General features: G+C 55.1%; 54 protein-coding genes (1 of these 54 only partly in view). 32 read left to right on the top strand and 22 right to left on the bottom strand.

Going from position 1 to position 56943, the window contains the following annotated elements; translation table 11 throughout:
• The 6 genes from ACIGG6_RS01250 to ACIGG6_RS01225 form a co-directional block, all read left to right on the top strand.
• Position 1 carries a 1-nt sliver of a nucleotide sugar dehydrogenase gene (locus ACIGG6_RS01250; protein WP_399841438.1) on the top strand. Its footprint begins 1292 nt before the window's first position, so just 1 of its 1293 coding nucleotides falls inside the window; its start codon lies beyond the left edge, outside the window; the stop codon is cut by the window's left edge — 1 of its three bases falls inside, at position 1.
• Positions 2–10: 9 nt separating this feature from the next.
• The gene (locus ACIGG6_RS01245) at positions 11–844 is read left to right on the top strand and encodes a hypothetical protein (protein WP_399841436.1); all 834 of its coding nucleotides are present in this window, start codon (positions 11–13) and stop codon (positions 842–844) included.
• A 66-nt stretch (positions 845–910) separates the two neighbouring features.
• Positions 911–2761 carry an autotransporter assembly complex protein TamA gene (gene tamA, locus ACIGG6_RS01240; protein WP_399841434.1) on the top strand — a complete coding sequence of 617 codons (1851 nt, stop codon included), beginning with the start codon at positions 911–913 and terminating at the stop codon, positions 2759–2761.
• Between the two features lie 48 nt (positions 2762–2809).
• Positions 2810–6805 carry an autotransporter assembly complex protein TamB gene (gene tamB / locus ACIGG6_RS01235; RefSeq protein ID WP_399841649.1) on the top strand — a complete coding sequence of 1332 codons (3996 nt, stop codon included), beginning with the start codon at positions 2810–2812 and terminating at the stop codon, positions 6803–6805.
• Positions 6806–6821: 16 nt separating this feature from the next.
• The gene (gene msrA / locus ACIGG6_RS01230) at positions 6822–7439 is read left to right on the top strand and encodes a peptide-methionine (S)-S-oxide reductase MsrA (RefSeq protein ID WP_044630059.1); all 618 of its coding nucleotides are present in this window, start codon (positions 6822–6824) and stop codon (positions 7437–7439) included.
• A 116-nt stretch (positions 7440–7555) separates the two neighbouring features.
• Positions 7556–7966 carry a c-type cytochrome gene (locus ACIGG6_RS01225; protein ID WP_243470607.1) on the top strand — a complete coding sequence of 137 codons (411 nt, stop codon included), beginning with the start codon at positions 7556–7558 and terminating at the stop codon, positions 7964–7966.
• A 19-nt stretch (positions 7967–7985) separates the two neighbouring features.
• On the opposite strand, the gene can is transcribed toward ACIGG6_RS01225, so the two are convergent.
• Positions 7986–8633, bottom strand: coding sequence for a carbonate dehydratase (can, locus tag ACIGG6_RS01220; RefSeq protein WP_083025882.1), 648 nt, complete (start codon positions 8631–8633; stop codon positions 7986–7988).
• 163 nt (positions 8634–8796) lie between these two features.
• Here can and gorA point away from each other — a divergent pair, with 163 nt between their 5' ends.
• The 4 genes from gorA (at position 8797) to ACIGG6_RS01200 (ending at position 12830) form a co-directional block, all read left to right on the top strand.
• A complete protein-coding gene (gorA, locus tag ACIGG6_RS01215; protein WP_253503098.1) occupies positions 8797–10179 on the top strand; it encodes a glutathione-disulfide reductase in 1383 nt (460 codons plus the stop codon).
• Positions 10180–10410: 231 nt separating this feature from the next.
• Positions 10411–10989, top strand: a complete 579-nt coding sequence (gene ectA, locus ACIGG6_RS01210) for a diaminobutyrate acetyltransferase (RefSeq protein WP_062359677.1) — start codon at positions 10411–10413, stop codon at positions 10987–10989.
• Between the two features lie 87 nt (positions 10990–11076).
• Positions 11077–12345: a diaminobutyrate--2-oxoglutarate transaminase gene (gene ectB / locus ACIGG6_RS01205; RefSeq protein WP_253503092.1), complete on the top strand. Its 1269-nt coding sequence runs from the start codon at positions 11077–11079 to the stop codon at positions 12343–12345.
• Between the two features lie 89 nt (positions 12346–12434).
• Positions 12435–12830: an ectoine synthase gene (locus tag ACIGG6_RS01200; RefSeq protein ID WP_044629107.1), complete on the top strand. Its 396-nt coding sequence runs from the start codon at positions 12435–12437 to the stop codon at positions 12828–12830.
• An 85-nt stretch (positions 12831–12915) separates the two neighbouring features.
• Here the strand turns inward: ACIGG6_RS01200 and ACIGG6_RS01195 are convergent, their stop codons facing one another.
• On the bottom strand, positions 12916–13464 hold the full coding sequence (locus ACIGG6_RS01195; RefSeq protein ID WP_399841427.1) for a DUF3833 domain-containing protein: 549 nt from the start codon (positions 13462–13464) through the stop codon (positions 12916–12918).
• 225 nt (positions 13465–13689) lie between these two features.
• Between ACIGG6_RS01195 and ACIGG6_RS01190 the strand changes: the two genes are divergently transcribed.
• Genes ACIGG6_RS01190 through yidD form a run of 6 tightly spaced genes read left to right on the top strand, consistent with a single transcriptional unit; the run spans position 13690 to position 18366 of the window.
• Entirely contained in the window at positions 13690–14526 is an 837-nt protein-coding gene (locus ACIGG6_RS01190; protein ID WP_399841425.1) for an ATP-dependent zinc protease, read from the top strand.
• A gap of 38 nt (positions 14527–14564) precedes the next feature.
• Complete coding sequence (locus ACIGG6_RS01185) at positions 14565–16088, top strand: inactive transglutaminase family protein (protein WP_083025869.1); 1524 nt, start codon at positions 14565–14567, stop codon at positions 16086–16088.
• Positions 16085–17083 carry an alpha-L-glutamate ligase-like protein gene (locus ACIGG6_RS01180; RefSeq protein ID WP_399841422.1) on the top strand — a complete coding sequence of 333 codons (999 nt, stop codon included), beginning with the start codon at positions 16085–16087 and terminating at the stop codon, positions 17081–17083. The genes ACIGG6_RS01185 and ACIGG6_RS01180 overlap by 4 nt, the downstream gene beginning before the upstream one ends.
• 31 nt (positions 17084–17114) lie before the next feature.
• Positions 17115–17564 carry a transcriptional repressor gene (locus ACIGG6_RS01175; RefSeq protein WP_044629111.1) on the top strand — a complete coding sequence of 150 codons (450 nt, stop codon included), beginning with the start codon at positions 17115–17117 and terminating at the stop codon, positions 17562–17564.
• Positions 17564–18037, top strand: coding sequence for a phosphoribosyl-AMP cyclohydrolase (hisI, locus tag ACIGG6_RS01170; RefSeq protein ID WP_399841419.1), 474 nt, complete (start codon positions 17564–17566; stop codon positions 18035–18037). The genes ACIGG6_RS01175 and hisI overlap by 1 nt, the downstream gene beginning before the upstream one ends.
• A gap of 53 nt (positions 18038–18090) precedes the next feature.
• Positions 18091–18366 (top strand): membrane protein insertion efficiency factor YidD, encoded by a 276-nt coding sequence (gene yidD / locus ACIGG6_RS01165; RefSeq protein WP_399841646.1) that lies wholly within the window; start codon positions 18091–18093, stop codon positions 18364–18366.
• Positions 18367–18369: 3 nt separating this feature from the next.
• Here the strand turns inward: yidD and ACIGG6_RS01160 are convergent, their stop codons facing one another.
• Together ACIGG6_RS01160 and ACIGG6_RS01155 are read right to left on the bottom strand one after the other, a co-directional pair.
• Positions 18370–18786 (bottom strand): SufE family protein, encoded by a 417-nt coding sequence (locus ACIGG6_RS01160; RefSeq protein ID WP_399841416.1) that lies wholly within the window; start codon positions 18784–18786, stop codon positions 18370–18372.
• Positions 18787–18824: 38 nt separating this feature from the next.
• A complete protein-coding gene (locus tag ACIGG6_RS01155) occupies positions 18825–20027 on the bottom strand; it encodes a tyrosine-type recombinase/integrase (protein ID WP_399841413.1) in 1203 nt (400 codons plus the stop codon).
• Positions 20028–20257: 230 nt separating this feature from the next.
• On the opposite strand from ACIGG6_RS01155, the gene ACIGG6_RS01150 reads away from it, so the two are divergent.
• Positions 20258–21301 (top strand): DNA-binding protein, encoded by a 1044-nt coding sequence (locus tag ACIGG6_RS01150; RefSeq protein WP_399841412.1) that lies wholly within the window; start codon positions 20258–20260, stop codon positions 21299–21301.
• 56 nt (positions 21302–21357) lie between these two features.
• On the opposite strand, the gene ACIGG6_RS01145 is transcribed toward ACIGG6_RS01150, so the two are convergent.
• Positions 21358–23049, bottom strand: coding sequence for a BCCT family transporter (locus tag ACIGG6_RS01145; protein WP_301281967.1), 1692 nt, complete (start codon positions 23047–23049; stop codon positions 21358–21360).
• A gap of 169 nt (positions 23050–23218) precedes the next feature.
• Positions 23219–23824, bottom strand: a complete 606-nt coding sequence (nfuA, locus tag ACIGG6_RS01140; protein WP_054645091.1) for a Fe-S biogenesis protein NfuA — start codon at positions 23822–23824, stop codon at positions 23219–23221.
• A gap of 268 nt (positions 23825–24092) precedes the next feature.
• Here nfuA and metH point away from each other — a divergent pair, with 268 nt between their 5' ends.
• The 4 genes from metH to ACIGG6_RS01120 all read left to right on the top strand — a co-directional run bounded on the left by metH (position 24093) and on the right by ACIGG6_RS01120 (position 31462).
• Entirely contained in the window at positions 24093–27788 is a 3696-nt protein-coding gene (gene metH, locus ACIGG6_RS01135; RefSeq protein ID WP_399841408.1) for a methionine synthase, read from the top strand.
• 13 nt (positions 27789–27801) lie between these two features.
• Positions 27802–29154: an MATE family efflux transporter gene (locus tag ACIGG6_RS01130; RefSeq protein ID WP_399841406.1), complete on the top strand. Its 1353-nt coding sequence runs from the start codon at positions 27802–27804 to the stop codon at positions 29152–29154.
• Between the two features lie 120 nt (positions 29155–29274).
• Positions 29275–30933 (top strand): nitrite/sulfite reductase, encoded by a 1659-nt coding sequence (locus ACIGG6_RS01125; RefSeq protein WP_399841403.1) that lies wholly within the window; start codon positions 29275–29277, stop codon positions 30931–30933.
• Complete coding sequence (locus tag ACIGG6_RS01120) at positions 30920–31462, top strand: DUF934 domain-containing protein (protein ID WP_399841401.1); 543 nt, start codon at positions 30920–30922, stop codon at positions 31460–31462. The genes ACIGG6_RS01125 and ACIGG6_RS01120 overlap by 14 nt, the downstream gene beginning before the upstream one ends.
• A 58-nt stretch (positions 31463–31520) precedes the next feature.
• On the opposite strand, the gene smrA is transcribed toward ACIGG6_RS01120, so the two are convergent.
• The gene (smrA, locus tag ACIGG6_RS01115) at positions 31521–32111 is read right to left on the bottom strand and encodes a DNA endonuclease SmrA (protein WP_399841399.1); all 591 of its coding nucleotides are present in this window, start codon (positions 32109–32111) and stop codon (positions 31521–31523) included.
• A gap of 147 nt (positions 32112–32258) precedes the next feature.
• Between smrA and ACIGG6_RS01110 the strand changes: the two genes are divergently transcribed.
• Genes ACIGG6_RS01110 through ACIGG6_RS01100 form a run of 3 tightly spaced genes read left to right on the top strand, consistent with a single transcriptional unit; the run spans position 32259 to position 33812 of the window.
• Positions 32259–32735: a gamma-glutamylcyclotransferase family protein gene (locus ACIGG6_RS01110; RefSeq protein ID WP_399841397.1), complete on the top strand. Its 477-nt coding sequence runs from the start codon at positions 32259–32261 to the stop codon at positions 32733–32735.
• A 58-nt stretch (positions 32736–32793) separates the two neighbouring features.
• Positions 32794–33420: an NAD(P)H:quinone oxidoreductase gene (gene wrbA / locus ACIGG6_RS01105; protein ID WP_054641137.1), complete on the top strand. Its 627-nt coding sequence runs from the start codon at positions 32794–32796 to the stop codon at positions 33418–33420.
• Positions 33417–33812, top strand: a complete 396-nt coding sequence (locus tag ACIGG6_RS01100) for a DUF2069 domain-containing protein (protein ID WP_058577928.1) — start codon at positions 33417–33419, stop codon at positions 33810–33812. The genes wrbA and ACIGG6_RS01100 overlap by 4 nt, the downstream gene beginning before the upstream one ends.
• A gap of 6 nt (positions 33813–33818) precedes the next feature.
• Here the strand turns inward: ACIGG6_RS01100 and ACIGG6_RS01095 are convergent, their stop codons facing one another.
• A complete protein-coding gene (locus ACIGG6_RS01095; protein ID WP_399841394.1) occupies positions 33819–34505 on the bottom strand; it encodes a cytochrome b/b6 domain-containing protein in 687 nt (228 codons plus the stop codon).
• Between the two features lie 196 nt (positions 34506–34701).
• Here ACIGG6_RS01095 and pdxH point away from each other — a divergent pair, with 196 nt between their 5' ends.
• Entirely contained in the window at positions 34702–35346 is a 645-nt protein-coding gene (pdxH, locus tag ACIGG6_RS01090; protein WP_083025852.1) for a pyridoxamine 5'-phosphate oxidase, read from the top strand.
• A gap of 79 nt (positions 35347–35425) precedes the next feature.
• On the opposite strand, the gene ACIGG6_RS01085 is transcribed toward pdxH, so the two are convergent.
• Positions 35426–38173: a bifunctional acetate--CoA ligase family protein/GNAT family N-acetyltransferase gene (locus ACIGG6_RS01085; protein ID WP_399841392.1), complete on the bottom strand. Its 2748-nt coding sequence runs from the start codon at positions 38171–38173 to the stop codon at positions 35426–35428.
• A 106-nt stretch (positions 38174–38279) separates the two neighbouring features.
• Here ACIGG6_RS01085 and ACIGG6_RS01080 point away from each other — a divergent pair, with 106 nt between their 5' ends.
• Entirely contained in the window at positions 38280–39221 is a 942-nt protein-coding gene (locus tag ACIGG6_RS01080) for a histone deacetylase family protein (RefSeq protein ID WP_083025850.1), read from the top strand.
• A 69-nt stretch (positions 39222–39290) separates the two neighbouring features.
• On the top strand, positions 39291–39923 hold the full coding sequence (locus tag ACIGG6_RS01075) for a helix-turn-helix domain-containing protein (RefSeq protein ID WP_044629172.1): 633 nt from the start codon (positions 39291–39293) through the stop codon (positions 39921–39923).
• Between the two features lie 15 nt (positions 39924–39938).
• On the opposite strand, the gene ACIGG6_RS01070 is transcribed toward ACIGG6_RS01075, so the two are convergent.
• The 5 genes from ACIGG6_RS01070 to ACIGG6_RS01050 all read right to left on the bottom strand — a co-directional run bounded on the left by ACIGG6_RS01070 (position 39939) and on the right by ACIGG6_RS01050 (position 42145).
• On the bottom strand, positions 39939–40289 hold the full coding sequence (locus tag ACIGG6_RS01070) for a TusE/DsrC/DsvC family sulfur relay protein (protein WP_399841390.1): 351 nt from the start codon (positions 40287–40289) through the stop codon (positions 39939–39941).
• Positions 40290–40293: 4 nt separating this feature from the next.
• The gene (tusB, locus tag ACIGG6_RS01065) at positions 40294–40584 is read right to left on the bottom strand and encodes a sulfurtransferase complex subunit TusB (protein WP_062361177.1); all 291 of its coding nucleotides are present in this window, start codon (positions 40582–40584) and stop codon (positions 40294–40296) included.
• A gap of 12 nt (positions 40585–40596) precedes the next feature.
• Entirely contained in the window at positions 40597–40962 is a 366-nt protein-coding gene (gene tusC / locus ACIGG6_RS01060; RefSeq protein WP_062361175.1) for a sulfurtransferase complex subunit TusC, read from the bottom strand.
• 12 nt (positions 40963–40974) lie between these two features.
• Positions 40975–41364: a sulfurtransferase complex subunit TusD gene (gene tusD, locus ACIGG6_RS01055; protein ID WP_253504283.1), complete on the bottom strand. Its 390-nt coding sequence runs from the start codon at positions 41362–41364 to the stop codon at positions 40975–40977.
• Between the two features lie 100 nt (positions 41365–41464).
• Entirely contained in the window at positions 41465–42145 is a 681-nt protein-coding gene (locus ACIGG6_RS01050; protein ID WP_399841388.1) for a Bax inhibitor-1/YccA family protein, read from the bottom strand.
• A 160-nt stretch (positions 42146–42305) separates the two neighbouring features.
• Between ACIGG6_RS01050 and ACIGG6_RS01045 the strand changes: the two genes are divergently transcribed.
• Positions 42306–43097, top strand: a complete 792-nt coding sequence (locus tag ACIGG6_RS01045) for a dienelactone hydrolase family protein (RefSeq protein WP_399841386.1) — start codon at positions 42306–42308, stop codon at positions 43095–43097.
• Between the two features lie 63 nt (positions 43098–43160).
• Here ACIGG6_RS01045 and ACIGG6_RS01040 read toward each other — a convergent pair whose 3' ends face one another.
• The 4 genes from ACIGG6_RS01040 to ACIGG6_RS01025 form a co-directional block, all read right to left on the bottom strand.
• Entirely contained in the window at positions 43161–43331 is a 171-nt protein-coding gene (locus ACIGG6_RS01040; protein ID WP_192859216.1) for a hypothetical protein, read from the bottom strand.
• A 103-nt stretch (positions 43332–43434) separates the two neighbouring features.
• Positions 43435–44436, bottom strand: coding sequence for an aldo/keto reductase (locus ACIGG6_RS01035; protein WP_399841384.1), 1002 nt, complete (start codon positions 44434–44436; stop codon positions 43435–43437).
• Positions 44429–45454, bottom strand: coding sequence for a hydrolase (locus tag ACIGG6_RS01030; protein ID WP_399841382.1), 1026 nt, complete (start codon positions 45452–45454; stop codon positions 44429–44431). Before ACIGG6_RS01030 ends, ACIGG6_RS01035 begins: the two co-directional genes overlap by 8 nt.
• A gap of 102 nt (positions 45455–45556) precedes the next feature.
• Positions 45557–45739: a hypothetical protein gene (locus ACIGG6_RS01025; RefSeq protein ID WP_399841379.1), complete on the bottom strand. Its 183-nt coding sequence runs from the start codon at positions 45737–45739 to the stop codon at positions 45557–45559.
• 187 nt (positions 45740–45926) lie between these two features.
• Between ACIGG6_RS01025 and ACIGG6_RS01020 the strand changes: the two genes are divergently transcribed.
• The 3 genes from ACIGG6_RS01020 to ACIGG6_RS01010 are packed head-to-tail and all read left to right on the top strand — an operon-like array spanning position 45927 to position 50235.
• A complete protein-coding gene (locus ACIGG6_RS01020) occupies positions 45927–46589 on the top strand; it encodes an ABC transporter ATP-binding protein (RefSeq protein ID WP_399841376.1) in 663 nt (220 codons plus the stop codon).
• Entirely contained in the window at positions 46589–49066 is a 2478-nt protein-coding gene (locus tag ACIGG6_RS01015) for an FtsX-like permease family protein (RefSeq protein ID WP_399841373.1), read from the top strand. Before ACIGG6_RS01020 ends, ACIGG6_RS01015 begins: the two co-directional genes overlap by 1 nt.
• The gene (locus ACIGG6_RS01010; protein WP_399841371.1) at positions 49063–50235 is read left to right on the top strand and encodes a lipocalin-like domain-containing protein; all 1173 of its coding nucleotides are present in this window, start codon (positions 49063–49065) and stop codon (positions 50233–50235) included. Before ACIGG6_RS01015 ends, ACIGG6_RS01010 begins: the two co-directional genes overlap by 4 nt.
• Before the next feature lie 8 nt (positions 50236–50243).
• Here the strand turns inward: ACIGG6_RS01010 and ACIGG6_RS01005 are convergent, their stop codons facing one another.
• Both ACIGG6_RS01005 and ACIGG6_RS01000 read right to left on the bottom strand, forming a co-directional pair.
• Positions 50244–52607: a putative inorganic carbon transporter subunit DabA gene (locus tag ACIGG6_RS01005; RefSeq protein WP_399841369.1), complete on the bottom strand. Its 2364-nt coding sequence runs from the start codon at positions 52605–52607 to the stop codon at positions 50244–50246.
• On the bottom strand, positions 52604–54214 hold the full coding sequence (locus tag ACIGG6_RS01000) for an NADH-quinone oxidoreductase subunit L (protein WP_399841366.1): 1611 nt from the start codon (positions 54212–54214) through the stop codon (positions 52604–52606). The genes ACIGG6_RS01005 and ACIGG6_RS01000 overlap by 4 nt, the downstream gene beginning before the upstream one ends.
• A 131-nt stretch (positions 54215–54345) precedes the next feature.
• Here ACIGG6_RS01000 and ACIGG6_RS00995 point away from each other — a divergent pair, with 131 nt between their 5' ends.
• On the top strand, positions 54346–55233 hold the full coding sequence (locus ACIGG6_RS00995) for a LysR family transcriptional regulator (RefSeq protein WP_399841363.1): 888 nt from the start codon (positions 54346–54348) through the stop codon (positions 55231–55233).
• A gap of 17 nt (positions 55234–55250) precedes the next feature.
• Here ACIGG6_RS00995 and ACIGG6_RS00990 read toward each other — a convergent pair whose 3' ends face one another.
• Together ACIGG6_RS00990 and ACIGG6_RS00985 are read right to left on the bottom strand one after the other, a co-directional pair.
• Positions 55251–56339, bottom strand: coding sequence for a flavin monoamine oxidase family protein (locus ACIGG6_RS00990; protein WP_399841361.1), 1089 nt, complete (start codon positions 56337–56339; stop codon positions 55251–55253).
• Between the two features lie 196 nt (positions 56340–56535).
• Complete coding sequence (locus ACIGG6_RS00985) at positions 56536–56802, bottom strand: hypothetical protein (RefSeq protein ID WP_399841358.1); 267 nt, start codon at positions 56800–56802, stop codon at positions 56536–56538.
• Positions 56803–56943: the final 141 nt, after the last annotated feature.

Genomic DNA, 56943 nt, shown 5'->3' with positions numbered 1-56943 from the left:
AGGAAAACATATGTCCGATGCCACTTCATCTCAGCGTATTGTTCCCGACGTGGATCAAAGCCTGACAGCACAACACTTACGCCATCGCAGGGGGCCGCGATTATGGCCGCTTTGGCTCGTATTGATTCTGTTGATGTTGCTATTAGGCGCAGCAGCAGCAGGGGTTTGGTACGAAAGAGAGAGGTTGCTAGCAGAAGTGCATCGTGTGAGTGGTGAGGTGTCTAATCTTCATGCAAGGCTCGACTCCGATGACACAGAGGTCAAAGATGCGATAACCTTTGTACAAGCTCAGATGTCCACTCTGTTCCAAGAGCAGGAGCAGCTGGCTGTGGCATTGACTAATACGCGTGAAGAGCTCTATGGGCTTCTCACAGAAAATGAAGAGCTTGTATCAAATGAGGCGCTTGAGACATTTTCACAACGATTCGAGCAATTTCAGGAGCAAGCAGCCCTTCGTGATAGCCAGCTAGCCGCTATTCGGACATCGCTAGATGCCTTAGAGCAAGCGGGTACCTCTGGTAGGCAAAATTTAGTGGAGGAGGTTACTCATTTAGAGGGGGTCATCAACCAGCGGCTCGATACCATGGAGCGCCAGGTAGCCAGCGACCGAACCGCTACTGAAGAGCAGTTGAGTATCTGGCGGGAAAATGTCGAGCAGCAGTTAACGCAGCTCTCTTCTACTGTCGCTGAAGTCAATACTCAAGAAGAGCCTGCTAGCCAAGCTGAATTAACAGCGCTGGAAGCGCAGTGGACCCAGCGCTTAAACACGCTTGAGAGCGACTTACGGCAGGTCCGGCAGGCGCAGCTAGCCTTTAGTGCGCAGATGGAAATGCTGCGCAATTAAATAGCAGCATCACGATGTGGAATAAACAAGCCACTAAGCCGGTGATAGGGTTAGGGATATAACGGTATGGGAAGACAACGGCGGTGGCCTACGGCCAAACAAGTGGCGTATTTACTGGTGCCGCCGCTGATATCTGCTTCATCGGTCTCTTGGGCCCTTGAAGCAGACATCAGCGGTGTTGATGGGCGTGTGCTAGTTAATATTGAGGCCTATTTAGAAAATATTGAGGCCGACCAGTACACCGATGCCCGCTTGGAAGGTGAAATACGCCAGCGCACGCAAGAAGCCATGCGAGTATATGGCTATTACGAACCTGATATTACTGTCGAGCTAGATCAGTCGCCCATCGCCGTGCGTATTGAATCAGGGCCTCAGGTAGTGATTGAAGTACTCGACATCAGTATTACAGGGGATGCGAACAATGACCCCCCTTTCCAAGACGCGCTTGATGATTTTCCTTTAAAGCAGGGGGAACCGCTGCGTCATGCCCCCTGGGACAGCCTACGTAGCCAGTTTGCCGGTCTAGCTATTGAGCGGGGCTACTTCGACTGGGGCTTTTCAGATCGACGGATGGAAGTGCGCCCTTACTTGGAAAGCGCTCGCCTCTATATGACCTTTGATAGCGGGCCACGCTATCACTTTGGCGATACATTTATTACGGGCAGCCATATTGAACCTGAGCGGCTGCGACAAATGCAGACGTTTCGTGCTGGTGAGCCTTACCTAGCGGAATCCCTGGCCCGCTATAATCAGCGTTTAGCTGAAACAGGATGGTTTAGTTCTGTCTCCGTACGGCCCCGGCTGGAAACAGCTCAAGAATTGACAATCGCTCCGCCGAGCGGAGGGTCGCCCTGGTGGAACGAAGCCACTGCATCGCAGCCTGAACGCTCTAGAGTAAGTAGTGCAGCGCTTGCCAGTGCTCTCAGTATTAATAGCCGTGACGATACCCGCTTGCCCATCGATGTCAGTGTCGAGCCGGCAGATCGCCACCAGTTTGAGGTAGGTATAGGTTATGCCACAGATGTAGGCCCACGCCTGCGTTTTGGCTGGCAGCAGCCATGGATCAACCGGTTTGGTCACAGTCTGGATCATGATCTCTATCTTTCTGCCCCTGAGCAGCGTTTTACGGGGGTATACAATATTCCGCTAGAGGACCCGATACGGGATAACTACCGCCTGCAGTATGGCGTGCGCAATATTGACGATGGCGACACAAAATCCTTGGAAGGCACCGTAGAAGTGGCTCGGCGTTGGGAATTTGAGAACCGTTGGGTACAAACGCTCTACTTCCGCACGACGTATGAAGACTTTACCCAAGGCGGCCAAGCTGATGAGGTTTGGCTGTTTTATCCAGGGATTCAGTGGTCGCGAACCCGCACTCGGCCTCAACGTTTTCCTCTGTGGGGCGATCGTCAGCAGTTATCGATTGAGTACTCTGACAGAGCCTGGGGGTCTGACGCCAAATTCACCCGGCTAACCGGCGATACCGAATGGATTCGCACCATCGGCAATGACAACCGCTTTTTAGCTCGATTAAGCATTGGCGCTATCGAGACCGGTGACTTTGACAAGCTTCCGCCATCGCTGCGTTTCTTCGCAGGCGGTGATCGCAGCGTACGCGGTTACTCCTACGAGAGCTTGTCACCGCGTAATGAAGAAGGTCGCTTACGTGGCGGCCAACAAATGCTGACCTCCACATTAGAGTATCAGCGTCGTGTTACGGGAGACTGGTGGGGCGCCACCTTTATTGATACAGGGGATGCGTTCGATAATTGGGGCCCGACTGGCCTTAAAACAGGCGCGGGCGTGGGCGTGCGCTGGGTGTCTCCCGTCGGCCCGATACGTTTCGACATCGCACATCCCTTTGATATCGACGACGCTTTCCGCGTGCACTTTTCGATTGGTCCAGAATTCTAGGAGAGCTCTTTGGCTAAGGTTGATTCAAAAGCGCCCCAAAACCGTCAGATGCTCTCACCTAAGCGCCGTACTTGGTTAGCGTTCTGGAGCCTGTTACGCCTTATCATCGTATTGCCGTTATGGCTGTTTGGGTTAATTGCCTTAGTTGCCGGGGTGGCGCTCTCCCCCTGGGGAACCGGGCAGCTGTTTTCCCAAGGTGAACAGCGTGGTTTTTTCACCTACGAGCAGCAAGAGGGCGCGCTACTGGACAGCTTTCGTCTGCAAGGCTTTCAAATGGCTGTTGGTGGCACTCAAATTACGCTAGCGGATTTTGAGCTTGCCTGGGCAGAAGATTGCTTGCTATCCGGTCAGTTATGCTTAGACACGCTACGCGTTGAGGGTGCAGATATTCGCTTAGCTGAAAGCTCAGCAACCGAGGAGCCGCCACAGGAAAGCAATGCACCGTTCAGCATTTATCTGCCGTTTCCGATTGAACTGCGCGATATCGCTCTCAATAACGTACAGCTGACGCTGGCCGACGGTACACAAGTGGGCTGGGAAGCATTTGCTACTTCCATAACCGCCGAGCAGCAGCAAGTCACTATCGCATCCACCATACTGGAAGAGCTATCTCTCTACTTGCCGCCATCTCCCGGCGTGCTGTTGACGCAAAAGATAGATACACCGCTAAACGCCGCCGGTATAGACGGCGCTATTCAGCTAGCTCAGCCGGCGAAGCCTGCGGCTGACAATGAGGCTATTGCCCTTAGCGAGCGTGAGCGGCTTACGCTTCCCGAGATTCAGCTGCCGATTAACGTAGAGCTGGCATCACTGTTAGTCACTGACGTAACAATAAGTGGCGCTGCTGAGTATCAGGTTGAGCGACTGCTTGTAGAAGCTCGGGCCGAGGGCAGCGACATAACGCTAAGCACTCTGGAGCTTGCCATACCTGATGCTGACGCCACCTTATCTGCCAATGTCACTCTAAGCGGCGACTACCCACTGGATGCTGCGATTCGTGCAGAACTATGGCTACCCGAATTATTCCCAGCACTTAGCGGTGAGCAGGTGGCACTGAATCTTTCTGGTAGCCTTGCTGACCTGACCGCGAATCTCAACGCAACCGGGCCCGTTAATGCGTCATTGACTGCGCAAGTAGATGCGTTAGCTCCCACGCTCCCATTTGAAGCGCAACTAGAGAGCGACCGTTTGCAGTGGCCGCTAGTTGACAACAGCGAGATTCCAGAGGCGTCATCGGAAGAACCTGTCACTACAGCTGAGAGCTACGTGCTGGAAAACCTTAGCCTTGGTGTCAACGGCAGCCTGGAGGCCTATCAAGTAACGCTTGAAACGAATGCCGAAGGCCCACAAGTGCCTGCCACCGCCATCCGTTTGAGTGGAGAGGGCGATTTAGCCTCTTTCCATTGGTCACCTCTCACCCTCACTATTAATGATAGTGCGCTTAGCAGCGAGGGCCGGGTAAGCTGGGAAGAAGCGATTGAGGTCGATACCAACGTGCGCTTGGATAATGTAGATCCATCGCTGTTTGTTCCACAGCTAGCTGGCAATCTAAGTGGCGATATCGTCGCCAGCGTACGCCAGCGCGGCGAACGCTGGGACATTAGCCTGCCGGAGCTAGATATCCAGGGGCGGCTACAGGAGTACCCACTCACGCTCCAAGCTTCTCTTGAGGCTAACAGCGAACTGGAAGTTGATATTGAAGAGCTGCTCTTTACCCAAGGTGATAACCGTCTAACGGCATCAGGACAACTCAGCCAAGAGGCGATGTCTCTTGAGGCCAATATCGCGCTGAATCAGCTCCAAAGCTTACATCCTGATCTAGCAGGGACATTAACCGGTGATATTCAAGCCCAAGGCAGTTTCTCCCGGCCAGAAGTGGTAGTAGAGCTGAATGGTCGCAGTTTACGCTTTGCTGAAAATAGGCTAACTGCGCTCTCTCTATCGGGTAATGTCGAGGGTCTTGACGACCCCGATCTCAATATCGAACTGGATTTGCAAGGCGTTAATGCAGGTGGGCAAGCGCTAGCGTCGGTCGCCCTTGACCTCACCGGGCGACTTTCCGAGCATGCCTTGCAACTCAGCACCACAGGTGAAGCCGATAACGTTCTGAGCCAAGCTAATTTGGCCTTAGACGGGCGCTTTAACCAGCAGGCTCAACAGTATCAGGCGCGATTAACCCCGCTGGAAGTTGATTCAGAAGCGGGGGACATTCGCTTGGAAGCGCCGCTGGATATCACTTACAACCTTGCTAACGGCCAGGCGCGCTTAACACCTTTCTGCCTGCGTCGGTTGCAGGGTGGCCTCGTATGCTCTGAAGAGCCCATTGCCGCGTCAGCCGACCAAGGGCGTGCAGTGCTGAGTGTTCGCGAAGTACCCATGGAGATGCTGGAACCTTTCTTGCCAGAGGAGTGGAGCTTTGAAGGTGACACCACGGCGGATCTAGTAGCCAACTGGGAGCAGGGAGGCGCGCAGTGGCAAGCCAATCTTCAGCTGCTCAGTGAGTTAGCCATCACGGCAGTCAATGATTACGGTCAGCCAGTAGAGCTTCCCACTATTAATCTGGATGCGAAAATTGAAGCCAATCAAGCACAGGCCCAAGCGGATGTACTGCTTGCTCTGTCGGAAGCAGGTGAGCTTACGCTTAATCTAGCGGTAAACGACCCATTGGGTCAGGGAGCGCTTGATGGCCAGCTACGGGCAAATAACATCACGTTAGCTCCCTATCGCCCTATGGTGGTGGGTATGGATGAGCTTGAAGGCGGCTTAAATGGCATCGTGCAAATTGGTGGCACCACAAGCCAGCCTGATTTACAGGGTGAACTAGCCTTACGCAGCCTGCGTATTAGCGGGCCCGATATTCCCATTACTATTGTGGATGGCGAGCTGGCGGTAGCCTTTGATGGCGAAGAGGGAAATATAGACGGTTTTCTCGCTGCCGAGCGAGGCCGGCTTTCGATTAGCGGTAACGCTTATTGGCCTACCGATGAAGCGTGGCGTATAGGCATAGACCTAAACGCAACTCAAGAGCCTTTGCTGGTGGTATTACCGCAGTTCGGTCGCCTGGAAGCCGCGCCAGATATTCGCATTCGTATTACCCCAGAGCGTCTGCAGGTACGGGGCAATGTGGATCTTCCCTGGGCTCGCTTAGAGGTGGGTGATCTACCTTCGTCAGCAACATCGCCAAGCCCGGATGAAATTATCATTACCGAGCGCGATGATCGTGAGGCTGAACGACAAGCACGTCTTGCGGCAGAGGCTGGGAATGATCCCAGTGCAGCTGATGAACTGGCAGACACCGGTATGGCTCTGGATGTGCTGATTACACTGAATCTTGGGCGCGATATGCAAATTTCCGCCTATGGCCTGGAGTCAGGACTGGGCGGTAGCCTGGAGATTCGTCAGGATAGCGGAGCACTTCAGCTGTTTGGCGACGTCAACTTAGTAAATGGTCGTTTCCAGGCATTCGGGCAAGATCTGTTGATTCGTCGTGGTCAACTGATCTTTAGTGGTCCTCCGGGCTTGCCGGTGCTAGATTTTGAGGCCATCCGCAACCCGGATGTCACCGAAGATGATGTGATTGCGGGGCTGCGCGTAACAGGCAATGCCGAACAGCCCAATGTGTTGATCTTTTCAGAGCCCGCGATGGACGAGACCCGTGCGCTATCGTATTTGCTACGCGGCCGCGCGCCGGATGCTTCAGGTGGTGGTGTTGATAGCGCACTAACCACTGCGCTCATTGGTATGTCCCTTGGCCGCACCGGTGGGGCCGTTGGCTCTATCGGGGAAGCGTTTGGGATTGATGACCTGACACTTGATACCACTGGGGCGGGTGACGACAGTCAGGTAGCGGTGAGTGGCCAACTGTCTGATGATCTTCGCATTAGCTATGGCGTAGGTATTTTCTCTCCAATTGCAGAACTAACCTTACGCTATACGCTATGGCGGAACCTGTATCTACAGGCGGTGTCTGGTGCTAACCAAGCCGTTGACCTAATTTATACGTTCACGCGCTCAGGCGATCCTTATATTTATCCGCAGCAATAGAATAGAAGAGGGTGTTATGACGCTATTTACGAAACAGCAAGCACCAGAAGGGCGCGATACCCCCATTGAGACCAGCGACCTTCATACCATTACCGGACACTCTATACACCCACCGTTTCCTGAAGGTTATGAGGAAATTGTGTTGGGTATGGGGTGCTTCTGGGGGGTAGAACGGCTGTTTTGGCAGCAGCCGGGGGTGTATGTGACGGCAGCAGGCTATGCTGGGGGCATCACGCCCAATCCAACGTACAAAGAGACTTGTACAGGCTTAACAGGGCATACCGAAGTGGTCAGAGTGGTTTATGATCCGAAAAAGGTAAGCCTTGAAAATTTACTGCAAATCTTTTGGGAACAACACGACCCCACCCAAGGAAACCGTCAGGGTAACGATATTGGCAGCCAGTATCGCTCGGCCATTTTCACGACTACAGAGGCACAGCTTGCCGCTGCTCAGAAGAGTGCAGAAGCTTTCCAAGAGGCGCTGCAGCGTGCCGATAGAGGCCGTATCACGACGGAAATTAAGCCGCTTGACGTTTTCTATTATGCCGAGGCGTATCATCAGCAGTATTTAGATAAAAATCCAGGCGGTTACTGTGGCTTGAAAGGTACGGGTGTCACGTGTCCGATTGGCTGAGGGGCGAAAAGATGCTTCGTTGTTTGCAACCCCAACGTCTTACGCAGGCTACGATAGCTGCTGCGGTGTTAGGCTTATTCAGTATAGGGGCTCACGCTGAGCAAGCAGCCCCGGCAATGCCGCAATCTGTTGACGAGACGCCCTTTGCTAGCGAGCGTGAAGCGGTCATCTGGCGACAGGATGAGTTGAAAGATTTAGAGCGCCTGTTGAGGCAGCTGCGCTTTGACCTAGTGAATAATCAAGATGCTCAAGGTGCCGCCCCCCGACTAGCTGAGCTGCAAGAAAAAGCGACGCAAGCACATTTTTTACCTGCGTTTATCGCAGGTACCCATGGGCGAGGTTCAGATGCGAAACCAGAGATCTGGGAAGAATGGGATCAATTTGCGACGGGCTTCACGGACTTAGAGCAAAAGGTGTCCACGCTTGTGGAAGCAGCAGAGCAAGAAGATTACCGGGCAGCCACACGCGCTTTTTCAGAGGTTGGGTTAAGCTGCCGCAGCTGTCACCGCGCCTACCGTTACGATTAGGGCAGGCGAAGCGCTTACATCAGTCGCTTGGTTGCACGCGATCAATACGATAAAGGGTCGCCACTTGCTCCAGGCCACTGATGGTGCAGTTTAAGTCTTTAACGCGGCCATCGCTTAGGCCATAAACCCAGCCATGCACTGAAATTGCTTGGCCTCGCTGCCAGGCACGCTGCAGAATTTTAGTTCGACACAGGCTGTTGACCTGGGCTTTCACATTTAGCTCACACATGCGATCAATCTGATCTTCCATGGGCAGATGCTCTAGCGTGTCGCGGTGGCGGTTGTACTGTTCGCGTACTGAGTGCAGCCAGTAATCGACAATGCCGCACTCGCCACCGGTGACAGCAGCCTTGATACCACCGCATCCGTAGTGGCCAACAATCATGATATGGCTGACTTTAAGAACGTCCACCGCGTACTGCACAACCGATAGGGCATTCATATCGGTGTGATGCAACAAGTTAGCCACGTTACGGTGTACAAAGACTTCACCCGGTGGTAGCGCAATAATCTGGTTAGCCGGTACACGGCTGTCCGAACAGCCAATCCATAGATAGTCGGGGTTTTGCTGGCTAGAAAGGCGTTTGAAATAGTCCGGATCCTCTTCACACATCCGTTCAGCCCAAACGCGATTATTATCCAGCAGCGTAGCAATTTGATCAGACATCGAATCTCCGTGAGATAACATTATTCAGGGGTTGAGGGAGTCCATGCGTAGCGCAGCAGCATTTTTGTTACAAGGTAGGGCGTTTTAACCCCCCTTGCACAGAAGGTCAATCTTAGCGCTTACCTTAGCAGAGGGTAAGCACGGCAGTGGATAGGAGATAACCATGTCAGCGGATGCTGCATATGACTTCGATTTATTTGTAATTGGAGCGGGCTCAGGTGGGGTTCGCGCGGCACGTATGGCAGCAGCTACCGGCGCACGCGTTGCTGTTGCGGAAGATCGCTATTTAGGCGGTACTTGTGTCAACGTGGGCTGTGTACCCAAAAAGCTATACTCGTATGCTGCTCATTTTCATGACAGCTTTGATGATGCGGCAGGTTTTGGCTGGCAGCTGGCCTCACCAGCAACCTTCGATTGGCCTACGTTAAGAGATAATAAAACCAGCGAAATAAAACGGCTTAACGGCATCTACCAGCGCATGCTAGAAGGCGCAGGGGTAACGTTGTTTAATGCTCGGGCCCGCGTTGTTGACCCGCACACAGTGACACTAACCAATGCAGATGGCGAAGTGAGCGTCAGCGCCGAAAAAATCTTACTCGCGACAGGCGGTTGGCCCTGGGTACCCGAGTTTCCAGGGAGCGATCTTACCTTAACCTCTAACCAAGTATTTGACTTAGATAGCTTTCCTGAAAGGTTTTTAGTACTGGGTGGTGGCTATATTGCCGTCGAGTTCGCCAGTATTTTTAACGGATTGGGCAGCGAGACACATCTGATTTATCGAGGCGACCTGCTTTTAAAAGGGTTTGACCAGGAAGTTCGCGAGTTCACGTGTGATGAAATGGCCAAAAAGGGCGTTAACCTCCATTTCTCTGCCAACATTGCCCGCATTGAACGGAAAGAGGGTGCTCTGCAGGTTGAGCTAACCACTGGAGAAACCTTAGAAGTGGATGCGGTGCTTGCCGCAACTGGGCGCAAGGCGAATACAAGCGGCCTGGGTATCGATGTACTGGGGATTGAGCTAAACAGCGAAGGCAAGCTGCCCGTGAATGAGCGTTATGAGACGCAGGTTCCTTCAATACTAGCTTTGGGTGACCTAATCGCTGGGCCTGAATTAACGCCGGTCGCCCTGGCAGAGGCGATGCAACTGGTGGATATTCACTTCCATAAAAAAACGCCTAGGCCATTGGACTATGACACCATTCCTACTGCCGTTTTCTGTCATCCCAATATCGGTACGGTAGGCTTATCTGAAGAGGCGGCTAGGGAGAAGTTTTCCAAAATACGGGTCTACCGCACTGATTTCAGAGCCATGAAGCACACGCTTTCCGGTAGCCAGGAGCGCATGTTGATGAAACTGATTGTCGATGACGCCAGCGATGTTGTTGTCGGTGCTCACATGGTAGGTGAAGAAGCAGGCGAGCTTATTCAGGGTATTGCCATCGCCGTTCGAGCAGGCCTTACCAAAGAAGATTTCGACCGTACGGTAGGCATTCACCCCACTGGGGCCGAAGAGTTTGTCACCATGCGAACCCCCGCACGCTATTAACGTTATTGATCAACGACTAAAGGCGAGCTTCGGCTCGCCTTTTTTGTCTCGCGCATCGGTATCACTGATCTAAACTCTGATGGTAGCGCCCAGAAACTTGATGCTAGAGTACGTAATGCTCGTTTGATAACCAAAAATTATAGAAAATGCGGGGATGAATAATATGGTTTTTGAATTGCTCATAATCAGCTGTTATAATGATCCTCAAATTCGCTACAGCGAAGCATAACCATGAGTACGCCTATTAAGCCTTTTACACCTTCTGCCGAGCTGGCTCGCCCAACCGTTGCTGATGCCGTGGTAGGCCATGCCGAAATGCCGCTTTTTATTCGTAAGCCTAATGCTGATGATGGTTGGGGGATCTACGAACTCATCAAAGCGTGCCCGCCGCTCGATGTAAATTCAGCCTACGCTTATCTGCTGCTAGCAACTCAGTTCCGCGATACCTGTGCTGTGGCTACCAACGAAGAGGGTGAAGTAGTTGGTTTTGTATCCGGTTATGTCAAAGATAATGCCCCTGACACCTATTTTTTATGGCAAGTCGCCGTAGGTGAAAAAGCCCGGGGCACAGGTCTGGCACGCCGTCTGGTGGAAGCGATTATGTCGCGCCCTGAACTTGACGACGTTCACCACTTAGAAACCACGATCACTCCTGACAACCAAGCATCGTGGGGGTTGTTCCGTCGCCTAGCTGCACGATGGCAGGCACCTTTGAACAGCCGTGAATACTTTTCTACCGAACAGCTTGGAGGAGAGCACGACCCGGAAAACCTAGTACGTATCGGGCCATTCCAGACGGACCACATCTAAAGGCCGTCTCGATAGATCGTTTTCCCGCTCGTGTTGCCCTAGCTGTTTTAACTCGCTTAGCTCACATACTTGATAAGGAGGTCGCTAATGCAGACCCAAACACTCGAACGCATGGAATCCAATGTTCGTACCTATTCACGCTCGTTTCCTGTTGTCTTTACCAAGGCACAGAATGCGCGGCTGACCGATGAGAATGGTCGTGAATATATTGATTTTCTCGCCGGTGCTGGCACGCTGAACTACGGTCATAACAATCCGCATCTAAAAGAAGCGATGATTGACTATCTCTCCAGTGATGGGGTGGTTCATGGCTTAGATATGTGGACAAGCGCTAAGCGTGACTACCTGGAAACCCTTGAGAACGTCATTCTGAAACCTCGTGGACTCGATTATAAAGTCCACCTGCCGGGACCAACCGGTACTAACGCAGTGGAAGCGGCCATCCGTCTGGCCCGTGTTGCTAAAGGTCGCCATAACATTGTGACCTTCACCAACGGCTTCCACGGTGTGACCATGGGCGCCCTGGCAACCACCGGTAACCGTAAGTTCCGCGAGGCGACGGGGGGCATCCCCACGCAAGGCGCAAGCTTCCTGCCATTTGATGGCTATATGGGTGAGCACGCCGACACACTGGACTATTTTGAAAAGCTCTTAAACGATAAGTCAGGCGGCTTGGATATCCCCGCAGGCGTGATCGTTGAAACTGTGCAAGGCGAGGGTGGTATCAACGTCGCTGGCCTGGATTGGCTCAAGCGCCTAGAAAGTATCTGTCATGCGCATGATATCCTTCTCATTGTGGATGATATCCAGGCAGGCTGTGGTCGCACGGGTAAATTCTTCAGCTTCGAGCATGCAGGCATTACGCCAGACATTGTCACTAATTCGAAATCGCTCTCAGGCTTCGGTTTACCGTTTGCACATGTGTTGATGCGTCCTGAACTCGATAAGTGGAAGCCTGGCCAGTATAACGGTACGTTCCGTGGCTTTAACTTAGCGATGGTGACGGCGACCGCAGCGATGAAAAAGTATTGGTCTAACGACACCTTTGCACGTGATGTTCAGCGTAAAGCGCGTATCGTCGAAGAGCGCTTCCAAAAACTAGCCGCTATGCTGACTGAAAATGGCATGCCGGCGACCGAGCGTGGCCGTGGTCTGATGCGCGGTATTGACGTGGTATCTGGCGATATCGCCGATAAGATCACCAGCCATGCGTTTGAGCACGGCCTCATCATCGAAACCAGTGGTCAGGATGGTGAAGTGGTCAAGTGCCTTTGTCCGCTAACCATTCCGGATGAAGATCTGCTGAAAGCCTTAGATATCCTTGAAGCGTCAGTTAAGTCTGTTATTAAGGCATAGTTTAGCGTTACGCTAAATCGTCACACGCCATTACGTCCCTTACAGGAATAGGCAGCCAACAGCTGGCTGCCACGAAACGGAGCACGTTTATGATCGTTCGTAATCTCGAAGAAGCACGTAAAACAGATCGCCTGGTCACTGCTGAAAACGGTAATTGGGACAGCACGCGCCTTGTTCTGGCCAACGATAATGCAGGTTTCTCTTTCCATATCACCCGCATTTTTCCTGGCACTGAGACACACATTCATTACAAAAACCACTATGAAGCGGTATTTTGTTATGAAGGTGAAGGCGAGGTGGAGACCCTGGCCGACGGCAAAATCTGGCCGATCAAGGCGGGCGATATCTACCTGCTGGACCAACACGATGAGCACCTGCTGCGCGGCAAGGAAAAAGGCATGACCGTAGCTTGTGTCTTTACTCCGCCAATCACTGGTAACGAAGTCCATCGTGAAGACGGTTCCTACGCAGCGGCAGACGACTAAGCACTACTGTGGTTAGCCCGTATGAAAGCAGCCTAGCATTTTGCTAGGCTGCTTTTTTGCTAAGTGATGGTTCAACGTTTGCCGTTTACTCTTCCACCTGTTCAAACACCAGCGTAATCTCACCCAGGGTAACGCCAAACTTGCGCATGGCGGTGCGATTGATCAGCCGACCATCCGGCTGCAGGTACATCCAGTCATCCATGGTGAAACTTAATAGACGCCCACCTACATCAATATCGAGCGGGTAGCGCATATGGAAGGCATGGCCGTATTGCCGAGCATCTACTTGGCCTTCAACATCGTTAGCGGTGCCAATCCAGTGATGCTCGTCAACGCGCTCAAACTCCCAAACGCGCTGGTCAGTTTCTCCATCGGCAAAGACAAAGGCTTCATCCAGAGTGAGCGTATCGCCTTCGTAGGTGCCTGTAATATCAACTGTAAAGCGACGCTGCACTTTGCCAGAGTAGTCTTGTACCATACCCCAAGCGCGGGTTTCCCCCGTAAAGTATTCCGCGATATCCAGCCGGGGAGAAGTGTCAGCATACTCCTCAATTTTGACGTTGGCACAGCCAGCGAGTAGGACAAGAGTGGAAAACAATGAGAAAGCCAAAAATCGTTGACGCATGCTGTTCATTGGGAAATTCCTATATACTTTCTCTTATAAGTATAGTTATTGTAGGAGAAAATTTTGCTAGGTAATAGGCTTTATTTGCTCAAGCAACTAACCAGCTGAGTTCGCATAATATATATTATGTTAAATCAGCTAAACTAGACGGATGAAAAACCGCTGCCATGTTGGACAAGCGGTCACCCTTCTCCTTATCATTCGTGCTCTTATTGTCCAAGGATATCCCTCGTTATGCGCTCAGGTGTTTTATGGCTAATGGCCGGTTTGTCGATGTCGTTTGCAGGCTGCGCAGTGACACAGCCAGAGTCAAATGAGCCACCGCCGTTAAGCGAGGCGTCTTTTAATACCCGCATCCTTGAGCTTGAGACATCACTGTCCCAGCAGTGCGACGCCTCTACCGCGTTCAATGAGCAGCAGCTCAGCCAGCAGCAGGTACTGACGGCAGATGTTCGTGAGGTGGGCAGCCTGCTGCGCCATTTACGTCAAGAAGTTGCCAGTTTGGAAGCGCGTAGCGAAGAACCCGTCATTATTCGCGAAGAGTGCCGTGTTGAAGAACCCGAAGATAATAAAACACTGCTTGGCCGCAGCGAATGGGTGGGCCTGCCTAGCATTGGCACCTATTTAAAGGCGCGGGTCGATTCAGGAGCCAATACTTCATCCTTATCTGCTTCCGAAATCACTCGCTTTGAGCGTGATGGTGAAGACTGGGTGCGCTTTAAGCTGGCACTGAACGAAGATGACGTGGTCGTAGAGCAGATTCGCGACGAGTGGATTGAGGCGCCTATTGAACGCCGCGTTAAAATCATCCAAGCATCTGGCGAAGAGTCCCGCCCGGTAATTTCACTGTTGATGACTTTAGGGCCAATTCGTGAAAACGTCGAGTTCACTCTGAACGACCGCTCGCATCTGGATTATCCGGTACTGCTTGGCCGCCGTTTTATGATGGATATTGCTACCATCGATGTGGCCGAAACATATCTGCACGACCGCCCTGAATTCCCGGGTGGCGCGCCCTCTGAAGAAGCGGCTGACGATGAAGCGGCCGATCAAGACGATACTGAAGAGTAATATCACTCCCCTGCCGCTTTACGCTGAAAGGAATCACCATGTCACGGTTGCCATTTTATTTTATCGTCGGATTGCTGCTGCTGGTTGGCATCGTCGCCAGCGTGCATCGCCATTTGCAGTTTGAGATTCCCTGGTTTCCAGGCGAGCAGCGCCAAGTATGGGAAATTGAAGCGGTTATTAACTTCAACGCTCAAAATGGCCCGGTACAGGTCGATCTAGCGCTGCCATCCCACCAGGCAGGATTCCGTGTATTGACCGAAAACACGGCATCTTCTGGCTATGGGCTGGCTTACCAGGCAGATGAACTGGGCCGGCAGGCGCAGTGGACCATCCGTGAAGCGGCGGGCAGCCAGCAGCTCTATTACTCCGTTCAGATGCTGGTATCACCTGACTCTCGCGCTCCCATACAAACGCCGCCCGGCATCCCTGCCGTTACTCCCTGGGAAAGCCCCTACGATACGGCCGCTAGCCAGCTAATTGATCGTGCTTGGGATCGTAGCGCCAATAACGCTACGTTTGCCCGCGAGTTAATTCTCGATATTAATGGAGAGCGTCAGGGAGAAAATGCGCGCCTGCTGCTAACCCAAATGCAACCGTCAGCTCTGATTGTGCGCTTGCTGAATCAAGCAGGCGTGCAGGCCAGAGAAGTAAGCGGCTTACTGCTGGAAGATGGTCGTCGCCGTCAAACCCTCAGCAGTTGGATTCAGGTGTTTGACCAAACTGCTGAAGAGTGGACGCTGTTTAACCCAGCGACCGGCGAACAGGGTCAACCCGAAAACTTGCTGTTATGGGAAACCGGCGGTCGTGCGGTGCTTGAGGTTCAAGGTGGCACGAATTCCCGTGTTTCCTTCTCAATGCTAACCCACTACCAGCCTGCTTCGGCGGCGGTGCGTAACCACTACTCCGACGACACGCTGCTAAACTTCTCGATTCACAGCCTGCCGCTGGAAGAGCAGGCGCTATTCCAGACGATCCTGTTGATCCCGATCGGTGCGCTAGTGGTTGTATTCCTGCGCGTACTCGTGGGTGTGAAAACGTCAGGCACTTTTATGCCGGTACTGATTGCTCTGGCGTTTATTCAAACTACCCTACTGACCGGCTTGATTGGTTTCCTGCTCATCGTGGCGGTTGGCTTAATTATCCGTAACTATCTCTCGTACCTCAATTTGCTCTTAGTCGCGAGGGTCTCGGCGGTCATTATTACGGTCATTGCCATTATCTCGATCTTTACCGTGCTGGCCTACCGCATGGGCTTGAGCGCCGGGTTAACGGTGACGTTCTTCCCGATGATCATCTTGGCGTGGACCATTGAGCGGATGTCGATCCTTTGGGAAGAAGAAGGTCCCAAACAGGTATTGGTACAGGGCGGTGGCAGCCTGCTAACAGCGGTGTTGGCATTCCTTGCAATGAATAACCCGTGGGTACGCCACATCACGTTCAACTTCTTGGGTGTGCAGCTCATTTTGATGGCCTTTATTCTGCTATTGGGTAATTACACGGGCTATCGCCTGCTGGAACTTCGTCGTTTCAAACCCATTACCGAAGATGAGAAGCCTTCATGAGCTGGCTAAAAAACTGGACGTGGCCGACCCGCCTTCGGGATAAAGGCATTGTGGGCATGAACCGGCGTAATATTCGTTATATTGGCCGGTACAATGCGCGCCGGTTATATCCTCTAGTGGATGACAAGCTCAAAACAAAGCTGCTGGCTCAGCAGTATGGCATTACCACGCCCGAACTCATCGGTACGGTGACGACGCAGTTTGGCGTTAAGCATATGAGTGACATGCTTGACGGCCATCAGGGCTTTGTTGTCAAACCGGCCAAAGGGAGTGGTGGTAAGGGTATTCTTGTTATTGAAAAGGTAGAAAATGGCCTTTTCTACAAACCCAGTGGTGCCAGCCTGACGATTAGTGACATAGAGCGCCATGTTTCTAACCTCCTCTCGGGGCTCTACTCCCTAGGTGGTTCGCCAGACGTGGCCGTGATCGAAACGCTGATCAATTTTGATGAAAGCCTGCTGGAGTATACCTACGAAGGCGTACCTGATATTCGCGTGATTGTATTCAAGGGCTACCCGGTGATGGCTATGATGCGCCTCTCCACGGCGGCATCCGATGGTAAAGCTAACCTTCACCAAGGGGCTGTCGGGGTTGGCTTGAATATCGCCACTGGAGCAGCGCTACGGGGTGTGCAGTTTGACCGCCCTTGCTATAGCCACCCCGATACGGGGCATGACCTGGCAAGCCTTGTCGTGCCCCAGTGGGAAACTCTCCTTCATCTGGCGGCGGGCTGCTACGAGATGACCGGCCTTGGCTACCTGGGGACCGATATGGTGTTGGACCGTAAACACGGGCCAATGCTACTGGAGCTCAACGCCCGCCCCGGCTTGGCAATTCAAATGACCAACGGTGAGGGACTGCGTCGCCGGCTGGACTTGATTGAGCGTCAGCCTGATAACGTGCCGGTGGCTAAGCGCGTAGCGTTCGCCCAGCACCATTTTGCGCGTAAAAGCGAGCTGGTCGATAACCCTGACACACCCTCGGCAACGGCGTAGACTACACGCGAGACGTTCAACGAGTTATCTAATGACTGAAGCGAATACGCTATTGCAGCAAGCAGAATCTCAGTGTCACACGCGCGGCGTTCGGTTTACCCCGATACGCCGCCGGGTACTTGAGCTTATCGCAGAAAACGGTGGCGGCCTCAAAGCATATGATCTGCTGGATCAGCTTTCCACTGAGCATGCCGCTGCCCGCCCGCCTACTGTCTATCGTGCGCTGGAATTTCTGATTGAGCAGGGGCTGGTGCATCGCATTGAATCGCAAAATGCCTATGTGGCCTGCGCATGCCCGGAGCACGCCCATGGCTTCCAGCTACTCATCTGTCGCCAGTGCGGTTACGTCGAAGAGCTGCACCTTGATGAAATTAGCGATCAGCTTGCCGCCCTGGCCCAGCGACAAGGCTTTAACGTTGAGCGCCAAACGATTGAGCTTCAGGGCTTATGCCAAGCATGCCGATCCGTGAGTAATGCCTAATGTCCCAATTTGATGACCTCGCCCCTCAACAGCTTTTTAAAGCGTTAGAGTCAGCGACCACAACAGCCTCCCTGCCCAAGCTTGCAACGCTACTAGATGCTGTTCGCTTTAATGAAGACGGCCTGATTCCCGCCATTGCCCAGCAACATGATACGGGCGAAGTACTGATGATGGCGTGGATGAACCGAGAAGCCCTGGAAGAGACGTTAACAACGCAGCGAGTTTGCTACTTCTCACGCTCGCGCCAAAAGCTATGGCGCAAAGGTGAGACATCTGGCCAGCAACAGCACCTTAAAAGCGCAGCGCTAGATTGCGATGGGGATACGCTGCTGGTTCAGGTGGAGCAAACTGGTCCCGCGTGCCATACCGGCCGTCGCAGCTGCTTTTATGTGTCGCTCGGTGCAGACAGCGCCAAGATTACCAGCGAGCCACTGATTGATCCGGCCACGCTATACGGCAAAAAAGCGCCGTGAAAAATTGGCTGTTCGCCATTAAACAGGTTTTTCTTAAGCTACTAGCAGCAGTGATGGTAGGCTGTATTCGCGTTTACCAATACACCATCAGCCCACTGCTTGGCCCTCGCTGCCGTTTCTGGCCAAGCTGCTCTTCCTATACCATCGAGGCCATCCAGGTGCACGGTCCTTTCAAAGGCGGCTGGATGGCTGCCAAACGCATCGTGAAATGCCACCCAGGTAGCCCAGGCGGCATGGATCCGGTGCCCGGTGGGCGCAGCGAAGCGCTCTGCCGTGAAGATGACGACCGCCCTGCTGAGCATTGCCGCTCAACCTCCTGCCGCCACTAACGTTTATCCTTGCTTAGCCACCTGATAGATACGCTCTAACATGGCGTGCAGGCCGTTACTGCGCGTGGGTGAAAGATGCTTATCAAGCCCGAGATCTTTCAAGAAATGCGGCTCGGTCTGATTGATCTCTTCGGCTGTGCGCTCACTGTAGATACGCAGCAACACGGCGATCAGCCCTGATACGATGGCAGCATCCGACGTAGCCTTAAACACCAGTTTGTCTCCTGCCTGTTCATGGCACATCCACACGTTGGATTGGCAGCCTTGGATTTTAAACTCTTCAGTACGACGCTCCTCCGGAAAGTCAGGCAGCTGCTTTCCCATATCAATAATGTATTGATAACGGTCCATCCAGTTATCAAATATCTCAAACTCTTCGACCAGCTCCTGTTGGGCTAGCTCTGCGCCTGAAGTTGCCATGGCGTATCCTTTGGGTTGATGAATCACAGTCGCGGCTATTATAACGTTTCAGCCTCTGTTTTTGGGGGCGTTTTCAAGCGGTGGCGCTGCTGCTCTTGATGCCACTCATCGGCTTCGGTGTGCAAATAACGGCTGGTGGTATCTAGCTTGGCATGGCGAGCGCTTTCCGCTAAGTAGCGCAGGCTAACGCCGGATTGGGCTTGATGAGTGATCGCCGTATGCCTCAGCCAGTGAGGCGTTGCTCGGCGAAGCGCATTCATATACGCAGGCTTACCGCCCTCCTCTTCGAGCACATCAGCGGCCTTGGCAAAGGTTTCCTTAATCAATCGGTAAAGCTGGTTATCGCTAATGCCTCGGCGTTTATCCAGCGCACGAATGATTGGCGCTGGCTCGTCGTGGCTTGGTAATGCCTTTAGCCCCAGCGCTGCTCGCCATGTTTTCAAACTCTCCAGCATGTCATCAGGCACCGGTATACGAGCCTGTTTACTGCCCTTGCCTATCACACTCCACCACCAGCGCCCCTCCACCTCATGAAAGTCATCCATTTGGGCGCTGGCCATCTCACTAATACGTGGCGCCAATAGATAAGCAAAGCTGAAGATGAAGCGTCGGCGCGCATCCTCGTAAATGAGGCGGGCATCATCACTGCTCAAAGGCTGGTTTAACCACTGCCAAAACCAGGCCCACAGCGGTTGCTCCAGGTAGCGCTCTATGGCCTGCGACTGATTATTCATTCGTCGTGCTTTATCGCGCATCAGCACAAACGGGTTATGCCTAACCCACCCTGCTTCTACCAGCCAGCTAAATAAGCCCTGAAGAATAATCAAGCTCTGCCGGCGACTAGCGGGCGACAGTCCGTTTCTAAATGGCCGCCACTCAGGATGCTCTCTTGGCTTTGAAGGCCCCACCCACGCCGCCCGCGGCTGAGGGTCTTCTAGAAAAGCTTCAAACTGGCGCAGCGCCTCGCGGTTCATATCGCGTAAGCCTTTCCCTTGGCTGACCAGCCAAAGCAGCAGTCTCTCCGCTTCTCGGCGGTAGCTTTTTAGCGTTTGCGGGCTGTCACGGTACTCCGCCAGCCATAGCCGCACGGCTTGGTAGTCATTTTCCGCCTCGATTCGCGGGTACTGAGTAGACGCGAGGACAGATTGGCTTGTTGGCCAGTGCTCCTCCTTTATCAAGCTTGGCATGGCAGTGAAGTTATCGCCGCTGCGTAAGCCATTATGTGTCGTTTCGGGTGGCATTTCAGCGCTCTCTTCTTAGTTATTCAATGGGTTAAGTGTGGCGCTACCTTCTTAGTTATTCAATGGGTTAAGTGTGGCGCTACGCCTCATAAAATTCAAGATAATAGGGGTAATCTTGAATTTATATACTATAAAATAAATAATATTACGTTTTATGTATTACGTAATTATTGTATTTTTCAGACACAACCACGACAATAGCGCTCTCTGACTGGCAAAGGATGACGACCATGGCACGCAGCGGAATTCAGTACAGTGACGTCCAGCACGCGATTGATACGCTGCTGGCCCGCGGGGACACACCCAGCGTGCAGCGCATCCGAGAAGTGCTCGGCACCGGTAGTTTTACGACCATCAGTGAGCATTTCCGCTTATGGCGTACCGAGCGTGAGCAGAACCGGGATGTACCGCCCCCCAAAGGCGTGCCTGAAGTAGTCGTTAATGTCGCCAGCGAGCTATGGCGCGAGGCCCAAGACGTCGCTAACCAAGCGCTGGTTCACTACCGTGAAGATGCCAATCGCCAAGTAGAAAGCGCTCAACAGGCAGCTGCCGAGGCTCTACAGCAGGCGGCAAACGCCGAGCAGCGTGAAAGCGCACTGGCTGCTCACTTTCGCCAGACCGAAGAGCGCCTTGAAACGCTTAATCGAGAGCTGGCAGAGAGCCAAGCCAATGAGCGCCACTGGCAGCAACAAGCAGAAAATCTCCACCAGGAAGCTGCCCAACACCGCCATCAGCTAGACCAAACCCAGCAAGCGTTAAAAGAAGCGCAAACGCATTACAGTGAAAAGCTCGAAGAGCAGCAGAAGAGTTGGGAGCAGCGCTTAGCCCAAGAAGAGCAGCGCAACGAGGCATCAGAAGGAAAGTTGATGGCGCTATTGGATACGTTACGACAAGAACGCGCCCAGGAAGAGAAAGCGTTGCAGAAGCGCCTACAGCAGTGGGAGCAACGAGCAGATGCGCTGAGCCATGAGCTGAAGCAAAAAAATGACGCTCTTCAGGGTTATCAGCAAGAGTGTAGCTCGCTCAAGCAGCGCACCACCGAGCTTGAGCGCCAAAACGGTGAGCTGCATACCCATCGCAGCACGCTCGAAGAGTCGCTAGAGAAAGCGCACAAAGCGCTGGAAACTCAGCAGCAGCAAACGCGAGACAGTGTGCACTGGCAAGAGCAGCTATGGCAGCGCATGGCTTCCTTGCAAGCGCAGCTGGCAGACCTGCCCAACACGCTCGCCAGTAGCAGTGACGAAACACCAGAGACAAAAAAGCCATCCCGATAACGGGATGGCCAATAGTGGTTAGGGCATTAAAAGATTAGGAGTAGCTGTCCAGTCGGTTAAGACTTGCTGGGCTCACCGCTCTGCTCATCGGGTAACTCCCAAGTGCCCTTTTCGGTCCATGGATCGTTTTCCGGAAACTCTTCGATATTGATTTCTGGCTCATCGTAGTCGGGCTGGAAGCGCAAATCGTAGTGCGCCGCCCTAACCATAGAAACCATCAGCAACACGGAAATCAACAGCAGTGGTACGCCGCTGACGATACTGGCAGTTTGCAGCGTCTGCAGCCCACCTAAGAAGAGTAGCGACATGGGCAAGAGCGATAGCGTAAAGGCCCAGAATAGGCGATGCCAGCGCGCTGGCTCTTTATCAAGCTTCTTCTCAGCTGCCGACGAGAGGATGTAGGCAATCGAATCAAAGGTAGTGGCAGTGAAAATAGACAGCAGAATCACCACTGCTAACGTCACCAGCCAAGAGAGCGGCAGTTGGCTCAGCACTGCATAGAAGGCCGCATTAGCTGACTGATCGTTCATCACCTGGATAACGTCCAGCGTGCCTGAAAGCTGTAGGTAAAGGCCATAGTTGCCCAGGATGATGAAAAACAGCGCGCAGCCCAGTGAGCCAAAGAAAATCGATCCGGCCACCATGGTTTTGATGCGGCGCCCTTTCGAAATGCGCGCAATAAACAGACCCACGGTTGGCGCAAATACCAACCACCAAGCCCAATAAAAAATCGTCCAGGATTGATGGAAACCGGTGTCTTCGAAGCCATTCAGGTCACCGAAAGGCTCTGTCCATGTCGCCATTTGAACCAGGTTGCTGAGCATTAAGCCGATGGAGTTTAGGCCAGTATCCAAAATAAAGACGGTAGGCCCCATCACCAAGACAAACAGCAGCACGGCTAAACCAAGCCACATATTGATGTCAGACAGCATCTCGATGCCGCCCTTCAAACCGCGCCATGCACTTACCGCAAAGATCGCCGTGGTGCCTACCAGTACCGCAATTTGGCTGGTGGCATTAGGGGTGAAGGAGAACAGACCACCCAGCCCTTCATTGATCAACGGTACCAGAATACCTAGCGACGTTGCGCCGCCGCCCAGCATGCCAAAAATAAATAGAATATCAATGATGTTGCCCAGCCAGCTTCTAGCCAGTTTCTCTCCTAGCACGGGGCGAATGGCTTCACTGATGCGTAGCACTTTATGTTTACGCACGTGCAGGAAGTAAGCCATGGGCAGTGCGGGTACAAGGTAGATCGACCAAGCAATAGGGCCCCAGTGGAACATACCGTAAGTCGCTGCCCATGCGGTTGCCTCTTCAGAGAAAGGCTCGACATGAAAGGGAGGATTCTGCAGGTAGTACATCCACTCGACCATACCCCAGAACACAACCGCCCCGCCGATGCCTGCTGCAAACAGCATCGCGCCCCAGGAGAGCAGCGAAAACTCCGGCTCGGCGTCTACATCGCCCAGTTTGATTTGCCCTATATCGCTAAACACGATGTAGAACATAAAGCCCAGCGAAGCGACGCCCATGGCGAGATAGAGCACGCCAAAGTTAGTGGTCACGAAGCTTTGCGCTGCCATCACCCAGACGCGGCCCATCTCTGGAAACAGTATGAGCGGAAGCGTCACTGCAAGTAGCAGGCCCAAAGACCCGAAAAAGATAGGTTTATGGATATTAGAAAACACAGATGAGCGTTTAATGGCCGTCTCTCCATGGCACTTTGTTGGGAATTCTCTCGCCATAACGGCTTAGAGAATAGCTTTACAATAGTGTTACATGGAATAAACGTTGACTGCCAGCAGCGGCTTCTATCGTCGATCGTTTTTGCATATAAAAGCGCAACACAAAAAAGCCCAGCAGAGTGACCTGCTGGGCTTTTGCGACGCTAGCTTAAAGTATCTGAATGATGCTTTAGCGGTAATAAGCGTTTGTCGTGTCGGTATGGTCAGTCACATCACGGATGCCTGCCAGTTCGGGGATACGATCCATCAGCGTCTTCTCTACGCCATCTTTAAGCGTGAGATCCACCGCTGCGCACCCCTGACAACCGCCGCCGAACGCTAGAATCGCCACGCGGTCTTCTGTCAGCTCGACGAGCTTAATCTCGCCACCATGAGCCGCCAATCCAGGATTAATTTCACTGTAGAGCGTATAGTTGATACGGTCTTCCAGCGGGCTGTCGGCATTCACCTTGGGCATTTTAGCGTTGGGTGCTTTAATCGTCAGCTGTCCACCCATACGGTCGGCATTAAAGTCGACAACCGCTTCCTCTAAAAACGCCAAGCTGTTTTTGTCGAGAAATACACCAATTTTCTCAAGCTCAAGCTTAACGTCGGTGGGCTCTTCTTCCCCTGGACGGCAATAGGCTAAGCAGGTTTCTGCATAGGGCGTGCCAGGCTGAGTAATGAAGATGCGTACAGCGATGCCTTCAACGTTCTGCTTTTCCAGCAGTTCCGCTAAGTAGTCTTGTGCGCTGTCGGTAATGTTAATGCCGGGCGCTTCGATAGTCGTGGTCATAAGGGATGTTATCCTCCCGTGGTAGTGGCAAGGCCACATCACATGTCATTTGTCCCTATGGTAAGCAAAACCGCGTGCCGACACAATCCCGAGTGTTTTAGTCGGCTATTGCTCTCACCTATGAGTGCGGCTAATGATGCTGCAATAACTTCACGCCCGCACTTGCTGCCCTATGGGGCGCCCTTTGGTATGATAGCCGCCGCTCACCTAATGACGACGACGATAAAAATATCCTTTTCGACTGAGACGCTGGAGATTTTCCCCTGCCATGGCCGCTAGTGATTTGACTGCATCCCTCACCCAACGCCTTGCCCAACGCATCCTGATTCTGGATGGCGGCATGGGCACCATGCTGCAGAATGCCCAGCTCAGCGAGGATGATTTCCGCGGTGAACGCTTCCGCGATTGGCCGTCGGATTTAAAAGGTAATAATGACCTACTAGCGCTGACCTGCCCGGATGTCGTCGCTCGTATTCATCGCGATTATTTGGAAGCTGGCGCGGATATCCTGGAAACCAACACGTTTAACAGCACCCGGTTATCCCAGGCCGATTACGGCATGGAAGACCTGGTGCCCGAGCTTAACCGTGAATCGGCACGCTTGGCACGCGAAGTATGCGATGCGGTTGCCGCCGAGACCGATATCCCACGTTACGTGGCCGGGGTGCTAGGCCCAACGTCACGCACGGCATCACTCTCTCCAGACGTTAACGACCCCGCAAAACGTAACGTGACGTTTGATGCGCTTCGCGAAAACTACTACGAAGCGGCCAGTGCCCTGATCGAAGGCGGCGCTGACCTGATCATGATCGAAACGATCTTTGATACGCTTAACGCTAAAGCCGCTATCTATGCGCTTGAAGAGCTGTTTGAGGATCTTGGCCGCCGCCTGCCGGTGATGATCTCCGGCACGATTACCGATGCTTCCGGGCGCACGCTTTCCGGGCAAACCACGGAAGCCTTCTGGAACTCCGTGCGTCATGCCAACCCGCTCTCCGTGGGCTTGAACTGTGCGTTGGGTGCTGAAGAACTCCGCCCCTATTTAGAAGAGCTCTCCACCAAAGCCGACACGTTTGTGTCTGCTCATCCCAATGCGGGCTTGCCCAATGAGTTTGGTGAGTACGACCAAACGCCTGAAGAGATGGCCGCCATCGTCAGCGAGTTTGCCCAGAGCGGTTTAGTCAACATTATTGGTGGCTGCTGCGGGTCAACGCCTGAACATATCCGTGCCATTGCCGATGCCGTGCGCCCTATGGCGCCCCGCATAATACCGGAGCGCAGCAAAGCGTGCCGCCTGTCGGGTCTTGAGCCGTTTAATATTGAAGCCGACTCCCTGTTTGTTAACGTTGGTGAACGTACCAACGTGACCGGGTCGGCACGTTTTAAGCGCTTGATCGTTGAAGAAGATTTCACCACGGCGCTGGAAGTTGCTTTAGAGCAGGTGGAAAGCGGTGCCCAGGTTATCGACATCAACATGGATGAAGGCATGTTGGAGTCGAAGGAAGCCATGGTGCGCTTCCTGAACCTGATTGCAGGCGAGCCCGACATTGCCCGCGTGCCGATCATGATCGATTCCTCGAAATGGGACATCATTGAAGCAGGCCTGAAGTGCGTTCAAGGCAAGGCGGTTGTTAACTCAATCTCCCTAAAAGAAGGCGAAGCCGCCTTCCGCGAGCAGGCAACTAAATGCCGCCGCTTCGGTGCGGCGATTGTCGTCATGGCGTTTGACGAAGAGGGTCAGGCCGACACCTTTGCACGTAAAACCGAAATCTGCGAACGTGCTTATCGGCTGCTCGTGGACGAGATTGGTTTTCCGCCGGAAGACATCATTTTCGACCCGAATATCTTCGCCATCGCCACGGGCATTGAAGAGCACAATAACTACGCCGTCGATTTTATCGAAGCCACTCAGTGGATTCGTGAGCACCTGCCCCACGCAATGATCTCTGGCGGCGTCTCCAACGTTTCGTTCTCGTTCCGGGGTAACAATCCGGTACGCGAAGCGATCCATTCGGTATTCCTCTACCACGCCATTCGCGCCGGGCTCAGCATGGGCATCGTCAACGCCGGTCAGCTGGCGGTCTACGATGACCTGCCTGCCGAGCTGCGCGATGCAGTGGAAGACGTCGTGCTGAATCGTCGCCCTGACGGTACTGAACGCCTGCTGGACCTCGCTGATAAATACAAAGGGGATGGCAGCGGCCCTGCTAAAAAAGAAGATTTGGAGTGGCGCAGCTGGCCCGTCAACAAGCGTATTGAACACGCGCTGGTGAAAGGGGTGACTGCCTTTATCGAGGAAGATACTGAAGAGGCTCGTGCCCAGGCCGCTCGCCCGATTGAGGTGATCGAAGGTCCGCTCATGGACGGCATGAACGTGGTGGGCGACCTGTTTGGTGCAGGCAAAATGTTCCTGCCCCAAGTGGTCAAGTCGGCTCGCGTCATGAAGCAAGCGGTCGCTTATCTGATCCCCTATATCGAAGCGGAAAAAAGCGAAGACACCCAAGCCAAAGGCAAAATCGTCATGGCCACGGTTAAGGGTGATGTACACGACATCGGAAAAAACATCGTGGGCGTCGTGCTGCAGTGTAATAACTACGAAGTGATTGACCTGGGTGTGATGGTTCCCACCGAGAAAATTTTGCAGGCCGCCATCGACCACAATGCCGATATCATCGGCCTCTCTGGCCTAATTACGCCCTCGCTGGATGAAATGGTCCATGTGGCCAAAGAGATGCAGCGCCGTGGTATGAACCTACCGCTGCTGATTGGCGGTGCCACCACCTCAAAAGCGCACACGGCAGTTAAAATCGAACCGCAGTACGAGCACCCCGTTATTTACGTGACGGATGCTTCACGTGCGGTAGGCGTGGCCGGTAAGTTGCTGGCCCCCAATTTGAAATCTGCTTACGTGGCCGAGATTCGCGAAGAGTACGAAAAAGTACGCGAGCGTAACGCCAAGCGTCGTCCGAAAGCGGCTGACCTGGATTACACCCAGGCACGTAAACGCCGCTTCCGCACCGACTGGGCAAATCATACCCCTGCCAAGCCGAACACGCTGGGTCTGATGACCTTTGACGATTACGACCTGGAAGAGCTGGTCGAGCGTATCGACTGGACGCCTTTCTTCATGAGCTGGCAGCTTGCCGGGAAGTACCCCAAGATTCTCAATGACGAAGTGGTGGGTGAAGCCGCCCAAAACCTGTTTGACGATGCCAAAGTGATGCTGCGCAAGCTGATCGACGAAAAGCGCGTACAGGCGCGGGGCGTGATTGGCTTATGGCCCGCTAACAGCGTGGATGACGACGTGATCGAAGTATACGCCGATGAGAGCCGCACCGAAGTAGTCGAGCGCTTACACCATATTCGTCAGCAGACCACCAAAGGCCGCGACGGCATCTGCTACAGTCTGGCCGACTTCATCGCTCCTAAAGAGAGCGGCAAGCCGGACTGGATTGGCGGTTTCGCCGTGACTACTGGCCACGGTGTTGACGAGCTCTCCAAGGCCTATGAGGCAGCGGGCGATGACTATAACGCCATCATGGTGCAGGCGCTCACCGACCGTTTGGCAGAAGCCTTTGCCGAACGTATGCACGAGAGAGTACGGAAAGAGTTCTGGGGCTACGTGCCCGAAGAAACGCTGGACAACGAAGCACTAATTGCAGAAAAGTACCAAGGCATTCGCCCGGCTCCGGGCTACCCCGCCTGCCCCGACCATACCGAGAAGGCAACGCTTTTCCGTCTCTTGAACGCGCCGGACAACACCGGCCTTACGCTGACGGAAAATTTTGCTATGTGGCCAGCAGCGGCCGTATCGGGGTGGTACTTTGCTCACCCGCAGTCGAAGTACTTCTCTACCGGCAAAATTACTCGCGACCAAGTCGAAGCGCTGGCTGAGCGTAAGCAGATGCCGCTGGAGGAGATGGAGCGCTGGCTGTCGCCGGTACTCTCTTACGACCCTAGCTAAACCAGTCTAGCGTATGTCGCCGGTGGTTCGTCGTCAGGGAAAGGTCATGCGCTTGGCCTTCCCCATTATGTTGGGCATGCTCTCCCAGAGCGTGCTCAACCTTATTGATGCTGCTCTGGTAGGCCACTTAGGCCAGGAAGCACTGGCGGGCGTCGGTATCGGCGGCTATGCCATGTTTATGATGACGGCACTGGTCTTTGGGCTCTCCTCCAGCGTGCAGTCGCAAACCGCCCATGCTTCAGGTGTTGAAAAAGCCTGCACTGACCAGCCACTCACTACTCAGCCGCTTCGGGCTGGCTTAATGATTGGCTTAGCCATTGGCCTGCCGCTCTCATGCCTTGCTTGGTGGCAAGCACCTGCCCTCATCCAACTGATCGCGCCCTCGAAGGAGGTAACGCAGATTGCCCTTGAGTACTTCCGCTGGCGCGTTGTAGCGCTCACGGTGATTGCACTGACTCTTTGCCTGCGCGGCTACTGGAATGGATTGCAACAAACGCACCTTTATCTGCGTATTATCGTATTCGTGCATGTTGTGAACGTCGCTCTCAGCGCGGCGCTGATTTACGGTGTTGGATGGTTACCAGCATTAGGCGTGAACGGCGCCGCTATCGGCACCACTCTGTCGCTTCTGCTCGGGTTATTCATCTGGGCTGTCATTACGTGGCGACAATGCCCTCCGCTAACTCGCCTCTTGCCTCCATGGCATGGCGTGAAGGTTACTCTGAAGCTCGCGCTTCCCCACTCGCTACAGCAGCTATGGTTTGCCGCAGGCTACGTGGTGCTGTTTTGGCTGCTGGGCCAGTTGGGTACATCCAGCGTGGCCGTGGGCCATGTGCTGGTGAATTTATCTCTCTTACTGATTTTGCCAGGAGTCGGCGTTGGCGTGGCCGCCATGAGCCTTGTAGGCGAGGCCCTAGGCCGCGACGATCAGCAGGCCGCGCACCGCTGGGGCATTGACGCCTTAAGTGTTGCCGGTATGCTGCTGACTGTTTTAGCGTTACCCATGCTCGTTATGCCCGAGCCCATTTTAAGCATCTTCTTTACCGATGAGGCGCTGGTGCAGTTGGGGAGACTGCCGCTGCAAATCACCGGCTTGATGATTGTGCTTGATGCTGCCGCACTGGTGCTGGCGCAGGCATTGATGGGCGCAGGTGCGCAGCGTACCGTCATGCTGCTGACGCTGGGCATGCAGTGGCTACTCTTTTTGCCGCTGGCCTGGTGGGTGGGTATTTGGCTTGGCTACGGCCTTGTAGGTGTATGGTTGACGCAGCTCTTTTACCGGCTGCTCAACTCCAGCAGCTTTTTGTGGGTATGGCAGCGACGCCGCTGGCTAGCCCACGGCTTTAAAATAGACGCTTCTAAATAGCATTTAACGATAAAAAGATAATTATATATTCTTTTGTAGAATATGACGCCCGCGTTAAGGTGACGGCACATTACCGTCCGTCTCGACGTGACCATTTCGCTTTTAGCAGGATCGTGCCCCATGTACCGTTATGATATTCACGACCAAACGCTGGTTGACGAGCGCGTAGCTCAGTTCCGCGATCAGATGGAACGCTACCAAGCCGGACGTTTGGGAGAAGAAGAGTTTCGCCCGCTACGGCTGCAAAACGGCCTGTATATTCAAAAGCACGCACCGATGCTGCGCATTGCCATCCCATACGGGATGCTAGCAGGCGCTCAACTGCGTGCACTGGCCGATATCACCCGCCGCTACGACCGCGGCTACGGCCACTTTACGACGCGCCAAAACCTGCAGCTCAACTGGCCTGCGCTGGAAGACGTGCCGGATATCTTAGGTGAGCTGGCCAAAGTACAGATGCACGCTATTCAAACCAGCGGCAACTGCATTCGTAACACCACCAGCGACCAGTTTGCTGGTATTGCCAACGATGAAGTGGAAGACCCACGCCCCTGGTGCGAGCTTATTCGTCAGTGGTCTACCCTGCATCCGGAATTCGCCTATCTGCCACGCAAATTCAAAATTGCCGTGAGCGGTGCTGCCCAAGATCGCGCGGCTATTCAAGTGCACGATATTGGCCTGCGCCTGTGGCGCAACGATGACGGCGAGCTGCGCATTAAAGTGCTGGCCGGTGGTGGTCTGGGCCGCACGCCCATGATTGGCGATGTGGTGCGCGAAGACCTGCCCTGGCAGCACCTGCTGACGTATCTTGAAGCCTGCGTACGGGTTTACAACCAGTTCGGCCGCCGGGACAACAAGTTCAAGGCGCGCATTAAGATATTGGTGAAAGCGCTAGGCATTGAAGAGTTCCGCCGCCGGGTTGATGAAGAGTGGGCCCACCTGAAAGATGGCCCGCAGACCCTTAACCAAGCAGCGGTCGAGGCAGCCAAGGTGCACTTCCCTGAACCCGACCGTCGCCCGGTAGCAGCGAGCGCCACGGAAGATTTCGACAAGCTACGCAGTGAAAACCGCAGCTTTGCGCGCTTTGTGACCAATAACGTGACCGACCACAAAGTGCCGGGCTACAAAGCCGTCACGCTGTCGCTGAAGCGCCGCGAGCACGCACCGGGGGATGTCACAGCCGACCAGATGGAAGCCGTTGCTGATTTGGCTGACCGCTACAGCTTTGGTGAAGTGCGTGTTACTCACGAGCAGAACTTGGTGCTATCAGATGTGCCGGTTGACGAGCTAGAAGCGCTGTGGAAAGAGCTGGACACGCTCGGCATGGCCAACCCCACTGTTGGCACGCTGAACGACATTATCTGCTGCCCCGGTGGCGACTACTGCGGCCTTGCCAATGCGGTCTCGATTCCGATTGCCCAGGCGCTTCAAGAGCGGTTTGAAGACTTAGACTTCCTTTACGACCTTGGCCCGCTGGACCTGAACATTTCAGGCTGCATGAACGCCTGTGGTCACCACCACGTCGGCCACATCGGTATTTTGGGTGTCGATAAGAAAGGCGAAGAGTACTACCAGATTTCTATTGGCGGTAACTCCACCGATGATGCCTCACTGGGCAAAATTCTGGGCCCTTCTTTCTTCCGTGAAGACGTGCCGGGCGTGGTTGAGAAAGTGCTGGAAGTCTATGTGGCCGAGCGTCACGAAGACGAGCGTTTCCTGGATACTTATCGCCGCATTGGCCTAAAACCCTTTAAGGAGCGTGTTTATGCCCAGCAATGACACCCAAACCGAAGCGGTTGAACAAACCCCGGTTCATGTAGATCATTTAATTGAAAACGGTGAGCTTGCTGCAGAGAATGCGTGGTGTGTCTCCTACGATGCCAACGAATTGCCAGAACAACGCCCTGCGTTTGTTCCATTGGCTCTCTGGCAAGCGAACCAAGACGACAACGAACTCGCCCCTCTGCTCACGAGTGACACTGAACTTACTACCGAGCTTGGCAGCACGTTGAAAGGCGCTTCTGCTATTGCCGTAGACTTTCCTGCATTCACCGATGGTCGCGGCTACACCATCGCTCGCCTGCTGCGCGAGCGTTATGGCTACCAAGGTGAAATTCGCGCGGTTGGTGATGTGCTGGTGGATCAGTTGGATTACATGCGCCGCTGTGGTTTCTCCACCATGGCACTGCGTGATGACCAGCATCCAGAAGATGCCCTTCGCGCTCTGAACGCCTTTAGCGTACGCTACCAAACCGACGTTGAAGAGCGCCAAGCGCTATTTGAAAAGCGTTTAACGGCTAGCCATTAAACCGCTCTACTGCACTACAAACGCCGACAGGGGCCAGCCCTTGTCGGCGTTTTTGCGTTTAACCGCGCCGTTTCTGCTGGCGCTCACGATTATTGGCTTTGGCGCGATCACTTTTACGCAGCATCACCCAGGTTGCGCCTAATCCCCCTTCGGAGGGCTGAGCGGATACATAGGCCTGCACCTCATCAAACTGAGTGAGCCACTTGGCAATATAAGAGCGCAGTACGTTGGCCGGGCTATCCAGCTCCCGCCCACGGCCGTGAACGATTAATACCGAGCGCAGGTCGTGCGCATAGGCCTCTTGGATGAAGGGAAACAGCATTCGCCGGCACTCTGCCAGCGGGCGCCGTAGCATGTGCAGTTGCGCCTGCACACTGTAGCCACCGTGCTTTAATTTATCGACGACCCCTTGTTGAATGCCCTCTCGGCGAAACTCAATAGGATCAAACGGGGGCAGCAGATCAACAAAGTCGTCAGATAAAAAATTACGCTCATCTAAGCGCTCTGCAGCGCTTTCACGTCTGGCCAGCTGGGCTTCTGAGGGCCGCTGACGTTGGGGGCCTGTGTCTGCACGGTTACGCTTAGGAAGTGGCTTCACATCGCCAACGAGTGCGCGGAAATCCATCTCATCACGAAGTGACTGGCTCATAACAGGCTCCTCCGATAGGGTCCGATGCTTAGTCTAATGCCTAAGCGACGATGCTTATCGTAGCAAAATCACCGACACTGCTTAAGACTTGTCTTACGGCGGTCAGTTCTTCACCCTAGATAGCCATTCGTTGCCTAGGACATCAGCATGATTTGGTTAAAGCGGTTAGTGGATGTCTCGCTACTCTGCCTAATGGGAGTGGCCACTTGGCTATGGTTGACCATGCTTAGCCCATGGTTCTACGAACGCCCGGAAGAGCTGCCGGACATCGAACAGCGCACGCACCAGGTCTTTGTTTATGGCACTCTACGTTACTTGCCCATTCGATGGGTGGTGATGGGCACCTCAGGCTCGCCTAAGCCTGCCCGCCTAGACGGATTTGAACGCCAAGGGCTGGATCTTTCCCGCAACGCAGACAGTTATGTCGATGGCCTACTGCTGACCGTTTCGCCCGAGGCCTTGCAGCGGTTGGACCGCTACGAGCGGCTGGGCATTCGCTATGAACGCGTTGAACAGACACTCGCGGATGGTAGTACTGCCTGGGTATACGTACGACTCCCCATGGTAAGTGAGCTCGAGATCCACCCTCCTGCCCACCGGATAGCTCTGGTAACATACGACTAGTTTTTTGTGGCCGCAGAGTCCCACCGACGGTCGCCACCCCTACTGTTTAGGACACGCCATGAGTGAAGCCACGCCGTACGTATTAATTCTGTATTACTCCCGTTCAGGTGCCACTGCAGACATGGCACGCCAACTAGCTGCGGGCGTTGAAAGCATCCCTGGTATTGAGGCGCGCTTGCGCACCGTGCCAGCAGTGTCGCCAACCTGTGAAGCGGTGGATCCAGAGATCCCAGAGGAAGGGGCTGTTTATGCAGACCTGGATGACTTACGCCACTGCAGCGCGCTAGCGTTAGGTAGCCCGACGCGTTTTGGCAATATGGCAGCACCGTTAAAGTATTTTCTCGACACCACCAGTAGCCTCTGGATGAACGGTGCGTTAATTGATAAACCCGCCAGCGCCTTCACCTCCACGTCCAGCTTGCATGGCGGCCAGGAAAGCACGCTATTGACGATGCTGGTACCACTACTCCATCACGGCATGGTGTATGCGGGTATTCCCTACAGTGAAACCGAGCTGCTGAACACTCAGCACGGCGGCACGCCTTACGGGGCTAGCCATGTGGCAGGGGCGCGCAGTGATCGCCCGGTAGACGAGCACGAACGGGCTCTGTGCAAGGCACAAGGTAAACGGCTCGCGAAACTAGCGCTGGCAATGCACAAGATGCGCCTGGAGGAAACACCATGAGGCAGTGGTTAGAGGGGCTTGAGGAGAAACACGGTCTCGATAAATTAACCCGACAAGCACGACAGTTAGTGATCATCAGCTTTGTGCTGCTACTGGTGCTAGTGATTTATCGTGGCTTCTTTGTACAGGGCGATACGTTTAACTGGCGGCCAGTCGTGGCGTTTGTGCTTCCACTGGTGCTGTTCTTGCCGTCTATTATTGGCCAGCGAGCTCGTGGGCACGCTTGGCTTGCGTTCGTCAGCCTGCTCTATTTCACCCAAGGCGTTATGTTAGCCACGCTACCGGGGCAAGGCATGCGTGGCGTTCTGGAAGCCTTAGTAGCCCTGGCGCTGTTTACGGGCTGCATGGGCTATGCGCGCTTTCGCAGCCGCCAGCAGCGCCTTAACGGCTAGCCACTGCTAATAAAACCAGAGCCAGCCACTCACGCCTGCTGCTACCAGCAACGCGCCAATCGCATAGCGCTTTTGTGCACGGTAAGCGGCAGGCTTTTCATCGGCTGGCACGTTTGAAAAACGCTTCACACCCGTCAGCATAGCGGGCACTAAGCGCTCGCCCTGCAGTGTATGCCAAACCAAACCCACCAGATGTAAACCAATCAATATCAGCAACAGGTCGCTATTCAACGAATGCAGGCGGGCCAGCACGTCACCTACTGATGGGCCAAAAAGCCCATACAGCGGTGCCTGAAAGAAAATATCATCGCTCAGAAATAGCCCGCTAAGCGCTTGAAAACCCAGTGACACTAGTAATAGCACCACCATCCATCCGCCTACCGGGTTATGGCTTGCATAGTGCGGTGCACGCCGTGTCATCAGCGCTTTGGCGTACCCGGCCGTCTTCTTCGGGCCGTATAAAAAAGTGCTAAACCGAGCGTAGGGCGAGCCTACCAACCCCCAAATAAAACGAAATACCAACAGGCCAATAATGATGTAGCCTGACTGAGCATGCACTTCGATAGGAAATAAAAACGGTTGCCCCGTGGTTTTGGTGGTGTAAAACGAAATCACCACCGCCGCCAATAGGGACCAGTGAAACAAACGAATTAACTTATCCCATACGGCTATGCGTGTCGTGTGACTCTGCATCAAGCTATCCTCTAACGTCATACTGGTAGAGTTTCTCATTTATTGCTGTTTTCTCATAGAACGATTCAGCGCGCCTGCTAACGCTTTGCTACTGCTCTTATCGTTTGCAACCATAAACCGAACAACACTTGAGCTTTATCGGTAGACCAGCGAACATGACAATAATGCAACTTATCACCGCAAGGGAGCTTCACCGATGACACGAAATATTGCCGACGTCAGGCGTGACTATGAGGGTGGGCGTTTAGAAGAAGCGCAAACCCCAGATAACCCGTTTGTCATGTTTGATGAGTGGTTCAGCTTAGCGCTGGAAAGCGAAGGCAAGGATGGCAATGCCATGACACTCGCCACGGTGGACAGCCAGGGACGTCCTCATGCACGCGTTGTGCTGCTTAAGGGATTCGATGAGCAGGGCATGGTGTTTTTCACCAACTACCATAGCCATAAGGGCAGCGAGTTAAACAACGTGCCTTATGCTGCTTTGACGTTCTGGTGGCCCTCCTTATCACGCCAAGTACGCATCGAAGGCCCGGTGGAGCAAGTGTCTGCAGAAGAGTCGGATGAGTATTTTGCCAGCCGCCCGCGCGGCAGCCAGTTAGGAGCTTGGATCGCGACCCAAAGCGTGGTCATTCCGGACCGCAACTGGATTGAGGAGCGTCAAAAGCGCTTTGAACAGGCTTACGAAGGCCAGGATATTCCGCGTCCGATCCACTGGGGCGGCTACCGCGTAAATCCTGAAATGATCGAGTTTTGGCAAGGGCAACCCAGCCGTTTGCACGACCGTTTGCGCTATGAGCGCCGTGATGGCGGTGAGTGGAGCCGGTTCCGTTTAGCGCCCTAATCATCTAGCGCGACATGTCATTCAACAAATGGCCTGCCGGTATTTACCAGCAGGCCATTTGTTTGAGCGTGGCTTAGGCTTAATCCGGCTGGCTCTCCAAGCGGTGCCGCTGCCACTCGCTGTCGGGTTCGTTTAGCCGTAACACTGCATCAATCACCTGCTCTTCCATGTTGTACCGACAGCGGAAACCAAGGTGTTTCATCAGTGCCCGCATCGGGTGGTTATCCACCATGATCTTGCCGATCATTTCGAGCGTGCCGATGCTGGTGCAGTAGTCGATCATCTTCTTCATCAGCAGGCTGCCAATACCCAGCCCCTGAAGATCATCCCGAATGATAATAGAGAACTCAGTGCGGATATTGTCAGGGTCGTTCCAAACCCTCACCACTCCCAGCATCTCCTTACTGCCATCATCGTGCTGATGCTCGGCAATAAATGCCATTTGCCGGTCATAGTTGATATGCGACAGGATGGAGAGGTCCCGCTGGGTAAGGTTCGACTTGTTGTGGAAGTAGCGAAAACGAATGCTCTCTTCCGATAGCTGGCGGTGGAAGGTAGTAATGAGCGGAGCATCCTCGGCGCGAATAGGCCGCACCTCCACCTGCCAGCCGTTATTGAGTGTGACCCACTCCCTGAGCTCTTCCGGGTAAGGCATGATCGCAAAGCGTGCGGGGTGCCCCAAATCCATCGCAAAATCGACCGCCAGCATGCCATCGCGGTTTAGCAACAGTGGGTTGAGCTCCAAACCACGCAGGTCCGTCAGGTCGGAGGCCATTTGTGACAGCTTAACCAGCAGTTGGCAAAGGTGCTGAATATCTCGCTCGGGGTCGGCAGAGTGCTCACGAATCAATGACGCCGCATGAGTGCGGCCCACTACATCTAAGGCGAGGCTCATATTGAGCGGCGGCAGCGCCACTTGGCGGTCGGCAAGTACGTTAACCTTGTAACCGCCAATACCGAAGACGATCAGCGGCCCAAACACGGGGTCCCGCGTGATGCCTGCACAAATTTGCATAGAGTGTTTGCCACGCTGCATGGGCTGTAAGCAGTACTCACGAATGGCGTGTTCGGGAAATTTCTCTTGTACTTTATCGCCTAACCGCCGAACGCCCTCAGCGACTTGCTCCGGCGTTTCCAAGTCTTGCAGTAGCCCAGCGGAAATTTTATGCGGATGCTTGCGATAGCGATAAGGCCGGCAGTTACCCTCATGAACCACTTTCAGCGCCTTGGGCCCCGGAAAGCGCTCGGCGACCACCAAAGCCTCTTCTGGGGAGTGCACATAGGCGCTGGTGGCGGTAGGAATGCCGTAAGCCTCCAACACTTGCGCGGTTTCAGAGTGGGTCAGTGTCTGCCTGCCCTGCTCTTTTGCCTGCTTGATCAGTGCCCGGCACTCGGCGCGAATATCTGGGCTAGTGGAAAACGGCAGGCTGGGGGGGATTTCATGCAGCAGCGCCTGCACACGCTGGTAATCCACCATGTGCATAAACGCCTTTACTGCCTTTTCAGGCGAGGTATAGGTGGGAATCCCTGCCAGGTTGCAGACATGGCGAGCATTTAGCGCTTCTTTCAAGCCCATCCAGCTAGTGAGTAAATTACGCTTAAAGGTTTTACGGTGATCGATCAGCGCCTGAGCGGTGACCTGGGAAGGCGCTAACCTCGTGGGGGCGTGCACTACCAGCACGGCATCCACATTAGGGTCAGCGGTGACGATTTGCAGCGCCTCCACAAAGCGCTCTGGCGTCGCGTTACCGCCTAAGTCCACAGGGTTTTCACCCGGCTTACTCATATCCACTTGGCTTTTATGCAGCGCCGCCTGGGTGCCTGGGCTGAACTCAGCGAGCTTGCCACCCGCGCTAATCAGCTTATCGATGGCCAGCATGGCAGGCCCAAGCCCGTTGGAAACAATCGCCAAACGGTCGCCGCGCAGTGGCTTCATGCGTGATAGCGTTTCCAGCGCATCGAGCATTTCATCCGAATCGTTTACCCGAACCACGCCTGCACGGGCGAAGGCAGCATCGAACACCACGTCGCGATTGGCGATGCCCGGTGTAGGGGGCATGCCGGAAATATCCGACTGCGGCGTGCGGCCACTTTTGATCGCCACCACCAAACGGTTACGGGAAGCATCCCGTACGGAGGTCATAAAGTGCTGGGCATCCGTTACCCGCTCCAGATGCAATAAGATGGCCTGAGCAGGGGAAAACTGGTTCACATAGTCGATCAAATCAGGCAGCAGGACATCAACGCTGTCCCCTACGGTAATCAAATGAGAGAAGCCGACATCGCGACCCGCTGCCCAGTCGATCATCGCGTTGGCCAGCATCCCTGACTGGCCTAGGTAGGCGACCCTGCCGGCTTTAACCGGCTGGCTGGCGTAGGAGGCATTGAGCTTTTTGCCGGGCACAATCAGCCCCATACACTCCGGACCAAGCACACGAATGCCTGACTCCCGGGCAGCTTGCAGCATGCGTTGGCGAATAGAGCCTTTATTGTCCTCATCACGGTCAAGGTAGGCTCCACCAGAGAGCACCAAAGCGGCTTTTACGCCAAACTTTCCGAGCTTTTTAATCAGTTTGGGGACGCCTTCAATAGGCGAACACACTACTGCAAGGTCTGGCACTTCCGGCAGCTCATCAACCGTACGCACACAGTCAACGCCAAGCACCGTTTCGTACCCCTTGAGGTTCACGGCCCAGAGTTTGCCCCTAAAACCGCCCTCTTGAAGATTGCCTAGTACCAAACCACCCAAGGACTCAGGCTTTTCAGAGGCACCGAACACGGCAGCCGAACGAGGTTCGAAAAAATGATGCAAAAAACGTGTGCTCACGAATGCGCCTCCCCTGGAGTGAATGACTACTGTGTACGACTTATTGACACTGTCGCGCAAGCCCCCGTGGCGATTAAGGTAGCTTTATTGTTATCGGAGCGCTTGCATGATCACTGCCTACCTTACCCACCCCGACTGCGCATTGCACCACATGGGGCCAGAACACCCTGAAAGCCCACTGCGGCTGGAGGCAATTCGTGCGCGCCTATCACTCTCTGGGCTATTGCAGCAAACCATGCAAGCCGATGCGAAAGAAGCCTGCGATGAGGCTTTGGCAAGGGTACATCCCCTGCGCCACCTAAATGCGCTGGAAAAGTGCCTTCCTAAAGAAGGGATTGTCACGCTGGACAGCGACACCATGATGAACCCAGATAGCCTAAAAGCCGCACGAGTGGCCGCAGGTGCAGTCGTTCGTGGTGTTGATCAGGTGTTTAAACGCCAGGCAGATAACGTATTTTGCGCCGTTCGTCCACCCGGGCACCATGCAGAAGCTGCAGATGCGATGGGCTTCTGCTTTTACAACAACATTGCCGTGGGAGCTGCCCATGCCAAAGCAAAATACGGCGCTAAGCGCATCGCCATTCTCGATTTTGATGTGCATCAATGTAACGGCACTATCGATATTTTTAAAAATGACCCCGAAGTACTGATTTGCACTAGCTTTCAATACCCCTTCTACCCGTGGCGTTACCTGCGCAGCGAATGGCAGAACGTGATTAATACCCCGTTGGAAGTAGGTACCGCTAGCCAGGAGTATCGCCGTATTATTGAGCGCCAATGGTTGCCAGCGCTGCATGCGTTCAAACCCGACCTGGTGATGCTATCGGCAGGTTTTGATGCCCATAAAGATGACCCTATGGGCGATATTTGCCTTGAGGATGAAGACTTCTACTGGGTAACACACTTGGCTATGGAAATTGCGGCGCTCTACGCCGATAACCGAGTCGTGTCTGTGTTGGAGGGTGGCTACAATCCCACGTCATTGGCCAGCGGTGCCGAAGCACACCTGAAAGCGCTCTTGGGCCTGCCCTTCACCAATACTCCCTAGCCGCACCCGCGGTTAGGGAGCTGTGGTACTATGCAGCCACCATGTTGGCCTCCATTCTACGTGACCGTTATGACCGCCACTTCTGAAGAGCACGCAGCGCTGCGCATCGCGTCAGGGCGCAAACCCTTTGTCGAGCCGTTACGCCTGGGCGAGCGCCTCAAGCAGATTCGCCTTGCCAATCAGTGGACGCTGGAAGATGTGAGCCAGCGCACCGGCATTGCTCGCTCCACGCTCTCCAAAATCGAGAACGATCAGGTGTCGCCGACGTTTAGCGTGGTGCAGAAACTGATTAGTGGTCTCAATATCGACCTGCCCCAGCTCTTTACGCCACCAAAGCGCGAACGCTACACCATGGGTAGGCGCGATCTCACTCGGAAAGGAAAAGGGCAGCTGCACCCTACTCCCACCTACGAGCATGAGCTGCTGGGCCATCAGCTTGCGCAAAAACGCATGATTCCGTTTAAAACCATCGTGCGGGCGCGTAGTTTTGAAGAGTATCACCAGTGGGTGCGCCACGATGGCGAAGAGTTTTTGATGGTGCTGCACGGCGACATCATGCTCTATACAGAATTCTATGCGCCGCTAGTACTGGCCGAAGGCGACAGCATCTACTTCGATAGTGACATGGGCCACGCCCTAGTCTCTACCAGCCAAGACGATGCTGTCGTGCTATCGGTGTGTACCCGAGGGGATTTGGTTTAGCGCTAAGGTTGCTTACTACAAGCAGTTCGTCGGCTTGGGCAACCCAGCAATACGAGCTAAACGTTTCGGCGGGCTGCCGGGGAATAGGCTCATTAAATAGACCGAGCGCCCTTTTTCCTCGCCTAATGCTTGCTTGGTGGCTTTGACTAGCGGTCGCATCGCTGGTGCCATTTCATAGCGGGCATAAAAATCCCGCACCACGCGAATGAGCTCCCAGTGCTCCTCTGTAAGTGTTAGCTCTTCATCCTTAGCTAACAAATCAGCAACACCCTCGTCCCAATCCCCCTGCTCTACTAAATAGCCTTCGGGGTCGAGCTTGATTTGTTTATCAGCATCAAGATAACGGTATAAACTTTCATCACTCATTGATTTAGTACCATGACAGAATCTTAGTATGCTGCTCAGTCAGTTCGACAAAGCCTTCCATATCCACCAGGATTGCTTGGCTATTGAGCGCAGCTCCGCTTAAGCCGCGAGAAGCCGCATCCTCTTTTAGCACACACACGCTCACATCAGCCGCCGCATCCCAACCTTGCCAATCAGCATGCAGTAACGCCTGCACGGCATCTTCAATCAGTAAAATACCATCGCCCTCCGCAACGGTAGAGAGCATCTGCGCGGCCGCTTCGCTGTGCGGGGGCTTGTTCAGAATATGTAACATGTCGCTGCCCGTTTAAAAATTCATGACATAGGAGTGACGCTGTACCAATTCGGGTAAGGTATCGTCGGCCACCACCGTCGCCCCATCCACTAGTTGGGCTGCTTGCAAGTTCAACGCATCCAGCGCGCTTTGAGGCACTAGCAGCTGGTCGATATCATACATCTCCAGCATATCAATGGTCGGTAGCGTTGCCTTTTGTCCTGGCGCACCGGCTGCCTGCTCTTTGAGAAGCGCCAGCACTCCCTGGCCAAGAAACAATAGACTTACCGTTTGGCCAAAGGCCGCAGCGACCAGCGCTACATCTAGCCCTTCTCTCAAGGCATTGGAGCTATAGGGGGCATGGCGAATAATCACTAGCCGTTCGTGTTCATGACTCATTGGGCGCTCTCTCTAGGCAAATGTGATTAAACGGTCACAGCGCTGCTGAAGCGTCAGCAGTTGCCCTAACCCGGTTAACTCAAATGGCGCATCCAGATTAAAGTGCGCTTGCCCATGGCGTTTCGCCTCAGCTTCACTCATTACGCCACGGCGCAGCGCCGCCGCAATGCACACGTCCAGCGTCACGCCATGCTCATGATGCAGCGCTATCCAAGCGTCGCGCATGTTGAGCTCATCCTGCGGAGGTGTCATTAAGCTGGAAGCGTTATGAATCCCTTCTTGATAGAAGAATACGCCCGCCACTTGATGGCCTCGGCTGATCACCGCTTTAGCAAAGCGCAGTGCCGAATGAGGTGCCGCACTTGTGTAGGGGGCACCCATGACTAATAAGCCGTACTCCATTGCATCGTCTCGTGCCAATTCAACGAAAAAAAACAGACCCTACTGAGTAGGGTCTGTCATTGATATCACTTCGATCAAGTGATCGCGTTCTTACTATCCATCAATCGTTGCTCATGATGCCCAGAATAGACAGCAGGCTGACGAACAGATTATAGATAGAAACATACAGTGTCACGGTCGCGAGAATGTAGTTGGTCTCGCCAGCGCGGTGTACGATTTCACTGGTTTGATAGAGAATCGCGGCAGAAGCAAACAGCACGAAGCCTGCAGAAACCATCAGCGACAGCGCCGGAATGTTAAAGAAGATGCCAGCGACCATCGCCAGAATCAGCACGATGGCACCCGCCATCAGGAAATTGCTGAGGAAGCTGAAATCTTTCTTCGTGGTCAACGCTACTGCAGAGAGGCCAATAAACGTCAGGCCGGTCATAGCCAGCGCATTCATAATCAGCGCACTGCCATTAGGCAACGTTAGGTACGCAGAAATAATTGGGCCCAGGGTAAAGCCCATAAAGCCAGTAAACGCAAAGGTCGACAGCAGTCCAACTGCGGAGTTAGCTGTTTTGTGAACCAGGAACATCAGGCCATAAGCACCGATGAAGAATACAAAGATATTCATCTGCTGGATGCCCATCGCCACTGAGGCACCCGCTGTAACTGCAGAGAACAGCAGCGTCATTGCCAACAGTGCGTAGGTATTGCGCAAAACCTTGTTAGCACTGGCACCGCTCACCGCGCTATGGGTTTGCGTTCTCGCCATATTCGAATCGTTAAAAGCCATGTATCTATGCTCCCTAGTAGTCATACTATCAACGGACAAGCATGCCGTTACCTAGTTCCAGACGCAAGTCTTTGTCTTCCACGCTAACCGTACGCTTTTACGCATCTCCTCTCGGCATGGTTGACTATGCTGTAACTCCCACATCGACTTTGACACTACAATGCGCTTTAAAATCCCCACTCCCCTCTCAGTAACGGGTATTTCTACACTTTCTGCCCTTACCTTTTCCACCTTATTACTTTCCACAACGGTCTATGGCTATACCCCTAGCGGCAAAGACATCACTTACGACGTGAATGGCGAGAGTTTTGAAGGTTATTTTGTCTCCGCTGGAGAAGACGCTAAAGGCAGCGTGCTCATCGTACATGACTGGGACGGCGTCGATGACTACGAACGTCAACGGGCCGATATGCTCGCGGAACAGGGCTATGACGCATTTGCCGTGGATCTGTTTGGCGCTAACAATCGCCCACAATCAACGGAAGATAAGCAGGCCGCTACCCGAGCGCTTTACGAAGATCGCGAACGGATGCGAGAGCTTACCTTGGCAGGTTTAACGCAAGCCAGAGAAGCAGGCGCTAACCCAAACACGGTAATAATGGGGTACTGCTTTGGCGGCGCTGTGGCGCTTGAGATGGCTCGTTCTGGCGAGGCAAGCGACATAGCCGCGTACACCAGCTTTCATGGTGGGCTAGATACACCTGAGGGCCAAGCTTACCCCCAAGATACACCGCCCATTTTCATTGCCCATGGCGGAGCCGATGAATCAGTTAGCCTGGAGGACGTCGCAACGCTGGCAGGCGAGCTGGAAGAAGCTGGTGTCACCTATGAAGTCGGCATCTACTCTGGCGCACCGCATGCGTTTAGCGTATTTGGCAGCGACCGCTACCATCAACGAGCCGATGAGCAGTCTTGGGCCACGTTCAACCAGTGGCTTGAAGAGATGCTATAACGCGCATAAAAAATGGGTAGCCTTGGCTACCCATTTTTTAACGCTGATTGACTAGAGTCTAAACTACACCCTCGGCGCTTCGCTGTCGTCTTCTTCGTCTTCTTTGTGCGGCGTGGTCACCGTGGATACCACTTGGCGAACATCCTGAGCATTATATAGCCGTGCATCAATCACCTTAAGCACCGCTAACTGCGCAAAAAGCACCACAAAGCAGATGATTAAACCTTTTAACATGGTAATAACCCTGAATAAGGCGAAAAGCTCGCCTGAATGAATCGAATGGTAGCCCAGTGCAAAAAGAAAGCAACGGGCCACCGAAAATAAACTCGCTGCCTATTTATACAAACTCTTCTGTATCGATATCTGCCTGCTGCGCTTCGTTGTAACGAGCACCGGCGATTTCTCCAGGCAGCATCATTTTATTGAGTTGAGCCAAATCCACTTCACTTAATACCACCTGCTCGGCGTAGAGGTTTTCCTGCATATGGCTAACGGAGCGTGACCCAGGAATGGGAATGACATGGTCGCCCTGCGCCTTTACCCAAGCAAGCGCCAGCTGGGCAGGCGTCATCTCTAAATCGTTCGCCATCGCATTAAAATGCGCCAGCAGCGTCAGGTTATGGGTCAGATTATCGCCATTAAAGCGCGGCATTCCGGCACGCATATCGCCTTCCGCATAAGCGGTATGGGCGTGAATAGCGCCAGAGAGAAACCCGCGACCTAGCGGGCTGAAAGCCACAAGCGCGGTACCCAGCTCTTGGCACGCTTGGCTAAGGGCAATCTCGGGGTTACGTGTCCACAGCGAGTACTCTGACTGCACCGCCGCTACCGGGTATTCAGCGTGTGCCTTGCGTAGCGTATCAGCAGATATTTCCGAAAGGCCCACAGCGCGCAGCTTGCCCTGCTCCACCAGTCGGCCTAGCGCTCCCACACTCTCCTCAATCGGTACCTGGCGGTCCATACGGTGGAGGTAATAGAGGTCTAGGTGATCAGTTTTCAGGCGAGTCAGGCTTTCTTCACATTGGCGGCGGAGCGTATCGGGGCGGCCATCAATCACCCGTTTACCGCTCACAGGGTCCATGGCCATGCCACACTTGCTGGCCAGCAATAGCTCACGCCGCTTAGAAGCCAGCGCCTTTCCTAACAGGCTTTCGTTAGCCGTACCGCCGTAGAGCGTCGCCGTATCAAAATGGCGGTAGCCCATCTCAAAAGCATCATTGAGCGCCCGAATGCCCTGCTCTTCCGGCACATAGTGCCCGTAGCCATGCGAGAGGTTCATACAGCCAAGTCCGATACGTGGCGATGCGACTTCCTTTAACCGGTTATAAAATTCAGACATATCCAACCTCGATAGATGGTGTATGCGGCACCTGTGTGTCTAGCCACGTAGGCAAACGATGCTCGAGATAGTAGCGCGGCCGCCAAGGGCTACCTTCAATAAACCCAACGTGCCCACCGCTAGGGAAGAGTTCTAATGCCACGCAGTGAGGCAGCGCGTGGGCTTCCGGTACGCTATGGGGGTAAATAAACGGGTCATCTTTAGCGTGAACCATCAGGGTAGGCACTTGAATAGCGTTAACAAAATAGGCGCTGCTACTGCGCTGGTAATACTCATCGGCGCTATTAAAACCGTGTAAAGGGGCCGTCACTCGACCATCAAAGTCCCAAAACGTCTTCATGCCTTCTAGCGTTTCAAGAGACATAAGCCGCGCCAGCTCATCGGTGCGACCCTGCTGGCGAAATGCGTGCTGCTTAGACTCCACGTAATGGCGCAGGGCACGCAAGAAGCGCGCTTGATACACCTTGGAGAATCCCTGACTAATCCGATCCGCGCAGTGGTCCAAACGAAACGGTACAGAAACAGCCACCGCCGCACGCAAAGGGCACTGGCTGCCGGTCTCGCCAAGGTACTTTAAAAGGACGTTACCACCGAGTGAGTAACCCACGGCCACCAAAGGCTTACCGGGATAGCGCGCCACCAGCTGCGTCACAATATCGGCCAAATCTTCACTTGCACCGGAGTGATAGCCTCGGGCACGGTGGTTAGGCTCGCCGGAACACCCCCGCCAGTTCACCGCCACACTCTGCCAACCCTGTGCGGCCAGCGCCTTTTGCTGGCCTAAGATATACAGCGATGACGAGCTACCCGTTAAACCATGGAGCAGAATGGCGCAGCGGGTCTGTTCGCCTTGCGGGCCGTACCAATCCAGATCAATAAAATCGCCATCTTGCAGCGTCATGCGCTCGCGTTGGCGCTGAAGCCTGGGTTTCGCGCGGAATAACGGGCTATACAGGGTCTGCAAATGCCCGCCGGGCAGCCAGCGCGTGGGGCGAAAGAGGGAGTGAAGCGAACTCATACCATTGCGTACCCGCTAAGAAAACCGCTGGCTAGCTTAGCAAACTTTTAACAAAACGCAGTGGCCGCGCCGAATGGCTTTCTCGTTACGCCTCAATTCCCGCTACTCCTCGACATCCACCTTACGCAGGTCATCAATGCCTACTCCCTCGGGCAGGTCTTCCGGCTGGGCAGACAGCCACACCGGGGAAAGGTCGCTATCTTCTCGGCCATTTTTGTGGGTATGCCCAGGAATGCGATACACCACTCGCTCGTGCTTGTGATCCCACGCGTAGATTCTATCCATGTTTTCTCCTTGGTTTGCACTTCGTGATGAGCACTGTTCGATTTGAGACTAGACCAACATGGCGCCACAAGCCGCCCTCACCCAGAACTATCCAACAAACACAAACTGCAAAAGATGCGTATAAGTTACCGCCCTTTTGGTTAACGCTTTGCTATAGTAACGACGATTAGTCACCCAGGAGACGCGCATGCTTGCCCTGCATCAGCTTAGTAAAACCTTCAGTACCCCTCAGGGCGAACTGCATGTGCTCCATCACGTAAACCTCACGCTTAAACAAGGCGAAAGCCTGGCGCTGATGGGCGAGTCAGGCAGCGGTAAATCTACTCTGCTTCACTTAGCCGCCGGGCTGGATACTCCTGACCAGGGCAGCGTGGTCATCAATGGCCACACGCTTTCCGCGCTGAATGAAACCGAGCGTGCAAAGCTGCGTCGCCAACAGCTCGGCCTGGTGTTTCAGCAGTTTCATCTAGTACCCAGCTTGAACGTGTCCGATAACCTGCGCCTCCAAGCACGGCTTGCAGGCCGAGAAGACCCAGCGTGGAGCGCCTATTTGCTGGAGCGGCTGGGGTTAGCCGGCCGGGAGGCGACCTACCCTGAACAGCTCTCTGGGGGCCAGCAGCAACGGCTTGCGATTGGTCGCGCCCTGGCCGTTCGCCCTGCGCTGCTGCTGGCCGATGAACCCACCGGCAACCTGGATGAGCACACCGCCGATAGCGTTCTAAACCTGCTGCTATCGCTGGTGAAAGAGACCCAGTGTGCGCTGTTAATGGTCACCCACAGTGCGCGAGTAGCCGCGCCGCTGGACCGCGCCTTTCGACTGCATCACGGCCAGCTACAGGACGCACGCTGATGATGAAGCGCGTCCTCATCACGCTCTTTAGCCACTACAAGCGCCACCCTGGGCAGCTGGCGATGCTGCTGGTGGGGCTATGGGTTGCCAGCGCCCTGTGGAGCAGCGTGCAAGCCATTAACGCCACGGCGAAAGAGAGCTACGCCCGAGCCAACGAGCTGTTCAGCGCCGACACCGACCAGCTAGACCGCCTAGACAACGCGCCACTCAGCATGGACGACTACATCGCGCTGCGGCGAGCGGGGCTTCCGATTTCGCCGCTGCTCGAAGCGAGCCTCAGCCATGAAGGACAACCGCTAACGCTGTTAGGCATTGACCCCTTTACGCTGCCTCCAGGAGAGGGCAGCGGCTCACTCACTGAATTCATCACACCCCCTTGGCAAACTCAGCTCGCCCCGGACACTCTGCCCACTCTAGGGCTCAATCGTGGCGATGCCCCAGGTGCGACGCCGCTACTCAGTGGGCAACCGCTACCGCCCCTGCAACTGCGTAACGACCTGCCGCCAGACACGCTGGTGATGGATATCGGCGCGCTCTACGCACTCTACGGTGAACAGGCCACACTGAGCTTGGTGAGCGCACCGGATGACATTGAACAACCGCCCAGCGGCTACCGAATCACCCGAGCGGCCAGCATTGCCTCTCCTGAACAGCTCACCGACAGCTTCCACCTCAATTTAACCGCGCTAGCGTTTCTCTCCTTAGTGGTGGGGCTGTTTATTGTTCAAGCCGCGCTTGGCTTAGCCATGGAGCAACGGCTAACAACGCTGCGCACCCTTCGCGCCCTGGGCGTGCCCGCCGCCACTATTACTCTAGCGATATTGATTGAGTTACTGGTATTGGGTGGCATAGGCGCAGCCGCCGGGCTACTCAGCGGGCTGTGGCTTGCCGGAAAACTGCTGCCGGATGTGGCCAGCACGCTGACATCGCTCTACCGGGCAGATGTTCAACAGTCACTCGCCCTGCCCTGGCATTACTGGCTAGGGAGCATTGCGATCACGCTGGGCGGCCTACTGCTGGCCGGTAGCGGTACGCTGTGGAGAGCGGCAAGACTTAACGTGCTCGCCCTTGGGCACGCCTATGCCTGGCGCAGCGGCTACCAGCGCCAGCTAAGGCGCATGCTGACAGCGGGCGGTTTAGCGGACCTGCTTACCCTTGGGCTGGCCTTTTGGCTGAGCAGGCTACCTAGCGGCAGCGGCTTGATGCTGAGTTTCGCACTGGTCGCGGCACTACTGCTCACCAGTGCGCTCTGCTTGCCGCCGCTACTCAATGCCATATTGAACGGCTTACAAGCCGCTGTTCGTCGCGTTGCTCTGCTGCAGTGGGCCGTGGCGGATATACAGCTACAGCTTCCCCGCTTATCGCTGGCCATGATGGCGCTATTGATTGCGCTGGCCACTAACTTGGGGGTCAGCAGCATGGTGGGCGGCTTTCGGCTGACGTTTTTAGACTGGCTAGACCAGCGCTTAAGCGCGCCGCTGTATATCAATGCTGCGCCCTCTACCCTGGCCCCGCTCAATGAATGGCTGCGCGATCAAGAGAGCGTGCTGGAAATTCTGCCTACCGCCAGGGGCCATACAGATTTACTCAGTATTCGCTCTGCTTCAGGCAGTGCACAGCCCGTTCAGGGCAGCGTTTCGTTGTTTGGCATTCACCCCGTACCGCTACTCACCGATCACTGGCCGCTACTAGAGACACAGCACAGCAGCACCGCCGCGTGGCAGGCGCTCAGCCAAGGCAGCGTATTTATTAACGAACAGATGGCATTCGCGCAAGGCCTAGCCCCCGGCGACACGCTGACGCTAGCAAGCCGCCAAGGCCGTAGCGATGTCACCATTGCCGCTATTTACCCGGATTACGGCAACCCCCAGCCGCAAATGGTGATGACCGTCGAGGTATTAACCCGGCGTTTTGAGGGCGAGCTGGCCACCGTAGGCGTCGCCTTGCGGGATGGCGCTGACGAGGCGAACTTTCGCCAAACGCTGATGGAGGAGTTCAACCTTTCCGGTGAAGCAGTGATCAATCAGCAGGAGGTGAAGCAGCTGGCCACGCAAATCTTTGAGCGCACCTTCAGCATTACCCGCGCTTTAAATGGCCTTACCCTCGGCGTGGCCGCTTTGGCATTGCTCGCCACGCTGTTGGCCCAAGCGCATCAGCGCCAGCGCCAACTGGCCGCCTTATGGGCGCTGGGCGTTCCACGGAGAACGCTGGTCACCCTACCGTTGATGCAGCTAGGTGGCCTTGCCCTGCTCACGGGCCTGTTTGCCCTGCCACTCGGTATCGCGATTACCTGGCTGCTGGTCGCGGTCATCAACGTAGCGGCTTTTGGCTGGCGGCTACCGCTGCAGCTGTTCCCGAGTGAAATAGCCATGATGCTGTTCACGGCACTCGCGGTGGCGCTACTGGCCGCCGCGTTGCCCTGCTGGAAACTATGGCGCAGCTCGCCTCGCGCACTGCTAAACGAGGGAGAAGCATGAAATCACGTATGCAACGCGTCTTATTAGCAATATGGATGGCAGCGGCGGCTGGCGTTAGTGCGGGGCTTGCGGGGTGCAGCGAAGAAGACGCCAACACGCCCACTGAGGGCTTTGCCGGGCTGGGCGCGCAGGCAGAAGGCTATGCCCAAGCCAGTGCCGAAGCGCCGCTCGCGTTTCCAGAAGACCACGGCCCCCACCCGGATTACCGTATTGAGTGGTGGTATCTCACCGCTAACTTAGAAGATGAATCTGACCAGCCGCTAGGGCTTCAATGGACGCTGTTTCGCCAAGCGCTAGTGCCCCCGGAAGAGCGCCCAGCCTCTACCCAGTGGGCCAGCGACCAAGTGTGGATGGCGCATATGGGGCTTTCTCAAGGGGAGTCCCACCTTGCAGCCGAACGCTTCGCCCGCAGCCACAGCCAGCAGCCCCAAGGGCAGGCAGGGGTGATAGCGGCCCCTTTTCAAGCGTGGATTGACGACTGGATTTTTCAAAGCCCCGCCACGGCCAACTTTGAGCAATTTACGCTTAGCGCCTACAGCGGCGAAGGCAACGAGCGCTTTGGCTACGAGCTAACGCTTTCAGCAGAGGGCCCACTGGTATGGCACGGCAAGAACGGTTTTAACGCCAAAACCGTTGAAGGCCAGGGCTCGCACTACTACAGCCAGCCGTTTTTACGCATTGAAGGCAGCGTCACGCTCAATGGCCAGCAAAAAGCCGTCACGGGTAATGGCTGGCTAGATCGGGAGTGGAGCAGCCAGCTATTAACGGCAGAACAGACCGGCTGGGACTGGTTTTCGCTGCATTTGAACGATGGCCGTAAGCTCATGGCGTACCGCTTACGTGGCGGTGGCGAGAACGGCGGCGACTATCTGTTTACCCACTTGTTTGACGCTGAAGGCACGACTCAACAGATGGGCACTGACCACGTCACGCTAACGCCACTCGCCACCAGCCGAGTGGCCCAACGCGATATACCTACTACTTGGCAGCTGACACTGCCCAACGCGGGGCTAGACCTCACCATTGAAGCCCGCGACCCCAACCGCTGGATGCCCACCACCGTGCCCTACTGGGAAGGCGATGTGACGGTGCGCGACACCGCCACACAGGCAGCGCTCGGGGTGGGCTATTTAGAGATGACCGGTTATGAAGTTATCAGCGCTGAGTAGCTCGCCCCTCAAACGGCAACCGGCTGCCAGCCTTTTGGCGAATAGCGCTCTAGGCCACCTTCTCCCATACGAGTGAGCCACAGCCAGCGGTGGTTGATTAAATCCGCCACCACCGGCTGGCGTTCAATAATCGCTTCGATGCGCTCCCTGGGCGCGTCGATCACCACGGTTAAGCGCAGCGGCTCGTGATGAAGCTTCTCGCCATCGCGCAGCGACTGCTCCGGCAAGCCAATGCGCAGTTGGGGCGAATTACCCTCAATAACCCCCACATGGCCACCCACCACTGAGTGCAGCAGCTTATTACCCGCGCCGTACAGTCCAGGCACCACGGTAGACGCGTAGTACTGCAGGTTGATCCAACTGGCCACCAGCATCGGTGCCATCATCAGCCCTTCTAACACCTTGCCTTGCGAATCTTGCTCTGGGCGGTAGTCGTGCAAGAACGCGCGCCCGTCCAGCGCTTTCCCTTGGGTACGCGCCCGTGGCGCTAAAATAAGCGCGGCGTTATTTACCAGCCCCCACTCAGGCCGCGGTTGCGACCAGTCGGCACCGCGCATAGCGAAGGTTTTCAGGCGCTCAATCGGGTCGGCGTCATCCACCCCCAGGTCAGGTGCCCGCTCAAGACGAGTAGCCTCACCCGCCACGTGTACACCGCTTTCAAATGCGGCCAGCGCGTCTTCTAGCGCTTCGGGCATCTGCTCATCCCGGTAGACATGCACGCGGTCGGTGAGTGTGCAGTGGGTGGCGGCCAATACGTGAAAAGGGCTGGGCAACGTGATACCTGCGTGTTGTAAGGCCTGCTGTACTTCCGGGTCGTTCAGCAGCGCAGCGGCCACCCGCGCATTCATGCCACCGCCCTGCCCGCCACAGGCACCGCAGGTAAGCCCGGCGTGATGTGGGTTATTTTCGCTTTGGGAGTCGTGGCCCACCAGTACCAGCAGCGAGGCCGTGGGGGTTCCCAGCAGCGTTAGCAGGTTTTTCGCCAGCGCTATTTTTTCATGGCGGGCAATTGGCTCGCCGTCGTAGGTATGGAAAAGCCCGGCGGGCGCTTCGCACTGGGGCACGGTTGCCTGTTTGCGCAGGCTGTCTTTGATCAGCTTCCAGCCCCAGGCAATGCCGGTTGTCTCCACCAGGGTGAAGGTTGAAAGCGGCGCGTACTTCGCGTGGCGCACGCTTTGGCGCTGGCTCTCTTTTTGATAGCGCTGAACGCCCCGCTGCTGCGGCTGCAACGAGCCCACCCGATAAGTCGGTTTTAACAACCCCGGCACGCGGGGCTGGGCACGCTCGGGCCCTGTAGCCGCATCGGCCACCGGCATAGCGAAGAACCCCGCCACACCTAATGTGGCCACGGTAGGTGCGGCCTGTTCTAAATGACGACGAAACCGCTCAGAGCGCACGTCGATACAGAACGCAGCCTGCACCTTAGGGGCGGAGAAGAACTCGGTACCCGGCGCGGCTAACGTCGTGGCTAGCGCCCGCTGGTAGCCCAGCTCATAGGCGTGCTGCCAGCACCATAGCGCCTCATGCGCAGAAGCAATGGCGGCATCGGCGGTTTGCCACTGGGCAAACCACTCGCGCTGCTGGATGCTGGTCAGTTGGTTAACCCCTAACCACTCCCACGCCAGTACCATGGCCGCCAGCTGGGTAATGCCCGCCTCTGCCTGCTGGTGGGCGGTATGCCAACCAATGCCTTGGCACCAGGAAGCCCAGCCGTTAACCCGTAGCAGCAGCGTGTGGGCCAGCACCTCAAACGCTTCTGGGGTGAGCGCCCAGTCTGCGGCTATTTGCTCAACCGCAGCTGTGGGGTCATCTGGCAGAGTTTGTAGCGCCTGGCGCTGCGCTTTAGGCCAGCGCAGATCGTGCTGTGCCGCCGTTTTCCAGAAGTGATAAAGCGAAGGCACAGAACGGCTTGCCCAGCGCTGTTGATGGTGATCGAAGTAGCTCGCGCAGCTCTCCGCCAGCGGGTCAAACCCATCGTGTCCTGCCAGGGAATCCCAGGCGCTGCGTAGCGGCGTTACCGGCTTTGGCGGTGTTGCCAAGTAGCTCACTAGGCTCTGCTCGCTATAAGCGTAGCCGCCTTGGCGCAGCGCCTGCTGCAAGTCTTGCGGAGTAATCCGGCCCGATTCCCAAGCGTCACGATAAAACTCGGCTGGCATGGTCATCGGCTGCCCGGCCCGGCGGCTGAGCGCTTGGCTCACCTGCTCAATGGGCTGATGTTTCAGGCCCCACCAAGGGTTCACCGCTATCCACTGGTCCAGCGGCCATACCGGGGCAATGGTGTCGGTCGCGCGCTTTAGCGCATCGCGGTACTGCTCTGGCGATGGCGCTGATGAATGGCGTGAGGATGTGTCTACGGCAACAGGCTGACTCATGACCACTCTCCTTTTAAACCAGGGGCAAGCGATGAAGGACGCGACCAGGCACGAATGGGGGCCACCGCATCCACCGCACGCTGAAATGGCAGTGCCAGGTAAAGCCCTTGGCTAAAGTGAACACGCCAGCGGGCTACCCAGGCAGCCTGAGGAAACAGCGTCACGGCCCCAGCGGCCAGCACTAGGCTTGCCAGCATCAGTGCCCCTAAAAGGCCTGCCGTGAGTGTTAAAGGCGTGTAGGCGCTGGGCAGCGCCGGTGCCAGCACGCTGTGTAGCAAGGCATACAGCGGCACCAGGGCAAGCGCCATTCCTACCAGCGCTAAGCGCTTGGGTTTGGCGGTGCCCACCGGCATGCCCAACAGCGTGCAGCCCACCGCCAAGCTAAGCAGTGCACCCAGCAGTGGATTATTACTGACCAGAGAGGGCCACATTATCAGTACCGTTGCCGCGACGGCGGCCGCAGGCAGCGCGAGGGAAAGCCGCTGACGCAGCGGCGCAAGCGGCAGGCGCTCACAGCGCGAGGCCCGCACGGTACGGCCAGACGCCAAGAAGGAGTGGGCTTTATAAAGTGAGTGCGCCAACAGGTGAGCTAGCGCCAGGGTGTACGCCCCTACGCCAATTTCAAACAGCATAAAGCCCATTTGCGCGCAGGTAGACCACGCCAGGGCATGCTTGACGGAGGTTTGGGTCAGCATCGTCATCACCGCGACCAGCGCGGTAAAACCACCCACCGCAATCAGCAGGTAGTGGCCCAGCGTTAGGCCATCAAACACCGGGAACAGGCGCAGCCACACAAAGCCCCCCAGGTTAATCACCCCCGCATGCAGCAGCGCGGAGACCGGCGTGGGCGCTTCCATGACTTTGATCAACCAACCATGCATCGGCACCTGGGCGCATTTGCACAGTGCCGCGATGGCCAGCGCCACCGAGGCAGCCTCCACCTGCCAGCCGCCAGAGGATGCCTCGGCGGCGGCAAACAGCTCAGGTAGCTGAAAGGTACCGAAGCGTGCGTAGAGAAGCGCTACCGCTACAATCAGCGCGGCATCGCCTAAGCGGCTTACCACAAATTTTTGCCATGCCGCCCGTTGGGCTTCAACCCGCTCAGGGTAGAGCGTTAGCAAGTGGTGCAGCGCCACACTCACGCCCACCCAGGCAATCAGCATCACGACTAGGTGATGGGTAAAGACCAGCAGCATCACGCTTGCCAGCACCACCAAGCACCAGGGCAAAAACCGACGCTCGCCACGATCGCCCTTTAGATAGTTCTCTGCAAAACGCAGCAGCACCGTGCCTAACAAGCTGATCAGTAGCGCCATCCACACGGCCAAACCATCCGGATACAAGCCCAGCGGCTGAGCGGCTTCGGGCAGGCCGGTGGGTACACTCAGTGCATCCAGCACCAGCAGCCCGCCCACCGCTAGGCTCGCGACCAGCGCGCTTGCCGTTAACCAGCGGCCTATTTTCCAAGCGCGCTGCAGCGATGCGGGCGTGCTGGCCCGTGCGCTGACGCCCGCCATCACTAACAGCGAAATAGGGACCAGTAACCACAGCGCCAGTAGCAATAGCACCGTTATGGATAGCACCGTTATGTCGACGAAATTTGGCATAGCCTTTCCCCCTTAGTCGTATGCCACCGACTATGCCCAGCTCGTCACCATATAAAAAATAGTTTATTTTTCATTAATCGTTCTTTAAAACAGAACGAATAGTCAACACGCAGCCTGAGGCGCCCTCTGCCATGAAGCTCAACTACCATCATCTTTACTATTTTTGGCAAGTGGCTAAATCAGGCCACTTGACCCGCACGGCCGAAGCGCTGCACGTGTCACAGTCGTCGCTTTCCCAGCAAATTCGCCAGTTAGAGGAGCGCTTGGGCCAAGCGCTGTTTATTCGCGAAGGGCGGCAGCTGCACCTTTCCGAAGCGGGCAGGCTGGCGTTTGATTACGCGGAAACCATCTTCACCCAAGGCGAAGAGCTGAGCGCGCTGTTTGCTGAAGGCGGCCACGCCCACCGCGAGGTGGTGCGCGTCGGGGCAGTCGCCACACTTTCTCGCAACTTTCAGGAAGGATTTGTACGGCCGCTGCTGGGCCGAGATGACCTGGATTTGATACTGCAAAGCGGTGGCATGGATGACCTGCTAAGGCGGCTTTCTGCACACAAGTTAGACGTAGTGCTCTCTAACCAACCCGTGCGTGGTGATAGCGAACACCCCTGGCGCTCGCAACGCCTGGCACGTCAGCCGGTGAGTTTGATTGCATCACCCCACCTCTCGCCGCCACCCGCCTTTCCCAACGGCCTGAGCGGCCACGCGTTTATTCTGCCAGGGGTGGAAAACGCCACTCGCCACGCCTTTGACCAGTTGTGCAGCCACTACCGGCTTACACCAAAAATTGCCGCCGAGGTAGATGACATGGCGATGATGCGCCTACTGGCGCGTGACACTCAGCACATTGCCGTTATGCCCCCCGTGGTTGTGCGCGACGAGCTGCACAGCGGCACCCTCAAAGATTACGGCGCGCTGCCCGGCGTATGGGAGGAGTTCTACGCCATTACCATTCAGCGCCGGTTTGAATCCCCCAGCCTAAAAGCGCTGCTCACACGCTCTGGCGAATCGCTGCTGGATTAGCACTTGGCACAAGCGCCCTACTTCGCCAACACATCCGCCACGCCCCGCTCGGCGGCTTCGATGGCACCTGCCAAGTAACCGGCATACTGCTCGCCCCACTCGCTGCCAATGCCGGTTAAGCAAGGCTGCCAAGGCCCATCGGCAGCGCGAACGGGCGGTGCCATACCATGATGCTCGCTAGGTTGTTGATCGGCATGGGTAGCGGTGAACGATTCCTGCGCCCAATCTTTAATCACATCCCGCGTTGGGTGAGCTGCTTCAGGGCCAAACAGCCTGGCTAGCTGTGCGCGGCAGTACTGGCGCAACGCCTCATCGCCTATCTGCGCCCGTGCGCTGGCAGGTAAGCTAAAAAAGCCAAACAGCGCTGCGTGGCCATCTGGGTGAGATGCATCATGAATTTCACCCAGCGGGCCGATCAAGCTACGCGCCTCTCCCGAAAGCTGCTCCTCTCGCCAAAAAGGCGTGGCATACAGCGCCACGTATTTGCCGTGGGGAGCCATCCAGGTAGCGGTATTGGCCCACTGGTGAGCAAGCCGCTCCGGCAGCGGCGGCGTAAAGGTTATCGCCTGCGCCGCCAACCTGGGCGGCACTGCCAGCAGCACGTGCTGTGCGCTGTAACGCTGCCCGCTCGCACACTCCAGTGCCACATTGCCATTGCTGGTGAGCGACATCGACTGAACCGCCTGCCCCGTATGAAGTCGCGAAGATTCAACACGCTGGCGCAACGCATCTATCAAAGCCTGCATGCCGCCTTGCAGCCGCATCGAAGGCGGCTGATTCGCAAAGCCCTGCATGCGCACAGGCGGCATCTGGTGAGAGCGCTCCACCACCATATCGCCAGTTTCATGCTGAGCAAACGACGACAGCCCCAGCGATTCCACCAGCGCCCCCAGCGCGTGCTGAAACCCTGGCCAAAACCACGAAGGCCCCAGATCAAACGCCTCAGAAGCACGGGCCTCATCCGGCACCAGCGACGCAATACGCCCACCCACCCGCTCCCGCGCTTCCAGCACCACGTAATCGGTGATGCCCCGCTGTTCCAACAAATAAGCAGCATACAGCCCCGCCAAACCAGCGCCCACGATGACGATGCGTGTTGTTTGCATGAAGAGGTCTCGATGGTGGGTTAGGGTTGGAAGGGTAGCTTAGACAGGTAGGAAGATAGCCAAAAGGTGTTAGCCTTATAAGCATAGAGTTTATGCACCGCTAGTATCCAGGAGAATATATTTAATTTATGCAACATATTCGGAAATTGCGATAACGTGAATCCTTACTTTGATCAGATAGCACGGAGCCTAGCATTTAAGTTTTCTTTGAAACATCTAATACGAACACATCAATTAAACCCTGAAGCTCGGATGGCAGAAAACTCTCAATCTCAGCCTGAAGCGCCATTGCATCGGAAATCTGATGCTTTGCTTTTCCTGCAACTTTCTCCTCTGCGCCGAACCAAAGCACTAAATATATTCCTTGTTGCTCTGCGTCGGGGTGGATTGAGTACAGTTCGCTCAACTGATTGGATGCAGCTTCGTACAACTTTGGATGCCACTGCCCCTTAACTTCTGTCACAAGCAAGCGCCTTTTTCCTGCTATTACTGAATCGCCCCAGGTTTCATAGACACCTCCAGGCCTTATACTAAAGGTATCTAGGAGGATCCATGAGCCGTCCCCGTTACACTGAAGAATTCAAAATCGAAGCCGTTAAGCAGG

The sequence above is a fragment of the Vreelandella lionensis genome, assembly GCF_044543515.1.
GTDB classification, from domain to species: Bacteria; Pseudomonadota; Gammaproteobacteria; order Pseudomonadales; family Halomonadaceae; genus Vreelandella; species Vreelandella lionensis.
This window is presented reverse-complemented; position numbering and strand designations above follow the sequence as displayed.

Bases quoted from the DNA above. Each gene is read 5' to 3' on its own strand.
- ACIGG6_RS01155 (WP_399841413.1), bottom strand. From the start codon at position 20,027: ATGCCACCCGAAACGACACATAATGGCTTACGCAGCGGCGATAACTTC.
- ACIGG6_RS01035 (WP_399841384.1), bottom strand. From the start codon at position 44,436: ATGTCTGAATTTTATAACCGGTTAAAGGAAGTCGCATCGCCACGTATC.
- ectB (WP_253503092.1), top strand. From the start codon at position 11,077: ATGCAGACCCAAACACTCGAACGCATGGAATCCAATGTTCGTACCTAT.
- ACIGG6_RS01145 (WP_301281967.1), bottom strand. From the start codon at position 23,049: ATGGCGAGAGAATTCCCAACAAAGTGCCATGGAGAGACGGCCATTAAA.
- tusB (WP_062361177.1), bottom strand. From the start codon at position 40,584: ATGTTACATATTCTGAACAAGCCCCCGCACAGCGAAGCGGCCGCGCAG.
- ACIGG6_RS01150 (WP_399841412.1), top strand. From the start codon at position 20,258: ATGGCACGCAGCGGAATTCAGTACAGTGACGTCCAGCACGCGATTGAT.
- tusD (WP_253504283.1), bottom strand. From the start codon at position 41,364: ATGGAGTACGGCTTATTAGTCATGGGTGCCCCCTACACAAGTGCGGCA.
- tamA (WP_399841434.1), top strand. From the start codon at position 911: ATGGGAAGACAACGGCGGTGGCCTACGGCCAAACAAGTGGCGTATTTA.
- nfuA (WP_054645091.1), bottom strand. From the start codon at position 23,824: ATGACCACGACTATCGAAGCGCCCGGCATTAACATTACCGACAGCGCA.
- gorA (WP_253503098.1), top strand. From the start codon at position 8,797: ATGTCAGCGGATGCTGCATATGACTTCGATTTATTTGTAATTGGAGCG.
- wrbA (WP_054641137.1), top strand. From the start codon at position 32,794: ATGAGTGAAGCCACGCCGTACGTATTAATTCTGTATTACTCCCGTTCA.
- tamB (WP_399841649.1), top strand. From the start codon at position 2,810: ATGCTCTCACCTAAGCGCCGTACTTGGTTAGCGTTCTGGAGCCTGTTA.
- ACIGG6_RS01025 (WP_399841379.1), bottom strand. From the start codon at position 45,739: ATGGATAGAATCTACGCGTGGGATCACAAGCACGAGCGAGTGGTGTAT.
- ectA (WP_062359677.1), top strand. From the start codon at position 10,411: ATGAGTACGCCTATTAAGCCTTTTACACCTTCTGCCGAGCTGGCTCGC.
- ACIGG6_RS01185 (WP_083025869.1), top strand. From the start codon at position 14,565: ATGTCACGGTTGCCATTTTATTTTATCGTCGGATTGCTGCTGCTGGTT.
- ACIGG6_RS01110 (WP_399841397.1), top strand. From the start codon at position 32,259: ATGATTTGGTTAAAGCGGTTAGTGGATGTCTCGCTACTCTGCCTAATG.
- ACIGG6_RS01040 (WP_192859216.1), bottom strand. From the start codon at position 43,331: ATGTTAAAAGGTTTAATCATCTGCTTTGTGGTGCTTTTTGCGCAGTTA.
- ACIGG6_RS01000 (WP_399841366.1), bottom strand. From the start codon at position 54,214: ATGCCAAATTTCGTCGACATAACGGTGCTATCCATAACGGTGCTATTG.
- ACIGG6_RS01120 (WP_399841401.1), top strand. From the start codon at position 30,920: ATGCCCAGCAATGACACCCAAACCGAAGCGGTTGAACAAACCCCGGTT.
- metH (WP_399841408.1), top strand. From the start codon at position 24,093: ATGGCCGCTAGTGATTTGACTGCATCCCTCACCCAACGCCTTGCCCAA.
- yidD (WP_399841646.1), top strand. From the start codon at position 18,091: ATGGTAGGCTGTATTCGCGTTTACCAATACACCATCAGCCCACTGCTT.
- ACIGG6_RS01095 (WP_399841394.1), bottom strand. From the start codon at position 34,505: ATGCAGAGTCACACGACACGCATAGCCGTATGGGATAAGTTAATTCGT.
- ACIGG6_RS01200 (WP_044629107.1), top strand. From the start codon at position 12,435: ATGATCGTTCGTAATCTCGAAGAAGCACGTAAAACAGATCGCCTGGTC.
- ACIGG6_RS01125 (WP_399841403.1), top strand. From the start codon at position 29,275: ATGTACCGTTATGATATTCACGACCAAACGCTGGTTGACGAGCGCGTA.
- ACIGG6_RS01190 (WP_399841425.1), top strand. From the start codon at position 13,690: ATGCGCTCAGGTGTTTTATGGCTAATGGCCGGTTTGTCGATGTCGTTT.
- ACIGG6_RS01160 (WP_399841416.1), bottom strand. From the start codon at position 18,786: ATGGCAACTTCAGGCGCAGAGCTAGCCCAACAGGAGCTGGTCGAAGAG.
- ACIGG6_RS01075 (WP_044629172.1), top strand. From the start codon at position 39,291: ATGACCGCCACTTCTGAAGAGCACGCAGCGCTGCGCATCGCGTCAGGG.
- ACIGG6_RS01245 (WP_399841436.1), top strand. From the start codon at position 11: ATGTCCGATGCCACTTCATCTCAGCGTATTGTTCCCGACGTGGATCAA.
- ACIGG6_RS01015 (WP_399841373.1), top strand. From the start codon at position 46,589: ATGATGAAGCGCGTCCTCATCACGCTCTTTAGCCACTACAAGCGCCAC.
- ACIGG6_RS01050 (WP_399841388.1), bottom strand. From the start codon at position 42,145: ATGGCTTTTAACGATTCGAATATGGCGAGAACGCAAACCCATAGCGCG.
- ACIGG6_RS01225 (WP_243470607.1), top strand. From the start codon at position 7,556: ATGCCGCAATCTGTTGACGAGACGCCCTTTGCTAGCGAGCGTGAAGCG.
- ACIGG6_RS01080 (WP_083025850.1), top strand. From the start codon at position 38,280: ATGATCACTGCCTACCTTACCCACCCCGACTGCGCATTGCACCACATG.
- ACIGG6_RS01100 (WP_058577928.1), top strand. From the start codon at position 33,417: ATGAGGCAGTGGTTAGAGGGGCTTGAGGAGAAACACGGTCTCGATAAA.
- ACIGG6_RS01180 (WP_399841422.1), top strand. From the start codon at position 16,085: ATGAGCTGGCTAAAAAACTGGACGTGGCCGACCCGCCTTCGGGATAAA.
- ACIGG6_RS01130 (WP_399841406.1), top strand. From the start codon at position 27,802: ATGTCGCCGGTGGTTCGTCGTCAGGGAAAGGTCATGCGCTTGGCCTTC.
- ACIGG6_RS01020 (WP_399841376.1), top strand. From the start codon at position 45,927: ATGCTTGCCCTGCATCAGCTTAGTAAAACCTTCAGTACCCCTCAGGGC.
- ACIGG6_RS01045 (WP_399841386.1), top strand. From the start codon at position 42,306: ATGCGCTTTAAAATCCCCACTCCCCTCTCAGTAACGGGTATTTCTACA.
- ACIGG6_RS00995 (WP_399841363.1), top strand. From the start codon at position 54,346: ATGAAGCTCAACTACCATCATCTTTACTATTTTTGGCAAGTGGCTAAA.
- ACIGG6_RS01195 (WP_399841427.1), bottom strand. From the start codon at position 13,464: ATGAACAGCATGCGTCAACGATTTTTGGCTTTCTCATTGTTTTCCACT.
- ACIGG6_RS01175 (WP_044629111.1), top strand. From the start codon at position 17,115: ATGACTGAAGCGAATACGCTATTGCAGCAAGCAGAATCTCAGTGTCAC.
- smrA (WP_399841399.1), bottom strand. From the start codon at position 32,111: ATGAGCCAGTCACTTCGTGATGAGATGGATTTCCGCGCACTCGTTGGC.
- hisI (WP_399841419.1), top strand. From the start codon at position 17,564: ATGTCCCAATTTGATGACCTCGCCCCTCAACAGCTTTTTAAAGCGTTA.
- ACIGG6_RS01070 (WP_399841390.1), bottom strand. From the start codon at position 40,289: ATGAGTGATGAAAGTTTATACCGTTATCTTGATGCTGATAAACAAATC.
- pdxH (WP_083025852.1), top strand. From the start codon at position 34,702: ATGACACGAAATATTGCCGACGTCAGGCGTGACTATGAGGGTGGGCGT.
- ACIGG6_RS01005 (WP_399841369.1), bottom strand. From the start codon at position 52,607: ATGAGTCAGCCTGTTGCCGTAGACACATCCTCACGCCATTCATCAGCG.
- tusC (WP_062361175.1), bottom strand. From the start codon at position 40,962: ATGAGTCATGAACACGAACGGCTAGTGATTATTCGCCATGCCCCCTAT.
- ACIGG6_RS01030 (WP_399841382.1), bottom strand. From the start codon at position 45,454: ATGAGTTCGCTTCACTCCCTCTTTCGCCCCACGCGCTGGCTGCCCGGC.
- ACIGG6_RS00990 (WP_399841361.1), bottom strand. From the start codon at position 56,339: ATGCAAACAACACGCATCGTCATCGTGGGCGCTGGTTTGGCGGGGCTG.
- can (WP_083025882.1), bottom strand. From the start codon at position 8,633: ATGTCTGATCAAATTGCTACGCTGCTGGATAATAATCGCGTTTGGGCT.
- ACIGG6_RS01010 (WP_399841371.1), top strand. From the start codon at position 49,063: ATGAAATCACGTATGCAACGCGTCTTATTAGCAATATGGATGGCAGCG.
- msrA (WP_044630059.1), top strand. From the start codon at position 6,822: ATGACGCTATTTACGAAACAGCAAGCACCAGAAGGGCGCGATACCCCC.